The sequence below is a fragment of the Lacticaseibacillus jixianensis genome, assembly GCF_003946485.1.
Classification (GTDB): domain Bacteria; phylum Bacillota; class Bacilli; order Lactobacillales; family Lactobacillaceae; genus Lacticaseibacillus; species Lacticaseibacillus jixianensis.
Genome location: NZ_RHOJ01000003.1, coordinates 54357 through 109522, shown reverse-complemented (window position 1 = coordinate 109522; position 55166 = coordinate 54357). Strand labels below are relative to the sequence as shown.

The following is a 55166-nucleotide window of genomic DNA, read 5'->3' as shown; positions in this document are numbered from 1 at the left end:
CCGTCCGCACCTCCAAGGTGATCTCACGCGGCCCTAGGTCCTCCGCCTTGGCAATCATCAGCTTCATCAATGCCTCGCCAATCCCGCGCCCCTGATACGCCGGCGTCACCGCAATGTTGGTGATGTGCGCCTCGTCTTTGCCGAACCAGCACCCGATGAAGGCCACCATTTGCGCCTCGGCAAACAACACTAAATACAGCGACCGCTGAGTCTTGCGCAGCTCAGACAAAAACGCGAGCCGATCCCACGGCGTGTCGTGGTAGATTGCCTTTTCCAAGTCAAGTGCCGCATCGATGTCGTCGTTGTGCATGCGGCGCAGCTGAAACCCCTGGTCTCCGATCCGCAGGGTCTGCGGCGGAAACGCGAGCGCCTCTGGCGGTTCGTTGTCCAGCCACTGTTTAAACTTTCTGAACATAAGGTGCGTGCCCCTTATCATCGTGCGTCTTGAGCCAATTCGTCTCCGCTTCCGTTAAGCGCAGGTAGCGCGGCACAAAGCTGGTAATGTCCGCTGGTGCCTTGGTTGCGCCTAGCATCGCTAACCGGCCAGCCCGTGGCAGGTTCGTCATCGCATCGCCAAAATGGGCCGAGGCGCCCAGCCGCGCCTTGATCTGGTCCGCAAACTGCGCCACGTCGCTGCCGACAAAGGTGCTCGGCTGGTGAAGCAGCCGCAGTTCCGCCAGCAGCTGCGCGAGCGGCAGGTGACGATCCGCCACGACGTTGACCAATTCCCCGTTCAACCACTGGTAGACCCCCGCGAACACGTTCTGGCGGCGCGCATCCATTAATGGCACGATCAGGTTCGTCGTGGCCACCGCGCCGGCCGCCAACACCGCCAGGCTCGAAACGCCGACCAGCTCGAGCTGTAACGTGTCGGCCAAGGTCTTGGCGGTCGTCACCGCGATTCGCAAACCCGTATAAGAACCTGGGCCATCCGCAACGACCACGCGATCGAGCGCCGTCGGTTCAAGTCCACTCAGGGTCATTAGGCGGTCAATGGTCGGCAGGAGCTGCTCGCTGTGCGTCTTTTTACGGTTCAAAGTCGATTCTGCCAGCAACTGGCCATCCACCATCACCGCGACGCTCATCGCCTGGTTGGACGTATCCATCGCAAGGATCTTCATTGCGTTACCCCCGTTTCTAATCGGTCTTTATTCTAACATTTAATAGCGATTTGCCAAACTGGCGCCAAAGAAAGGAAAACCCCGGCCAATTTTCCTGAAATTACCAAGAAAGTTAGCCGGGGCGCGAGGCGCGGGGATCGAACGCACACTAAGGACACCATCCCTTGCGAAATGGTGTCCCGACCCTCGGGGTTGCCCCCGGGGGATTTATCTTTCCCGGTTGCCCGGGCCTACTACCGCCTTGTCGTTGCCGCCAAGGGTCGCTGTATTCAGTTAGGAGTGGTAGTAGCGTCCTGTCATGCGTCCTGAAAGGACCCCATGCTATTCACATGGTCTTCGTCGCCAAACCGATCGGAAGGCTCAGCATGCCTGATCTCCCCCATCACTGGGGTTGGACTGTCAGGCAGTTTCCGGGTGACTCTGCCGGGGTTGTTCCTTCCTCGCCCTCCCATCATCCGCAAACAGAATAACGCGAAATGAAACCGCTGTCAACTAAATTGCAGTGAACCTTTTTCATCCTGTCATGACAGGCTTTCTTCTGGACGATTGCCCCTCCCAAAACGAAAAAGCGGCCAGCAAATCGCCTGTTCACAGAAAAAATGCCCGCCTACTTAAAGACGGGCATTAACCAATTGCTTGAGCCGACGCGGATAACGCCCACACCGCTAACTTTACCAAGCACCTCGCGACTGCACTCAGTACTCACCATCATCGCTGTCAGCGCGACTAGGATCGCCGACTGCCGCCTTGTTTTCGTTGGCATTATTGTCGTAAACCGGGCTGAACTTCCCCGCGGTGCCGGCCATCTTGAACTGGCCATCGCTTTCGACCATCGTTCCCGTGTCATTAAAGACCTGGGTGCGATCGTCTCGCTCGTCGGTGTACACAACTTTATAGATCAGGTCGTAGTTGACCGCCCAAGTGCTGACGCCCGTCTGGGTCACCGACCGCACATTGGCAGTCCAGTCGACGGACAGGACGTCATCGCGCTTGGCGTACTGGTCAGCCACACCCTTGAAGAACTGATAGGCCGTGTTCTTGTCAACGTTGCCTGAAAAGTCGTCGGTGTCTTCGAACGTGCCGGAACTGTAGCCGTTGTACATATTGTAGATGATGTTGCTCAGGACGTTCTTGGCGTCGTCCTTGGACAGCGCGTCCTTGGCCGAAAGGCTCGTTTTCGCGTGCCAGGTCAGATCTGAATCGACGAAGTGGTCAGCCGGATCGTACTGCCGGGAGCGGACGGCGCCGTCATCGAACTTCTTTTCGACGTAGAACTTAGTGCCGGCCATGTAGCCCAGCGGACCCACCTTCAGCTTGCCGTCTTTGATGGTCCCGAGCTTAGCGCCATTCGTGTCGTACAGGGTGCCGCCGTCCAGCTGACTCGTCACGTTAAGCGTCAGGGAAACAAAGTTAAAGGGAACCGTCGTCGTCCCGTTGTCATCCCCAATGTTGACCGTTTGTTTGGCCTTAAGCGCCTTGCCGTTCAGCTTGGTGCTGCCGCTGAACTGGTAGCGGCCCGGCAGCAGTCCCGTCAACGTCTTCTCGCTGCGTGCGCTGGTCGTCTTCAGGACCGTCTTGCTGCCCTGCTTGATCGTCACCCCACTGCGGGAGGCCGTCAATTGCAGCCCCAACCGTTCGTCAGTGGTCAGCGCGTACTTAGGAAAAAGCAACCAGTACTTGCCGGACTGCTCAAGGCTGAAGTGGCCAAACGCGGTGCGGCTCTGGTAACGCAGCTCGTCCACGAACTGGTCGGCTTGGTGCGGATTGGCCTTGAAGTAGGCCGCCAGCGGCTTGACGCTGGCCTCGCTGACCTTGACCGTCGGGTCGCTGGCCACGACGACCTTGCTCAGTTGCCCGGCATCCCCTTTGCGGACCGCCGTGAAGATGCGCGTCATCTGCTTGCCCGGGGCGTAGTAATTCTTGAGGGCAAAATAGCCCGCCCCCAGCGCGACCACCAAGACCGCCGCCAGCGCGATCAGCCCCTTGGTTTTCTTCTTCATCGGTCGCGCCGGCTGCCGCCGCATCGGCGTGGGCTGCGGCGGCGTGGTAGACGGCGGCACCGTCTGCTGAGGGCCAGGCTGCGGGCTCGCTTGCCCCGCAGCACCAGGAGCGCCGGCGGAAGATGCGCGATCGGCGGCGGAAGACGCCGGTGGCACCGCCCCTGCCGCCTGCTGGGTCTCACCGCTGGCAGACGCTGCCTGCTCGGCCTGCAGCTTTGCCCCGCAAACCGGACAAAAGAGGTCATTCGGCGAGACTTTAGCCCCGCAGTTGGGGCAAAATTCTTGCGTTTCACTCATCCCAGCCGCCCCCTAGAGATTGCTAAGCATGCCGAAAAGCGAGCTACCAAACAGCATGAACAAAATGATGTTCACAATGCCGGTCACCATCGTGATCAAAAACAGCAAGTACTGCGGGTCCATCCCCCGGTAAGTCGGCTGGGTCAAGGCCATCTGGAAGAACGCGATGTTTTGCAGCGCGTACTCCGCTCCGATCAGCAAAAGAATCAGCGGCAGCCCCATTAGGCCAGAGAGCAGCCCGATCACGGCGGCGATCGCGCTCAACAACAGTGCGGGAGAAATGCGGTACGCAAATTCAGTCAAGCCTTCGAGGTACCCACTCGTATCACCGCTGATCACGCGCTTGCCTAGCCAGGCCGAGGTGGCCAGCGCAATGCCGATGACAATAAACAAGATCAGCATGCGGAACCCAGTCCCAAAGATGGCGCTGCTAGCAGTTGAACTGGCTTCCTGAACCTGACTGCTGAACAGACCGCCTACGGAACTACTGAGGGAACTACCGACCGAATTCACAGTATTTGCCAGTGGCCGAATGACCGCGATCATGTTGAACAGTCCGATCAGCCCAATGCTGAGCAGGCCAAACCACTGACTGCTGGCTTGAACCGGCCGGCCAGGGTGCTTGAACCCCGCAACCAGCCAGGCCCAGTAGCCCTTTCCCAACGCCTTCGCTTTTTCCAGGTTCTCGTTTGGTTGCGTCGGCGCGCTCGCTGGAGTTGGCCCGGGTTGGCCAGTGCTTGGCTGGCTTGGTGCAGGCTGGCCAGCAGGATCCGGCGCCGAGCCCGGCGCTGTCATCGTGAATTGATAGCCGCATTTTGTGCAAAATTTTGCATCCAGCGCTTGCTCCGCGCCGCATTGTGGACATGTTTTCATATTACTCACTCCTCCAATGACCCAATAATGGCGAACAGCGATTATCCCCAACCGCTGCCGTTCAAAATTATTCAGACAAAAAAATACCCATTCAAAAAGTTTCCAGAAAACGTTACGAATATGCAACTAACGTTATGAAACACTTTTCAATGGATCGGCCGATTACTTTTTAAAATGTAAACCTTGTATATACACCCATCATGATACCCCCACTCCCCGCCTTTGTCCAAGAAAATATTAATATTTTCACAAAGTTTTGTGGGCCCGATGACGCGGCCATGCAAAGCGCCATTCATGACCCCAGGCTACCATGCCAAGCGGCTATGTCAGCGGGCCCGCTAAGTGCGCGAACCCTGCGCACCTTCTAACTGGTCTTCGAGTCGCCAACGCCCGAGCGGCTTGATCAGCTTGTAGCGCATAGCGCGTACAAGCTGACATGCGGCAGCAGCTACGCTCCAAGCCTCGCCGCCAAAGTACGGCGGCAATGCCTGGAGCTGGGCTAGCTGTCGGGCTAAGACCGTCGACCCTGCGCACCTTCTAACTGGGCTTCGGGTCGACAACGCCCGAGCATCTAGCTACGCTCCAAGCCTCGCCGCCAAAGTACGGCGGCAATGCCTGGAGCTGGGCTAGCTGTCGGGCTAAGACCGTCGACCCTGCGCACCTTCTAACTGGGCTTCGGGTCGACAACGCCCGAGCATCTAGCTACGCTCCAAGCCTCGCCGCCAAAGTACGGCGGCAATGCCTGGAGCTGGGCTAGCTGTCGGGCTAAGACCGTCGACCCTGCGCACCTTCACAAAAAAGGCGCCCACCGCGGGGCGCCCTTATCGTCAATGTTTAAAAGTGCGGCCGGATCCGTTCGACCCCACGCAGCGCCGCATAGGTCAGCGCCGTCTGAATCGGGATCATGATCAGATTCTTCACGGCCCGAGTGGGCAGGATCACCTGCCACTTAAAACCGGTCAGTTCAAGCCACCATGTGCCCAACCCAATGTTGACAAAAATTAGCACGATGGCCACGGGCACCAGCACCCGCCACACGGTGACCTTATGGTTATGGAAAAAGGTCCCGTAGATGAACGCAGCCAAGGCGGCGCTCAGCGTGTACAGCGGGATGTTGACGCCCCCGCTGAGCATGATGCCCACTTGGTCGGCCAGGGCGGCATCGACCGCTGCAACCCAAGGTCCTAAGTAATAGCCCATGAGTGCGGTGGCGAAAAAGCCCACCCCGAACTTGAGAAACGATGGTCCAAACGAGAACCGCTGCAAGACGATATCCATCGCCAAGAACAGGCCCATCAAAACGACGGTGCGCGTCGCTTTCATCTTGGGACCGGAAAAAGACAAGACTTCCATGGTGACAATCTCCTTTGTTGGAGGCGCCTAACGATCAGGCGAATGCGGCGTCAACACCGCGGCCCACATGGCCTTCGTCCACCGTTCACATTCCGTTCCGGTGGCACTTAACGCGTTGATGCCTACTCCTAGATTTATGGTACGCAAACTAGTCTAGACCGTTTGCTGAAAATTGCAACAACGTGTAGGCCTTCACTTGTAGGTGTCCATGAGAATTCTCACACCGAACTCTCCGTCTATTCCCGCTGCATGCCAAACTCGATTTAACTTAGGTCCGCTAGTATTGTTTCTTGTAACCAAGCGTTACAAGCCTCCGCCCAGAGGCAAGAACACCGCCTGCCCTGGCGGTGTTTTTTTATCCCAAGCACTAGTTCATCGCCGCGTGGTTGCATTCTGGCCGGCCGCCCACTAAGCTGAACCTATCAAACCCTGGAGGCAAATTTATGAAACACATTCTTGCGCTGCACACCGGTGGGACGATCTCGATGACCGAAAACGAGGCGGGCGCCGTTGTTCCCAGCACCAACAACCCAATGATGGCCGCCCCGGCGCAGCTAAAAGACATCGCCGTCACCTCAGAGGAGGTCTTCAACCTACCGTCACCGCACATCACCCCCGAGCGGATGCTGGCAATCAGCCAACGCATCCGCGAGGCGGAGATCGCCGGCATTGACGGGGTAGTGGTCACCCACGGCACCGACACGCTGGAGGAAACTGCCTTTTTTCTCGACCTCACCACCCCGTCCACGATCCCGGTCGTGGTGACCGGGGCAATGCGGTCGAGCAATGAAATCGGCGCGGATGGCAACTACAACTTTCTCAGCGCCCTGCGCGTGGCGGCCAGCGACCACGCACGGGGGATGGGTTGCCTCGTGGTCATGAACGATGAGATCCACACGGCGCGATTTGTGACCAAAACGCACACCACCAACGTGTCCACGTTCCGCACACCCAGTTTTGGCCCCATCGGCCTCGTCACCAAGGATGGGCCCCGTTTTTTCGAAAAACTCCTGCAAAAAGGGATGGCGCCGATCGACCACGTGGTGGCAAACGTCTACCTGCTCAAGGCGTACGCCGGGATGGACGGCACCTTATTCGACGCGCTCCCGGCAGAAACTGCCGGCCTGGTGATCGAGGCGCTAGGCGCGGGCAACCTGCCACCAGCGACCTTACCGGCCCTGCAGCGGCTTTTAGCCCGCGGCGTGCCCGTCGTCCTCGTGTCACGCTGCTTCAACGGCATGGCCGAAGACATTTACGACTACGAAGGCGGCGGGGTTGGACTCAAGCAAATGGGCGTCACTTTTTGCCAGGGCCTCAACGGCCAAAAGGCGCGCATTAAGCTGATCGTCGGCCTGTCGGCAGGGCTCACCGGCACGGCACTGGCGGAGTACGTCAACAATGCCGTCAGCTGAGATCACCCCCTGGGCCCTGTACCACCGGCTGGCCGCCCTGCTGGGCCCGTCCGGCTGGTGGCCGGCGGATTCAAAGTTTGAGATCGCAGTCGGCGCTATTCTGGTTCAAAACACCAACTGGCGCAACGTCGACCGCAGCTTGGCCAACCTGAAGGCGGCCACCGGCTTCGCACCGGCAAAGCTCGCGGCACTCAGCCAGCTTGAGCTGATTCCGCTGATCCGGCCCAGCGGCTTCTACCAGAATAAAAGCCGCGCCCTGGTCCAGCTCTTCGCCTGGCTAAAGGCCCGCGACTTTGCCCTCGCCCAGATCGGCGCCGGCGACCCGGCCGCTTTGCGCAAGGAGCTGCTTGCCCTTCCCGGGATCGGGGAGGAAACGGCCGACGCCCTGCGCCTTTACGTGTTCGATCAGCCCACTTTCATCGCCGACAACTATGCGCGCCGCCTGTTCACCTGGCTAAAGGTGCCGACGAAAACCTACGCCCAGTTGCAGCGTCGCCTGCCTGGGGTGGCGAGCTGGGCCCTTGCCGACGCCCAGGAGTTCCACGGTTTGATCGACAACTTTGGGAAAACCGTTAAGACTAAAGAAAATTTTGATGACAGCCCCTTAGCCGGGGCCACACTGGTGCTGGCAGACTAAAAAGCAGGCAACTTCACCACTTTGTGAAGTTACCTGCTTTTGTTTTGCCGTGGTCATGCTTTTTTCTCCCACCGGAGCTTCGCCTCAGCGTTCGCCAAGCCGTCCGTGCTGATGAGGTGATAGGAGGTATCCCCATCAACTCGCACCGCTGAGTCGACCATCGTGCCGTACGCCACCTCACGCGCGTACTTAATGTCGGCTTCCACCAGCTTGTGGGTCAGCAGAAACGCCTCGCCGAGGACGTCTTCCATCCACTCCATGTAGTGCGCATTATTGACGTGACCGTTACCGTCGATATCGAAATACCGCACGCGGTAGGCTGCGGTTTTGGTGAATTCAGACTGCTTAACCAGCCGCGGGAACCGCTCGACCTTGCTGTCGAAGTGCGCCCCGACTTTTTCGGCAAACGCCGGAATGATCGGGATGATCTTGCGCGTTGCCAGATCCATCATCACCCAAGCCCCGCGCATCGTCACGAGGCGATTACCTGCGTCATCGGCCAACCAGTACTCACGGTAGGTCATCAGCTTGTTGTAAGACGTGGCCTCAGTGCCGGCCACCAAATGCTCATCGATCCGCGGCATCCGCGTGACGTCGATGTGGTACTGGGTGATCACCCAGCCGGCGCCGTGCTTGGCCAGCCCTGCGATCCCGGCACCGACCTGGTCCAGCTGGTTCTCCGAGACCAGCAGCATGATGTTGGCCATGTTGGCCAAGCTCAGGTTGCCAGTTTGCGTGCCAAGAAAAAAAGGCACCGTTAATGCTTCTGTATACGTCATTCTGACTCCTCGATCCCGTGAAATTCGTTGTACACCTGTTGGCGCTTGAGGCCATTCGCCTTCGCCACCGCCTTGATGGCGTCGTTAGGCCGCGCCCCGGCAGTAATTTTGGCTTGGACCTGAGCCTTCAGCGGCAGCGTGGAGACTGCGGCCGGCTTCGGCGCACCGGGCGCGACGATGATCACAAACTCACCGCGGGCGCTGGCCTCCGCGTAGTCGATCAGCTCAGTGAGCGAGCCGCGAATGAACTCCTCGAACTTTTTGGTCAGCTCACGGGCCAGGACTGCCTGGCGCTCGCCGAAAACCGCCTGCATGGCGCGCAGGGTCTTGGCTACGCGGTACGGTGATTCGTAGAACAGGACCGCTTCGGGCTGGTCGGCTAAACCCTCAAGCGCGGCCGTTTGCTCGCTGGCCTTACGCGGCAGAAAGCCGTAGAACAAGAACGGCTGCGGCGTGATGCCGCTTGCGATCAGCGCCGTCAGCGCCGCGTTGGCCCCGGGCAGCGGGACCACTGGAATGCCCGCCTCAATGGCAGCTTTGACCAGTTCCTTGCCGGGATCGGAAATCGACGGCATCCCCGCGTCTGACACCTGCGCGATCGCCTCACCGTTTTGCAGCCGGGCGAGCAGTTCGGGGATCCGGGCCTGGGTGTTGTGCTCATGGAAGCTGATCTGCTTGGTCTTAATGTCAAAGTGATTAAGCAGCTTCTGGGTGTTGCGCGTGTCCTCCGCCGCGATCAGATCAACGGCCTGAAGCGTCTTGACGGCGCGAAAAGTCATATCGTCCAAGTTGCCAATCGGCGTGGGCACTAGGTACAGCGTGCCCGTCTCGTGCGGCGCAAAGCTCGCCATTTGTCGGGCGGTCATCAGTGCTCACCATAAATGATGTCGAGGCAAAAGGCACACGGCTCATCATCCACCCGGCGTTGGCCGTACATGTAAGGGCAAACGTGAAAACCCTCGTTGTACAAGCTTTCCAGGTTGGCCTTGGACTTACTCAGCTCAGTGGCCCCCGTCGACGCAGCGTGCCCATCTTCCAGCGCGGCCAGGTGCTCGCGGAGGTGCTTATTCTCCATTTCCAGCTCGGCGTTGCGCGCCAAGGCCTTAGCCACGTCGGCGCTCAGCCCGGTCACCCGCGTGAGCAGTGCCTGCGCCTCGCGCTCGAGCTGCATGAAGTTGTCGTACAGGTCCTTTTTCTCCACAAGATCACCCTTCTAAAAGTTGTAACACCAGTGCCTCAACGGCAGCTTGGAACGTCACGTTCTGACTCAGCCTGATCGAAGCGTTCAAGACCGCAGCCAGCCCGGTGGCCAGCTGCTTGCTGGTGGCTTCAGCCAGCGCCAAAATGGCCAGGTCGTTGCCAAACGCGCGCGGCGCCTGGATGTGGTAGTGCTGATTAAGCGCATCGGCGTAGGCCAGGCCCAGCAGCGCCAGTGTTTGCGTCTGCTCAGGCAGGGTCTTCGCCAGCGGCAGCAGCGTGGTTTGCACCGCCACAAACGCGGTCGCGTCTTTTTTACTCAGCTGATTGACCAGCTGAAGCACCGCCGCCGTGCGTTTGGCGAACTGCTCATCAGTCGCAAGGGCCAACGCCGCCGCGGGGTCGGCAGTCAGGCTTGCGGCGATCGTGGCCAGCCGTTCATCCGCCCCCTTGGCGACCAGCGCATCCCGCACCCCGCTGACCGGCGGCGTTTTGAAATTGATCACCTGCGCCCGCGAACGAATGGTGGGCAGCAGTTGATTCTTCGCCGTGGTCGTCAAAATGATGGTCATGCCCGGCACCGGCTCTTCGTAGTACTTCAGCAGGCTGTTTTCTGCCCCCGCCGTCAGCCGCTCGGCGCCTTCGATCACGAAGACGCGGCGATTGCCTTCCACGCCGGTCTTGCTCATTTCCTGCCGCATCGCGCGCACGTCGTCCACCTTGATGCTTTTCGCGTCGGGATTCAGCCACACCACGTCCGGGTGGTTGCCGGACATGACGCGCCGGCATTCCGCACACTCACCGCACGGCCGGCCATCCTTCGGGGCAAGGCAAAGCAGGCGCATCGCGAGCCACTGCGCGAGCGCCGCCTTGCCGGTCCCTGCCGCCCCGGCGAAAATGTACGCCGCGCTCAGATTGCCGGCGCCGATGATCTGGCTGAACTGGCGTACCAGCGTCGGCTGCAGCTGTTCGATCGTACTCATCAGAACTGGTGGAAAGCATCCACCGGCAGGACGAAGACGGTCGCACCACCGACTTGCACCTCAACAGGATAAGCCATAGACGCGTCCGAGGTGGCATCCAAGTTGACCGGTGGGGTCATGAATTGGCGCCTGGTCTGAGCGGATTCCTTGATGATCTGCAAGACTTCCTCAACGCGTTCGTCCTCGACCCCAATAATGAAGGTCGTGTTACCGGACTTCAGAAAGCCGCCAGTTGAACTCAACTTGGTGGCCCGGATGTTCGCGTCGATGAACTCACTGGACAGCAGGTTTGAATCCTTGTCCTGAACGATTGCCATGATCAACTTCATAAGCCATTCCTCCTGTGAAAAGGCTGCACGGCTGAGCCGCGACTTTCTACTGCCAACTATCACCTAAATGAGCGGCTAACACTTTAGCACACGCGGCGACGACTTGCTCAAGCGGCTGACTGGCATCGACGGTTTTGATCCGCGCAGGCTCGGCCTTAGCCAGCTTCAAGTACGCCGCACGCACCCGCTGATGGAAGGCCAAGCTTTCGCGATCAAGCCGATCGTACTGCCGCGAGGCCTGGTGTGCTTGAATGCGAGCCAGGCCCGCCGCACTGTCGATGTCCAAGTAAACGGTCAACTCCGGCCCCTGCCCACCGGTGGCAAAGTGGTTCATCGCCAGTACCGCTTCTTCGCCAATCTGGCGGCCGCCGCCTTGGTACGCAACAGAAGAATCCACAAACCGGTCGCAGATGACCAAGGCGCCGGCGGCCAGTGCTGGATCGATCACTTCGATCAGGTGCTGACGGCGCGAGGCCGCGTACAGCAGCGCCTCGGTGCGCGGATCCATTGCCACGTTGGCGGGATCCAGAATCAGCGTTCGGATCTTTTCAGAAATATCGGCACCGCCAGGCTCGCGGGTCAGCGTCACGGGCATCGCCACGTGTTTCTCAACAATTGGGATCAGCGCGCTCAGCACACTAGTTTTCCCTGCCCCATCCGGGCCCTCGAACGTAATGAATCTCCCTGCCACTGCCTTCAACTCTTTCATCTGTTAATGGTTCTAGTTTACTTGAAAAGCGGCGCGAATTAAACCATTCCCCCCGCCATTCAAAAAAGAACCCGGTCCGGCCGGGTCCTTACTGATTCTGTTCGATCGAAATGGCGGCCATTTCCGCGACGATCTCGCCGGCCACGTGGCGCTCGCGGGCTTCGCGATGAAGAAAATCAAACAGCGCCTTCTGTAGGTCCAGCTGGGCCTTGGTCACCTCGTCGACCTCCCGAAAAGAGGCCATCAGTTTGCGCTGACTGGCCATCCGGTCCCGGACCTGATAGATCTCCTCCATCAGGGCCCGGTCGGCCTCGTTCTTGATACTCGGTTTGCGCTTGCGAAAAAACATGGCACTGCCCCCTTACAGTTCGGTGCGGCCCTCGACGGCCTTCAGCAAGGTCATCTGGTCGGCATACTCAATGTCCGAGCCCACGGCCAAACCGTGCGCCAGCCGGGTCACCTTGATCTTCGCCGGCTTGATCAGGCGCGCCAAATACTGCGCCGTAGCCTCACCTTCCGGGGTGGCATTGGTGGCCACGATGACTTCTTTGACCTCCGGATGCGTCTGTAGCCGCTTGATCAGGCTTTCGATGTTGAGGTCTTCCGGGCCTTTGCCTTCGATGGGACTCAGCACCCCGTGAAGCACGTGGTACAGGCCGCGGTAATCGTTGGTCCGATCGATACTCATGACGTCCTTGGGCTGCTCGACCACCAGGATCGTGCTTTGGTCGCGCGTTTTGTCCTGACAGATCTCGCAGGGGTCGTCGTCGGTAATGTTCCCGCAAATACTGCAGTAGTGCAGCTCGGTCTTGGCGGCAGTTAACGCCTGGGCAAAGCTGGCCACGTCATCCTTATTCATGTCGATGGTGTAAAACGCCAGCCGCGTGGCCGTCTTGGCACCGATGCCGGGCAGGCGCATATAGCTGTCGATCAGTTTTTCAATCGGTTGTGGATATTGCATGGCCCCTCCTACCGCGGCAGACCCTGGGTGTACTTACCCATCTTCTGCTGGGTCGCCTCATCGACCTTCTTCAACCCAGCGTTGACCGCTTCAAGCACCAAGTCCTGAAGCATATCGGGATCATCGGGGTCGATGGCTTCTGGCTTGATTTGGATGTCTTTCATCGTCTTGTCGCCGCCAAACGTCACCGTCACCATGTCCGAAGCCGAAGTGGCCGTGAAGTCGGTGCTGTTCAACTCTTCCTGGGCCTTGGTCATTTCCTTTTGCAGCTTCTGCATCTGCTTCATCATCCCGGCCATATTCCCGCCACGCATCATATCAATCACGCTTTCTAGTCATTTTTGACTTCAATATTAGGTTCTTTACCAAATAGGTCTGTGATCGGCTTGACCACCGGCGACTCCTCAGCCGCCTTCGGTTGGGCAGGCTTGGGGGCCCCGTGCTCGATCAGGTACTGTTTGCGCACCTGCGGCCACTGCTGTTCCTGCACCAAGACGACCTGCCGCGGGCCGCCCATCAGCTTGCTGAGGTTGGCGGCCAGCCCCGTCATCAAAGCGGTATCGCCATTGGCCCGCTCGATCAGGATGTCATAGGCAAAACTGACGATCACCCCGCCCGGGCTAGCGGCGACCGGCTTGGAGATTTTCATCATCGCCTGATCCGGTACGGACAGCATCGACAGCAGGTCCGGCCAGACGTCCTTGACGGCTTCCAGGTCCTTCTTGGTCGCCGCGCCCAGGATCGGGTAAATCTGTTCCTTATGGATCTTCAGCCCCTTGCGCGGCTTGGCCGCGGCCTTTGCCGGCGCAGGCGCTGGGATTCCGGACTGCTCAAGGGTCGCCAGCGCTTTTTGAAGCTTGGCGACCGTTTGCGCCAGCTGCTTGACCTCGGCGCTTTCCGCCGGTGCGGCCTGCTCTGCCAGCGGCTGACCCAGTTGAACTGTCGCCACTTCCAAGTACAACGCGGGACTGTTGGTCAGCCGCAGCTGGCCCTGGGTGGTGTTCAGCACCGCGATCATGTGGTAGAGCTGGGCCGGTTGAAACTGCTCAGTCAGGCCCTTGAAGTGCGCATCCTGCAGCGCGCTGGCCGTATCGTTGACCAAAGCTGGCGCCTGCTGATAAACGAGCAGGTCGCGCAGGTAGCCGATCAGGTCGTCGATCAGGTGCCCCGCGTCTTTACCCGACGCCAGGAGCTGTTCGATGGTCGTCAGCGCCGCGGCGGTGTCGTGCGCCGCCACATGCTGGAGATACTCGCCAAGCTGAGCCGCCGCCGCGCCGCCCGTCACGTCCAGCGCATTGTCAACGGTGACGTGATCCTGGCCGAACGCCAGCACTTGGTCCAGGATGGACAGCGCATCGCGCATGCCCCCTTCCGCCGCCTTGGCAATGACCATTAGGGCCTGATCATCATAGGTGATCTGCTTGTCATCCAAGATGAACTGCATCCGCTTAACGATGTCGGCGCTCGTGATGCGGCGAAAATCAAACCGCTGTGTCCGGCTGATGATCGTTGCTGGGATCTTCTGCGGCTCCGTCGTCGCCAGAATGAAAACGACGTGGGCCGGCGGTTCCTCCAAGGTTTTCAAAAGCGCGTTAAACGCGCCTGTCGACAGCATGTGAACTTCATCGATGATGTAGACCTTGACCGTGCCCTCGGTCGGCGCGTACTTCGCCTTGTCGCGGATGTCGCGGATCTCGTCGACCCCGTTGTTAGAGGCCGCATCGATCTCGATCACGTCAGTCAGGCTACCGTTATTGATCGCCACGCAGAGATCGCAGGTGTTGTCCGGCTCCCCATCGGTTAGGTGGCGGCAGTTGAGCGCCTTGGCCAGGATCTTGGCCACACTCGTCTTCCCTGTCCCCCGCGGCCCGCAAAAGAGGTAGGCGTGGCTGGTTTGATGCTCGATCAGGGCATTTTTGAGCGTGGTCGTGATGGCGTCTTGGCCGATCACGTCCTTGAACTGCTGGGGCCGAAAGACCCGGTATAGCGCTTGATAAGCCACGCGTCCTCATCCTTTCTAACTGTTCTAGTTTAACATATGAAGGCTGCGAAGCGGGGCGCTTTTAGCGGGATGGCCAGCCTAGGTGGCGGCATTGCCGTCGGGCCTTGACGGCGAGGCCGCTACCGTAGCTGGCCACTCCCGCGTTGCCCCGCGGAGCGCAACTAAGGCCGCGAAGTGAGGCGAACTTAGCCTGACAGCTTGCCTAGGCAGCGGCATTGCCGCCGCTTTTTGGCGGCGAGGCGGCGGCCGTAGCAAGCTGCTCAGACGTTGCCTCACTGAGCGCAACTAAAGGCTGCGGAGGGCTCGCGCATTTAGGGGGACATCTAGCCGCTACGCATGTCAGACTGTACGCCGTAAACGGCTACAGTCTGAGCATATCCTAACGCATTGCCGGCGCTCTTTGCCGGCGAGGCGTTGGGCGTAGCTAGATGCTCACCCGTTGCGAGCCCGGAGCGCAACTGAAGGCTGCGAAGCGGGGCGCTTTTAGCGGGATGGCCAGCCTAGGTGGCGGCATTGCCGTCGGGCCTTGACGGCGAGGCCGCTACCGTAGCTGGCCACTCCCGCGTTGCCTCGCGAAGCGCAACTAAGGCTGCGGAGTGAGGCGAACTTAGCCTGACAGCTTGCCTAGGCAGCGGCATTGCCGCCGCTTTTTGGCGGCGAGGCTGCTGCCGTAGCAAGCTGCTCAGGCGTTGCCTCACTGAGCGCAACTACAGGCTGCGAAGCACTGGCGTACCTAGCCCGACAGCTAGCCTAGCTTGGGGCATTGCCAGTGCACTTTGCTGGCGAGGCCCCGAGCGTAGCTAGATGCTCGGGCGTTGCCAGTGCGGAGCGCAACTACAGGCTGTAAAGCAGGCCAAACCGCCATAAATCCTCGCGGCTCTTCATTTCACGTTGTCCCACCCCTGGCGAAGTGCTACGCTTTGACAGATTAGAATTGGAGGAGAAAGATGTTTCATTACTTTGCTCGTCACCCCTGGCGCGTCGCCCTGGCCATCAGCCTCAGCGTGGCCGCAGCAGCGGTACTAGTGGCTTACTCTTATGTTCTGCAGCTGATTACTGACATCGCAACCGGGCGCGTGAACCTCACCTTTACTCTCGCCGTACCCCTCATTTTGGGGTACCTAGTGATCCAGGCCGTCACGGATTCGGCCAGCGAGTATGTTAACGAGGCGCTGCCCCTACGCCTAGGCGATGAGCTGCGGCGCGATTTATTCCACCATGACTTGACGCTGCGGCCGAACGTATTTGGCAAGCAAGCGGTCGGCAATTACGTCACCCAGCTCACCAAGCAAGTCGACATTGTCACCAGCAGTTACTTTCACGTCATCCTGCGCGCCTTCTACCTGCTGATGCTCTTGATCTTCGCCGCGGCTGGCACCTTGCTCATCGACCCTGTGATCACCTTGGCCGTCGTGCTGCTGAGCGTGCCGGCGCTGGTCTTTCCGTTCCTGGTCAAAAAGGCGCTGGAACATGCTAAAGACGACGTCGTGGCCGCTATCGAGCGCTACACCAGCCGGGTCACCGATGCCCTGAGCGGCTTCACCACCATTGCCCACGCGCTGGCGCAGCCGCCTTTTTTTCGGCTGCACCAAACCGCCAGCGCGGACGTGCGGCGGACCTCAACGCATGAGCAGCAGGTGCAAAAAATCACCAGCGGTATGGCCGATTTTCTGGGCGACGTGATGTACCTGGGCACTTGGCTGGTCGGCGCCTATTTTGTCCGCCAAGGACAGATCACGCTGGGCCAACTGGTCGCCTTTTCTCAGCTAGCCAGCTTCTTCAATTGGCCGATGGCGCAGTTGACGGCGATGCTGGCAGAGTTCTACGGGGCACGTAAGGTCGCCAGCCAGCTGGCCGCCATGACCCAAGAGGCTGCACCAACCGCTGCCCAGGCCGCGCCCGCGACGCTGCCGATGACCAGCCCGCTGATCTCAGCGCACCAGGCGAGCTACCAAGACGTGCTCCAGGACATTGATCTGGCGCTTGAGCCAAACCGCAAGTACCTGCTGGTTGGGGCCAGTGGGAGCGGCAAAACCACCCTGATGCGCCTGCTGCTTGGTGAGCTGAACCCGACTGCCGGGCAGGTCACCCTGAGTAATCAGCCCGCGGCGCAGTTAGCCCCGGCAGCCGTCTTCGGCCTGATCGGCGAACTCGAGCAGCAGGCCGACATTTTTTCCGGGACGGTACGCGATAATGTCACGCTGTTCAGCACAGACTACGCGGACGGGCAGGTCGAAGCCGCCCTGCGTCAGGCTGGCATGAGCGACTGGCTTGCGGCGCACGATTTGGACACCGTGGTCGACCGCACCAGTCCTCTGCTCTCAGGTGGAGAAAAGCAGCGCGTCGCCTTGGCTCGCCTGCTGCTGCGCCGCTACCAGTTCATGGTGCTGGACGAAATGACCACGGGGCTTGACCCGAAGATCGCCGATCGGCTCCAGGCAGACATTTTTGCCATGAAGCAAGGCTTTGTCATGATCACCCACCAGTACAATGCCGCCACCTTCAAGAAGGCGGACCGGATTTTCGTTATGCAAGACGGCCACATCGTAGCGGCTGGCACCCAGCGCGATCCCGCCGTTGCCTCGGCCCTTGATCAACTGGCACTGAACTGATTGCCCACCACCGCTGCGCACAGAAAAAGGACGCACCCACTGGGTACGTCCTTGTTTATTTGCTCAAAAACTTAAGGCACATGGCAAACCATCCTTAGTGCTGCTTCCTTCCGGACCTGACACAATTCGAAAGGCTGCCATTGCCTCAAGGCCTTTCGGCAAAATTCATTATACCTGTTTGTTCAGGCTTTGACCAGTCCGCTTGGCGGCCTTACGTTTCTCCCGGATCGCCCGGAAGAAGTCGGCCAGCATGGCGCCGCATTCCCGCGCCTTAAGCCCGCCCACCACCTGCACCTGGTGGTTAAAGCGCGTGTCGCTGAGCAGATCGACCAGCGAGCCGGCCGCGCCGGCCTTGGGGTCCATAGCCCCGAAGAAGCAGCGGCGCACGCGCGCGTTGATCATCGCCCCGACACACATGGGGCAGGGCTCTAGCGTGACGTACAGATCGCAGTCTTCCAGACGCCAGCTGCCAAGGGTCATGCAGGCCTCCTGAATCGCCAGGATCTCCGCGTGCAGCGTACTGTCTTGCGCGTGTTCGCGTAAATTGTGGCCGCGCCCGATGATCCGACCGTTTTTGACCACAACGGCGCCGATGGGCACTTCACCGATCACCGCGGCGGCCCGCGCCTCGGCCAAGGCCGCGTTCATAAAGTCTTCGGATGTCAGTTCAGCCATGGCCCCTCCTTACTTAGTCGCCCGCAGGATGTAATAGCCGTGTTCCATCTTGATTTTCTCTGCGGTGGCGAACGTTTCCTGCATCAGCTTCAGGGCCGATGGCGCGCCCTGCTTTTTCTGGATCACGCAGAACAGCTGACCGCCTGGCACTAAGTGGTCAAATGCTCCGGCCAGAATTGCCGAGACGGTGGCTTTCCCAGCGCGGATCGGCGGGTTGGTCACGATCACGCCAAACTGCCCGTCAATATGCTCGTACACCGACGATTCGACCACCGTCACATTGGTGATCTGATTGGCCTCGGCGTTGCGCTTGGCCAGCGCCAGTGCCCGCTCGTTGACGTCCGACATCGTGACCTGCCGCGCAGGGAAGCGCTTGGCCAACGCGAGCCCGATCGGCCCGTAGCCGCAGCCGACATCCAAAAGTGCGCCTGCCGGCAGCGCCGGCTGGGTAGCGACAGTCTCGATCAGCACGCGACTGCCGAAGTCGATCGTGTGTTTTGAGAAGACCCCGTTGTCAGCAGTGAACTGCAGGCGCTGGCCCGCCAGGTCATAGGAAAAAGTCTGCTCATCGTGCGGTAAATCTGGATCATTCGTATAGTAATGGCTCATCATGATTTCCTTTCGTTGCAGCGCCGCTAGTCCAAGATCCCGGTGCTAGGTCGTGCGGGGCGCGAACTCTTTAAGATAACAATAGCGTTATTCGGCGTCGTTTACATCCCCTGTTCGATTCCTTACAATTATCTCATACGGAGGATCCTCATGAAATCATTCAAAAAAATGTTGCCTGTTCTCGCGGTATTGCTTGTTGCCGGCCTTGGTGGCTGCCGCAGTCAGACTGGCGGTAGCGGCAAAGGCCCAGCTAGTTCAACCGCCAGCAGCAAAAACCTGCCTGGGCCGACCATCACGACGCCGAATACCTTATTTAGGTCGACTGGTGGCAAGGTCAAGCTCACCTTCACGCTGTCCAACAACGCCAAGTTCACCCTGAAAGACCGCGATCATCAGGATCAGGTCCTGGTCCGCGGCGAAGGCACTGGCAAGGTCACAACAGTGAACGGCGCCATTGACGAAGGCGAACTGGTGTTAACGGCAACGCTTAACGGTAAGACCCAAACCAAGGTCCTGACCGTCCTCCCTGAGGCGAGTGAAACTTCACGGATCCTTCAAACCAACAAAATGGGCCTCGGTGCAAATAATGCGTACGGGCTGCGCGTGACGCAGATCACCCACCAGCTGAACGCCGCCGGGCAGAAACTAGTTGAAGCCGGCAAACTACCCAAAAATCTCTGCGTTCAGATCACGGTCGAATACGCGAACTTTACGGATCAGGCAGGGTTCATGCCCGCCCCGAGCCAGTTTACGATCACCGGGCCGTTTCTTGCCCCGGCCACCGTTTTAGCCAACCAGCAGGGCACCGCCAAGCTGGCCCCAGGCGGGTATGCCAGCACCACCTTCTGGGCCTATTTTGGCAACGCCGGCATCGTCGTGGGCAAAGGGATCGACCTGCAGCTGGAGTACCGCGGACCGGGGATGACCGACCCGCTGCTGTTTGCCGCGACAACCGACTAGCACAATTGAAAAAGCGCGTTGGCCACTGTCATCTCTGACATTGTCCAACGCGCTTTAACGTTAATTGAGCAACAATTACTTGAGGGTAACGGTTGCGCCAACGGCTTCAAGCTGTTCCTTGAGCTTGTTGGCTTCGTCTTCGGTAACGTCTTCCTTGATGTTGGAAGGAGCGGCATCAACCAGACCCTTCGCATCCTTCAGGCCAAGGCCAGTGATGGTGCGAACTTCCTTGATAACCTTAACCTTTTCCTGGCCGGCTTCGGTCAGTTCAACGGTGAAGGAATCCTTTGCATCAGCGGCATCGTCGCCACCAGCAGCACCGGCAGCTGCAACAGGGGCAGCAGCGGTAACGCCGAATTCATCTTCAATTGCTTTAACGAGGTCGTTCAGTTCAAGGATGGAAGCATCCTTCAACTGGTCGACAATAGCCTTTGTATCTAAAGCCATGTTTGTTTCCTCCAATTTATATTGTTTTGATAACGGATCGGTCAGGCAGCCACAGCCGCATTACGCAGCTGGTTCTGCATCCTTGCTTTCGGCAACGGCCTTGACGGCGTATGCGACGTTGCGCACTGGGGCCTGCAGAACAGACAGCAGCATCGACAGCATCCCATCGCGGTCTGGCAGCTTGGACAGTTCTGTGATCTGTTCCAGGCTGGCAACCTTGCCTTCGATGATCCCGCCTTTAACAACGAGGGCATCGAACTGCTTAGCGAACTTGGTCATGATGCGCGCCGGGGCAACGGCATCGTCGTTCGAGAACGCGATGGCGGTTGGGCCAGTGAACACTTCGTCAAGTCCTTCGTAGCCAGTTGCGTCAGCGGCACGGCGGAGGTAGGTGTTCTTGATGACTTCCATCTTGACACCGGCATCACGCAGCTCCTTGCGCAGCGCAGTTACTTCATCAACGGTCAAGCCGCGGTAGTTAACAACAACAGCGCTTTTTGCAGCCTTGAACTGCTCAACGATGCCATCAACGACCTTAGCTTTTGCAGCGATAATTGATTCACTCATAGATTTTTCACCTCCTGTAGTTTGGTTGAAGTTTTTCGAAAAAAAAACTCCATGTCTACCAAGACATAGAGGTATCTAACGTACTGATACCACCTCGGCAGGATATTAAGGCTTGCGCCACCTGAGTCTTAGGCAGAGTGAATTATCACAACGAGGAGCATATCATGAACGACCCCCGGCGTCAAGGAAGACCGTCAAATTCCTTCCGCCGACGCTCGCTCTCACCAAATGAACCAGACCAAAAACGTGTCCCCCACCGGTGGCAGGAGACACGCTATGCGCTTAGCGGCTTGATTCCTTCGGCTCCAGCCGCCGCTGGACAAACCCGAGCACCAAATCGGCGATGATCGCCATCAGCGCAGTCGGCAGCGCGCCGGCCAGGATGATGGCACCACCGTTAGTCGCGTTCGTCCCGCGCACGATGATGTCGCCCAGCCCGCCGGCCCCCACAAAGGCGCCGATGGCGGTGATCCCGATGGCGACCACTAACGCATTCCGGATCCCGGCCATGATCACACTCATCGAAAGGGGAATTTCGACCATGTAAAGCCGCTGAAACGAGGTCATGCCCATCCCCTTGGCGGAATCGATCACCGTGGGGTCGACATTGACCATGCCAGTGTACGTGTTTTTAATGATCGGCAGCAGTGAGTACAGAAACACGGTCACGACCACCGTGTTGACCCCCAGCCCAAGCCCCAGCATGATGATGGACAGCATCGCCAGACTCGGGATGGTCTGGATCACGTTGGCGATCCCGATCACCGTGCTGGACAGCTTGCGGTTGCGGGCGATCACCAGCCCAACGGGAATACCGATCACGGCGGCGATCAACACCCCGTATATGGAAATGAGAAAATGCCGGGTGAACTGACTGAGCACGTAGCTCCCGTTGGTCGTCAAATAGTACCAGAACTGCTGAAAAGTCCCCATGTCTGCCATCAGTCTTCACCTCCTCTGAAATAGTTGTGTTTAACCAGAAACTCCTGGGCCACGACCGCCGGCTCTTTGAGCTGGTCGTCCACTTGGTAATTCAGCTCCTGCATCGCGGCCACGCTGATTTTCCCGTCAAGGCGATGCAAGACCGGGGCCAGTTTGGGGTACTTTTTTAGCAGACTGTCGTTGACCACCAAAGAGGCGTCATACGGCGGGAAAAAGTGCTTATCGTCCTTCAGCACCGTCAAGTCATAAGAGTGGATCCGGCCATCGGTAGAGTAACCCAATACGGTCTGCATCTTTCCCGCCGCCACCGCGTCGTACACCAACCCGATCTGCATCGGGTAAACCCGCTTGAAGTCGTAGCCGTACGTAGTCGTAAAGTCCGCGTAACCGTCGCCCTTGCGATTCATCCAGGACGAATCAACGCCGGCGGCCATGCTTGGGGCTAGCGACTTGAGCTGACTGATAGTCGCCACGTGATGCTGCGCGGCAAACTGGTTGGTCACCATGAAGGCGTATGTATCCGCAAACCCGTAAGTCGGAAACCACGTCTGGTGGAACTTCTGTTTGAACACCCGCTTGACGATCGCGCCGGCCTTCTTGGGGTCCTTTTCTACCGGCAGGTTCAGCGTCCCCGTCAGATCTGTGCCAGTGTAGCGGGTCGCGGCAATGTCGGCATCCCCGCGCAGCAGCGCCTGATGCGTCACCGTGGTGGAGCCGAGATTGGCCACCAGCGTCGTGGGGTAGCCGAGCTCGTGGTTGATCAGCTCGGCCAGCATGTTGGCCATGACCGAGCTTTCTGTCGCGCTCATCGCCGCGATCTTGATCGTGCCGCGATCGGTCCCGGCGATGCCGGGAAATCCACAGCCCGCCAGCGCGAATAGCAATACCCCCACCGCCAGGATCAGTTTGGTCAGTCTTTTCATTGTGCGGCCTCCTTCCGGCTGGTCCGCGGGGTGAGCCGCTTCTCCAGCCTGCCGAGAAGCCAGTCAACCGCCAGGGCCAGGATCGTCACCGGCACCGTCCCACCGATGATCAGCGCCGGCTGAAACAGGTTCAGGCCGCTGAAGATCAGATCACCCAGGCCGCCCGCCCCGATGTAGGAGGCCAGGGTCGCCCAGGCAATGACATACACCGCCGACAGTCGGATCCCGGCCATGATCACCGGCATCGCCATGGGCAGTTCCACCTGCACGATGGATTGCACCGGCGTCATGCCCATGCCCTTGGCCGCGTCCTTCAAAACCGGGGAGACGTCCTGCATCCCGATGTAGGTGTTGCGCAGGATCGGCAGCAGGGAGTAAATAAACAGCGCCACAATGGCCGGTACCTGGCCTATGCCAAACAGTGGGATCATCAGCGCCAGCAGCGCTAGGCTGGGCACGGTTTGGAGCATCGACGCGAGGGCAATCACCACTTTCGCCGTCTTTGGCAGCCGGGTCAGCACGACCCCCAGCGGCACGGCCACGAGGATCCCGAGCCCCAGCGAAATCGCCGAGATGTACAGCTGTTCCCAGGTTTTGACCAGCAGTTCGGCGCCGTGTTGGGCCAAGAAGTCACCCATGCCGCTCACCTCCCGCCTGAGGCTGGTGGTCCGGCCCGGCCTCGGTCTCATCGTGATCGGCGTTTTCACCCCAGATCGTGTCATACACCATGTCGACCAAGGCGGAGCGGGTGACAATGCCCTTCAGCTTGTTTTCCGCGTCCACCACCGGCACGTACTTCAGCCCCCGCTTCAAAATCCGGTCGACCGAATCACGCAGCAGGGCGGATTCATGCACGTAAAAGAGCTTTGTTTGCATAATATCACTGACCGCCGTGGACTGGGCGTACTGGCGCGTGAGGGATTCGATGTCGATAAAACCCTTCAAGTAGTTGTTGTCGTCGACGACCAGCAGTGTATCAACGCGCCGATCACGCATCAGTTGAATGGCCTCGTGCAGCGACTTGCCCGGCGTGATGGCCACTGGGTTTTTCAGCATGATCGCTCCCACCGTCGTCACGTCGGCTCGGGCCTGGATCAGACGTTCTTCGCCGATCAGCTCGCGCACGAACGCGGTGGCCGGGTGCTGCAACAACGCCGTGGGGGTGGCCGTCTGGATAATGTGTCCGGCGTCCATCACCACGATCTTAGTGGCCAGCTTGAGCGCCTCGTCCATGTCGTGGGTCACGAACACAACGGTTTTGCCAAGCTCCTGCTGCAGGTGCTTGACCAGCTCCTGGAGACTCTCACGCGTAATGGGGTCGAGTGCCCCGAACGGCTCGTCCATTAGGATCAGATCCTGGTTGGCCGCCAGCGCCCGGATCACCCCGATGCGCTGCTGCTGACCGCCGGAGAGCTCGGCCGGGTAGCGATCCAGAAAACTTTCCGGCAGCTCGACCATTTTGATCAGCTCTTCCGCTTTGGCCCGTCGCTTAGCCTCTGGCCACTTCAACAGTTTGGGGACCAGCGTAATGTTCTCGTAAAGCGTCATGTGGGGCATCAAGCCGACGTTTTGGATCACGTAGCCGATGCGGCGCCGGAGTGCGACCGGGTCCTGCTGGTGAATGTCCTTGCCCTTAAACAGGATCGTGCCGCCGGTCGGTTCAAGCATGCGGTTGATCATGCGCATCGTCGTGGTTTTCCCCGACCCTGAAGTGCCAATCAGGCAGACGAAATCGCCGCGATCGATGGTGAGGTTAATGTGCTCAACCGCAACGTTGCCGCCGCGGTAAATCTTATTCACGTCCTGATACTGGACGATCGGTTCCTCCTCGTTGGTCATTTGCATCCTCCCCTTTTTCCGATTTGTACACATTTACCATATCATAAACATTTTCCCGCATCGCTTACATTGCATCCCAAACCCTGGCTGTGCGCCGGTTTCAGCAGATTTGACACCGCCCGCTTTCAGAAAAGTTTGACACCGTGAGTAGTGACTTTTCCTACTCGGGCTGATAGCGCCAGAGCTACGCGTCTACCTAAGTGCGCGAACGCTGCGCACCTTAACTGGGCTTCGAGTCCGCAACGCGGGAGCATCTAACTACGCTGCAAGCCTCGCCGCCAAAGTACGGCGGCAATGCTTACAGCTAGGTTAGCTGTCCCGCTAAGTGCGCAGACTCTGCGCACCTTTCTAATCGGGTTTCGGGTTCGCAACGCGGCAGTGGCTAGCTACGGTGAGGGCCTCGCCGGCAATACCCTCACCTACGCTACCCATCCCGCTAAGTACGCGAACCCTGCACACCTTAACTGGGCTACGAGTCCGCAACGCGGAAGCATCTAACTACGCTGTAAGCCTCGCCGCCAAAGTACGGCGGCAATGCTTATAGCTAGGTTAGCTGTCCCGCTAAGTGCGCAGACTCTGCGCACCTTGGATAAAAAAAGCGCCACCTCCAAGGAGGTGACGCGTCATTTGATTAATTTAGAACGCTGCAACGTCAACTTTGACCCCAGGGCCAAAGGTTGAGGTGAGCGTGAGGCTCTGAATGTACGTCCCTTTGGTTGAAGCAGGACGAGCCTTGACGATGACATCGTTCAGCGCCTTGAAGTTCTCAATGAGCTTCGCGTCGTCAAACGATACCTTGCCGATCGGGGCGTGGACGATACCAGCCTTGTCGGCACGGTAAGCCACCTGCCCGGCCTTGACGTCGTTGACCGCCTTAGCGGTGTCCATCGTCACGGTCCCGGTCTTCGGGTTAGGCATCAAGCCCTTAGGCCCGAGGACCCGGCCCAAACGACCAACTTTGGCCATCATCGGCGGTGTCGCAACGGCAACGTCGAAGTCGAGCCAGCCGTCTTGAACCTTCTGGACCAAATCGTCGGAGCCGACAACATCGGCACCGGCATCCTTAGCAGCCTGTGCCTGTGGGCCTTCAGCGAAGACGATCACACGCTGAGTCTTACCAGTCCCGTTTGGCAGCACGAGGGCGCCACGGATCTGCTGATCAGCCTGCTTAACGTCAATGTTCAGGTTGTAAGCCACTTCGACGGTTGCGTCGAACTTGGCAAAATCGATCTTCTTGACCAATGCAACTGCATCTTCAGGGGTGTATGCCTTGGTGGCATCAACCTGCTTGGCAGCGTCTTGGTACTTCTTTGCTTTCTTAGCCATACTGGAATTTTCCTCCTTGCAAATGTGGTCAGCGGGCCTAAGCCCTTCCACTTGATTCATTCAGCTTTCGCTGAAGATCCGGACATGCATTAGTCTTCGACTTCGAAGCCCATGGAACGTGCTGTCCCTTCAACCATGCGCATCGCAGCTTCTACGTCTGCGGCGTTAAGGTCTTGCATCTTCGTTTCCGCGATCTGCTTCACTTGGTCCTTGGTAACCTTCGCAACCTTTTTGGTGTTCGGTTCGCCAGAGCCGTGCTCTACGCCAGCGGCCTTCTTCAGAAGAACCGCTGCCGGCGGGGTCTTGGTGACGAAGTCAAAGGAACGATCTTCGTACACGGTGATGACAACTGGAATCAGCATCCCATTTTGGTCTGCCGTCCGTGCGTTGAAATCCTTGGTGAAGCCCATGATGTTGATCCCAGCTTGACCCAGTGCAGGGCCAACAGGCGGAGCTGGAGTTGCTTTGCCCCCAGGGATCTGGAGTTTAACGATGTTTGCTACTTTTTTAGCCACGAAACATAACCTCCTTAAGTCCGTGATGTGGTCATGATGGGCAAGGTAATTTTGCCCTCCCACGCGTATGCCAAAACATACTCGACTAAATTACCACGACTACCGCTTAAAAGCAAGTGAAATCAGCGCTGGCGCCAAAAAGCGGAGGCCTGCGCCGCCGCCTTTGAGATGAGCTGCTTACAGCTTATCGACCTGGTCATAGTCCAAGTCAGCACCCACTTCACGTTCGAACATGTTGATGGTGACCTTCATCTTCTGCTTGTCCGGATCGTTCGCGGTGATCTTGCCCTTCATCCCGGCAAACGCACCGGCGATGATCGTAATGGTCTCACCCACATCAAAGGACAGGTTCGAGTGGGTCGTCGCCATCCCTTGCGAGTGCAAGATCGTGGCCACTTCCTCGGGCATCAGCGGGTTCGGCTTGGAGCCGCCGCCGTGAGAGCCGACGAAGCCCGTGACGCCAGGCGTGTTACGAACGACAAACCAAGATTCGTCCGTCATGACCATCTCGACCAAAACGTAGCCGGGGAAGACCTTCTCCATCTTGATCTTGTCCTTGCCGTCCTTCTTCTCGTGCTCTTCTTCTTCAGGCACGATCACTTGGAAGATGTAGTTTTCCATGTTCATCGAAGTGACCCGGGACTCCAGGTTTGCCTTGACCTTATTTTCGTAACCGGAGTACGTGTGCAGCACGTACCAGAGCTTCTCAGCTGATTCAGCCATTGTTTTTCTCCTTTTTGATGACAAATAAAAAACCGTCGCCCGGGGGCTTCGGTTTTTGCGCTGTTCCCAGTATACGCTAGGATCAGGGGTAATTTCAAGATTAAAAGATGAACGCTTTGAGGGCCAGCAGGATGACCCAGTCGGCCAGCGCAAAGTACAGCGCAAACAGCAGTGAAGTGATGATGACAGTCGTGGTATCGCGCCGCGTTTCCTTGGCGGTTGGCCAAGTGACCAACGTCATCTCATGAATCACACTCTTGATAAACTTCATCGCCGTTTCCTCCTACTTCGTCTCGCGGTGCTCCGTTTGGCGGCCGCAGTACTTGCAATACTTATTCAACACTAGGCGCTCGGTCCGCCTTGGGTTCTCCGGGACATAATAGTTCCGGTGCCCGCAGACACTGCACGCCAAGGCAACTTTTTTCACGGACATGATCAGCCCTCCTAGCTTCAGACTATGTTATCAGAAAAGCCCGGGCACTGCAAGGTCAGCCAGGATGCAGGCTAGAAGCAGTATGGCCTCGCTGCCGAAGGTCATCAGCAGGTTGTTCACGGCCGTGTTAAACGTCTTGGCTTTGTCTTGCACCGCCAGGAACCGGTCAATGTTTCGGCGCACCTGCGGCCACATGAAGACCACCAGCAAAACTGGCCACGGCAGCAGGCGCAGCCCTACCGCCAGCACGATGGCAAGAAAGGCCGCAGCCGGCAGCCACGGGTAAATTCTCAGCGCCCGCGCCTTACCCAAGTAGTAGGGCAAGGTGAAGCGCTGATTACGCTGATCCTGCGCTAAGTCGCAGATATTATCGGCAAACATGACCGTCCCATCAAGGATCACGATCGGCAGCGCCAGCAGAAACAGCGCGAGCACCACCGGCAGGTTGCCACTGAGGGCAAACCGACTGCCGGTGAGCGTCAGGGTGATCGGCTGCGGCACCACGTTCACAAACACCGCGATGAACACCGCGCCGAACCCTTCAACGGTGCCTGACAGCAGTTCCCCTGACGGGATGCGAGACAGGGGAACGGGCCCGAACGTGTAGAAGATCGCGACGAAAATCGCGAGGCCGCCGATCAACAGCAAGCTCAGATCGGTCCGCCATACAAGGAGCACCCCGGCCCCGACCGCAATGGCCAGAAACAGGCCCATCAGCGCTAAGATGCGCCGCGGGGACAGGTGCTCGCGGCCGATGATGTTTTGCGTTTGCCGGTAGTGTTCGTCCTTGGCTTTGTAGAAGTCTTGGACGTTGTTGAAACCGGTGACGAAGAGCGCAATGCTCATCTGACCGATGAAGTAAATCAGCGAGTTGACCCAGTTGAATTGGTGGAACCCCCACCAGGCGTACAGAATACCGAATAAGTACGGCAGGAAGCTGCACAGCTTGGCCGGCAGCCGGATCAGCTCGAAGAACAGCGGCCAGGTCAAGCGGCGGTAGGCATTTGCTTTCGCGTTGCTCATCTTCCCACCCCCAAACTGGCAACAAGGCTGACAATCAGCGCCAGGTTTGCGGCCACCAGCGTTTTTAACGACAGCCCAAACGTCGCTTGCTTATCCGGCCGCGCGGTGAAGTCGCTGGTCTGCCGCCAGACCAGCGGCAGTGGCACCAGTGCGACCAGCAGCGGCCACGGCAGCAGGCGTAGGCCAACCGCCACCAGCTCAGCCCCGAAACCGCACAGCGCCAAAAACGTATACAGCCAGGCCGCATACTTTTCCCCCAAGTACATGGGTAGTGTCACTCGGTGGTTGCGCTGATCTTCGGCAACATCGGACATATTGTTGGCCAGCATGACGTTGGCGATCGTCGCCATGGGGGTCACGCAGACCAACCCCAGCGCTAACAGCGCGCGCCAGTCCCCCGTCAAGCTCAGGCTTGGCCAGGCCAGCCGCAGATCCAGCAGCTTGCTTGAATCCACGTTGACGTAAGCGGCGATAAACGGGATACCGAGACCCATGGTCACCCCAGAGAACACCTCGCCCAGCGGCAGCCGGGACAGTGGCAGCGGCCCAAACGTGTAGAAGATCCCGATGCCAAAGCAGGCGACGCCGATCACCAGGAGCAGCCAGTCGGTGCGACTGCTCAGCAGGAGACCAAGGACGGTCGCCACCGCCAGCAGGCCGACCACCACGCCGCGCACCAGCTTCAAAGGCAGCTGCGCCTGACCGATGATGTTCACAGTCCGGCGGTAAGTTTCATCCTTCGCCTTTTGGTAATCCATCAGGTTGTTCAGGGCGGTGGTCATCATGTCAAACAGCAGCATCGCGACGAAAAACAACCCCGTGTTCAGCCAGTTGACCTGGTGAAAATAAACCAAGGCAAACCCCACGCCCACGCCGAACGGTAAGATACTGGCAAGCTTCGTGCGCGCTTCGACCAGCTTAAGAAACACTCGAACTGACATCAAACTCCCCCAAACTGATCACTTTAGCGTTGCCATCTGGTACCCAGAGTCCTTGAAGAGCTGAAACTTGTTCTTCAGCCCACTGGAAATATAAACCTTCTTATCTTTGGTGATGAAGATCGCCTGGGCGTCCTTCTGCTTTTCAATGAAGGCCATGCCGCCGCGCAGCCCCTTGTCAAACGTGGCCGTGGACAGCGCATCCCCGTCGACTGATTTCTTCGTGACGATCGAGACGCCCATCAAGTTATTCTCAAAAGGATAACCCGTCCGCGGATTCATCAGGTGTGAATAGTTATGCCCCGCCACAATTAAGTTGCGTTCGTAAATACCTGAGGTCACCACGGTGATGTTGACCGCCGGGACAGACCCGATTGCCGTCCCGCGCGGCTTTTTCGGGTCCTGAATGCCCACCGTCCACGGCCGATTAGTGGCCTTAGGGCTGTGGCCCATGACGAAAATGTTGCCGCCGAGGTCAATAATGGCCGTGTTGACCCCGTCCTTCTTAAAGACCTTGACCACCTCGTCGGCAATGTACCCCTTGGCAATGCCCCCAAGGTCGAGCTGCATGCCCTTTTTCTTCAGGTAAACGGTCCGCTTGGCAGCGTTCAGCTCGACGTCCTGGTAGTGAACCAGCGGCAGCACCGCGTTGATCTCGGCTTGACTAGGCTTGCGCGCATCCGGAAAACCAATGTGCCACAGGCTGGTCACCGGCCCGATTGCAAGGTCAAAGGCCCCTTCGGAACGCTGGCTGTAGCGCTTTGCGTACTGGATCAGCCGGAAAACGTCCGCAGAGACTTGGACCGGCTTTTTGCCAGCCGCCTGATTGACCGCGTCGACCTGCGACCCCTTCTGGTTGACCGTCACCTTGGCGGCCAGCGCCTTGACGCGCGCAAAGCCGTCGTCAACGGCTTTGGCCTTGCCCTTGTTGTAGACGCTGAGGGTGACGACCGTGCCCATCAAAAACTGGGTCCCTTTGTGCGGGGTTTGAATCACCTCAGCCTGCTTTTTGACGGCCGGCTTTTGGCTGCACGCCGCTAACGGCACAGCCAGTATCAGTAGCGCTATCAGCGCCTTGAGCCATTTCTTCATTAACTACACTGCCCCTTTGATTTTTCTTTATTATACGTGACTCTAGGTCAACGCGGCCACCCCGGTTGGTGAACGCGGCTGCTGCGCCTACCTGCACCTACTATGATCAGGCTGGCGCCACTGACGGCGGACAGCCTGGCCGGCGGAGCGGCTGGGCGGCGGGCTAGTACGCCGACAATGCCTGGAGCTAGGCTAGCTGTCCCACTAAAACCGCGAACCCTGCGCACCTTGAATAATCAGGCTCCGGATCGACAACGCCCGAGCGCCCAACTACGCCGTAAGCCTCGCCGCCAAAGTTCAGCGGCAATGCTTACGGCTAGGTTGGCCGTCGGGCTAAGTTCGTCGACCCTGCGCACCTTGAATAAATCGGGCTCCGAGTTCGCAACGTGGGCGCATCTAGCTACGCTCCAGACCTCGTCGGCAAAGTACGCCGACAATGCCTGGAGCTAGGCTAGCTGTCCCACTAAAACCGCGAACCCTGCGCACCTTGAACCAAAAAAGCAGCGCCCGCCTGGACACTGCTTTCGCGCGTAAAATCGTTGGCTTACTCAGCGTACACGATGTTCGAAACTTTAATTGGTGTCGTGGTACCAGCCTGAGCGGCATTGATCAGCTGCTGAGCGTAAAGGACAAAGGTGTCAGAACTGCTGGTCGCCCCGGAAACGGCATCGACTTCTGCAGGGTTCTGGCTCTTCACCAGTTCCTCATTCAGCTTCGTGGTGTATTCCTTCGGGCCAACCCCGTTGACCTTCTTCATGCTCTTCTCGTACTCGGCATCGTCAGTCTTGGACTTGCCGTTCTTGTCGATGTTGTCATACTTGCTTTCGGTAATCTTGCCGCCAGCAACGACGATGGAGAAGACGGTCCGGTAACCATGGGAGTAGTTCTCGTCTTCAATGGTGTAAGTCCCATCCTTCAGCTTGGCCGTGTTCTGCACTTCGATCTTCTTGGTGTTACCCGCTTGGGCAGCCTGCACCAGCTGCTGAGCATAGTTCCGGAAGGTCAAACTAGAATCAGTCGCCCCGGAAACCACGTCGATCGCGCCAACGTTGGCCCCGTTCTTAGTGAACGACTTATTCAGTTCCGGGATATACTCCTTCGGGCCAGTACCAGACTTAGCCTTCATGGTCTTTTCGTATTCGGTATCCTTGGTCTTGGACTTGCCATTCTTGTCAACATAGTCATAAGTTGTCTTGGTGACCTTACCCCCAGCAACCGTCATGCCCATCTCAACGCGATAGCCATGGCTGTAGCCAGCCTCAGCAAGGCTGTAGGTGCCATCCTTCAACGCCGCCCCCGCCGTCTGCTTCGGGGCTGCCTTGCTGGAAGAAGACTTCTTAGTTGTCTTGGTCGTCTTGGATGACGCCGTCTTACTTGACGACGAATCCTTGCTGCTTGAGTTGCTGCCACAAGCCGCCAGGGTTAAAGCAGAAACCGCAATAATCGAGATGCTTGCCAAAGTCTTAGATAATTTCATTGTCCTTACCCCTTTGAATGATTATCGATACGCTTTGTGTTATGTTTCACACAAGATAAGTGTAAACATGGCGTATAAAAAAAGCAACAAAAGCCGAATGTTTATGAGCGCTTTCTAATTTTGGATGGTCACGCTTCCAGTACCGGTAAAACAAGGCCTAGTGAGCTTGGCTAATGATTAGTAACCGATTTCTAATCACGCGCGAACACATGGACAACAACCGGCTTTTAAATGTATAATCAGGTTTGCAATCTAATTCATTTGCGGAATTATTCACATCTAAGGAGTGTTACCCATGGCGGAAAAAAATATCGTCATCGTGGGTGCTGGGTTTGCTGGCGTCTACGCGACGAAGCGTTTAGCCAAGCATTTTAAAAAAGACAAGGACGTGACGATCACCCTGATCGATCGTCACTCCTACTTCACCTACATGACGGAGCTTCACGAAGTCGCCGCCGACCGTGTGCCGGAAGACGCAATTCAGTATGACTTACAGCGGCTCTTTGCCCGCCGCAAGAACGTGAAACTGGTCACCGACACCGTGACGACCATCGACCGCGAAAAGAAGCTGGTCAAGACCAAGCACGGCGCTTATCCATACGATTACGTCATGCTGGGCATCGGCTCCCAGCCGAATGACTTTGGCACCCCCGGGGTCAAGGAGCACGGTTTTGTCCTTGGTTCATGGGAAGAAGCCATCGCTTTAAAGAAGCACATCCAGGACGTGGTGCGGCGCGGTGCTGAGGAACACGATCCTGACAAGCGCAAGGCGCTGCTTTCGCTTGTCGTTGTCGGCTCCGGCTTCACTGGGACCGAAACGATCGGCGAGCTGCGCGACTGGCGCGATGTCTTGGCCAAAGAGAACAAGCTTGATCCAAGTGAGATCAGCTTCACGTTGATGGAAATGGCCCCGACCATCATGAACATGCTTGACCGGTCAGATGCGAACAAGGCTGAACGTTACCTGACCAAGAAGGGCGTTAAGGTCATGAAGAACACCGGCGTTGTTGGCGTTCACGAAGACCACGTTGACCTCAAAGACGGTTCGACCTTCCCGACTGCCACGTTGATTTGGACCGCCGGGGTCAAGGCGACCGACCAGGCGGCAAACTTCGGCTTGGCGCAAGCGCGGGCCGGCCGGATCGTGGTCAACTCGCACATGGAAAGCCAGGAAGACCCGAATGTCTACGTTGTTGGGGACGTTTCCTTCTATGGTGGCAACTCCGACCGCGGCGAACCACAAATCGTTCAAGGCGCTGAAGCCAGTGCCAAGACCGCACTGCTCAACATTGAAAACAAGATGGCGGGCAAACCGGGCAACGTCGACTACAAGGCGTCCTACTCCGGCTTCATGGTTTCGCTGGGCTCACGCTACGGCGTGGCCAACCTGATGGGCATTTTCCATCTGTCTGGGTTCTTCGCCATGTTGATGAAGCACCTGGTCAACATGCTTTACTTCCTGCAGAACTACTCTGGGTACTACTTCTTCCAGTACCTGATGCATGAATTCTTCCGGACTCGCAACGACCGCAACTTGATGCGCGGTCACGTCTCCCGTCAGGGCAACGTGCTGTGGGCCGTCCCATCACGCATTTTCCTTGGCTTGATGTGGCTGGTTGACTGTGCCGGCAAGGTCTCAGGCAAAGAGTCCTGGTTCCTTGATAAGCTGCGCCTGCCGTTCGACTGGCTGCAGCCGGCAACCACCAGTGGCGCCTCTGCCGCCGGTGCGGACGCAACGTCTGCCGCCAGCGGTGCCGCCACCGCGGCCAAAACGGCTGCTCCGGCAGCCAAGGCAGTCTTCTCCCTGTCTTACCAGTACGGCAAGGAACCGATGATGGTCTTCGATAAGATGCCTAACTGGATGTACACGATCACCAAGGCGATGATCCCGAACCAAGACGTGGCCTTCTTCATGCAAAAGACGATGACCGTGATTGAAATCTTGATTGGGTTGGCCTTGGTCGCGGGCCTCTTCACTTGGCTGTGTGGGGCGACTTCCGTCATGTTCACCGCGATCTTCTGCCTCAGCGGCATGTTCTACTGGGTCAACATTTGGATGATCCCAATGGCCATCGCTGTGATGAACGGTTCTGGCCGCTCATTCGGGCTTGATAAGTGGGTTGTTCCTTTTCTACAGAAGACCTTCGGCAAGTGGTGGTACGGTAAACCAAGGGCCCTCTACGGCAGCGACGCGGCGAAGTAGACCAAACGTTGCCAGGGCTTAGGGTTCTGAGGTAGACTAGCCTCGGAACCTTTTTATTTGCGGAGTCGACTGCGGCCGGCTCCGCTGCTTTTTGGAAACCGGAAGGGAGGCCGCTTGGATGAGCCACAATAAGTATCTGAAAATGATTCGCCCGGGCGACATTATCATCATTGTGCTGCTGATGGCCGCCTCCTTCATCCCCTACATCGTGTTTGCCCGGCAGCAGGCCCAGCAGCACCAAGGGCCAGACCGGGTGCTGACGGCTTACGTGACCCACGATGGCAAACCGGTCTACAAGATCAAACTGACTGGCCACCATGGCGTCACCCGTTTTCGCTACCATGAGGGCAACGACTACAACGAGATCGTAACGACCGGCGACCAGATCGAGATCCAAGACGCCAACTGTCCCGATCAGGTCTGCGTCAAAAAAGGCAAGATCGCTAAACCGGGCCAGACCATCGTGTGCCTGCCGCACAAACTACTAATCGAAATCAAATCCAGTACCGGCGCCGCAGACGGCGGGATGGTGACGGAATGAGCCGCCCCTACCGTCCAGAACGCACCCGTCAGGTCATTTACATCGCCCTACTGTGCGCCCAAGGGGTGATCATTGGGCTACTGGAGCGCATGATCCCGTTCCCGTTTGCCTTTGCCCCCGGCGCCAAGCTGGGCTTGGCCAACCTGATCACGATCGTCTCTTTGTACACGATGAGCGTCTCTGATAGTTTCCTGCTGATGCTGCTGCGCCTGATGCTCACCACCCTGCTTGGCGGCACGCTTTCGACCTTTATGTACAGCGGGGCCGGCGCCATTCTCTCCTGGCTGGGCATGCTACTGCTCAAGCAGCTGGGCGAAAAGCGCGTCTCGATGATTGGGATCTCAGCGGCAGGCGGGATCCTCCACAACGTCGGCCAGCTGCTCATTGCCAGTTTGATCGCCCAAAGCTGGACCGTGATGCTGTATCTACCGGTCCTGTCGGTCATGGGCATTCTGGCCGGGCTGGCCGTCGGGATCGCGGCCAACTTTCTCTTTGAACATATCGCCACACTTAAACGTCTGCGGTTCGACCACGCGCATTCTAGAAGGAGTCATTCATGAAGATCCACACCATGTGGCAAGACTACCCTACCCTTGAAAAAGAGCTCGCTGCCACCCTTGATTTGATCGACCAGCACATCCATCCCGATAACCCGGCGGTGGCCAAGGCCCTCGTGCAGATGATCAACGCCGGCGGCAAACTCCTCAGGCCCGCCTACTGTCTGCTCTTTAGCCAGTTTCGCCAGGTCGATCGCCAAAAGATGATCGCACTGGCCGCGGCCGTTGAGACCCTACACACGGCAACGTTGATTCACGACGATGTCATCGACAAGTCCCCTGTCCGGCGCGGCGGGGCAACCATCGCCGCCCAGTTTGGCAACGACGTGGCGGTTTACGCCGGCGACTACCTCTTTGTCGTCTGCTTCCAGCTGATCGCCCACTACGCCTCAGACCTGCGCTCAGTCCAGCAGGATTCGGCCTCAATGGCGCAGATCCTCAACGGCGAGATGGCCCAAATGGCACGCCGCTACAACGTCGACATCACGATTGCCGATTATGAGCAGCAGGTAACCGGGAAGACGGCGCAGCTCTTTGCGTTGGCCGCCTTCATTGGCGCTTACGAAAGTGGCCAGAGCCTGCGGTTTGCTAAGCAGTGCGAGCAGATCGGCCTCAACATCGGCATCGCCTTTCAGCTGCTGGATGATATTCTGGATTACACCAGCTCAGCCAGCGAAATGGGCAAACCCGTCCATGAGGATATTCGCCAAGGCGTCTACTCCGCCCCGTTGATCCTCGCCATGACCGATCGCCGCGCGCAGTTCACCCCACTGCTGACCAAGCAGGCCGCAATGACCGACGCGGACGTGCAGGCGGTGGTCAAGCTGATCAGCCGCTACGATGGGGTCGGCCAGGCCCAAGCACTGGCCAAGACCTACACGGCAAAGGCCGTCGCCGGCCTGCAGCGCCTGCCCGATCGCCCGGCCCGTCAGACCTTGATCCAACTGACCGACCAATTACTCAGCCGCAAGAGCTGACCGAAAAAAGTCCTCCCTGCAAGCGCGGCGCGCAGGGAGGACTTTTGCGTATGGTCATGGCTTGGCGCAATGGCCAAGCTTAATTCAGCTGCTGGCTCAGAAACTGCGTGAACTTGATCTTACTCCGCTCGATCGCCCGCCGGTAAGGCAACGCCCCTTCGCCCTGATCATTTAGCACCACCAACAACCCGCGGCGCTCCATCGGGCTCAGGCTCGCCACGTACCCCGCCAGCTCAGAGCGCAGCACCATATTGTCTTCGATGCGCTGGCCCGAGGCAAAGCTTGGCGGCAGGATCGCCCCTGGATTGGCCATGACCACGGCGGTCGCATCGGCCGACCGCTTTTGCGCCAGGTGCCGGCGCAGCAGCGAATGGACATGCGATAGGAGGACCATGCGAAAGAACGGGCCGAACTTCGAGCCGGCACTCCCGTCATAGCGATTGATCGCCTTGAGCATTGCGATCCTAGCCTCTTGAAGCCAGTCATCCAGCGCAAAATCGCGGATATAATACGCCTTGATCACCGTGAGCACCATCGGCTTGTACTGCTCGAACACCTGGGCAAACAGATCCGAATCGGTGGCCGCCTGGCGAATCATGGCCAGTTCCTCGGGTGTCATGCGCTTCACTTCCTCCCCCAAATTTTATGAATCGCTTACATTTTATCAGTAAGGCCCTAAACTGACTACAAAACGCCCGTTTGGCCTGGCTTGTGAGACATTGTTGCGCAAGTCAAACCGCCGCGCCAGGGGCGTTCCGGACTAACAGGGCATGACCATTTCCCAGCGATTCACAAAAAAATTTTCAAACTTTACACTGCGCCCACCCCCGATGGTCAAACAAACCCCGCGATCCTCGCTCGTCCTAATTTACAATCGCTGGGGCTTGTCCTAGAATGGTTTTTATCAGCGCCATCTTAGCTGGCTCTTAATATTTTCACATTATATTCGTATTTCTTCGCTAAACTGGTGTTACCAAAGTTCAAGGGGGACTTATTGATGGCTCAATCAGCCAATACCGCCGCGGGGCAGCCGCGGTCTTCTTATATTAAGTGGCATCAGCTACTGCCATGGTTGATCCCGGCGCTGCTGATCGCCTTGTGGCAGCTTGCCGTCGCCACTCACTGGATCGATTCTGGTCTGCTTCCCGCGCCGCTTGCCGTGGTGCAGGACGGCATCAAGCTCTGGCAAAGCGGTGAACTACCCAAAAATATTAGCATCTCATTGTTCCGGGCCACGACGGGCTTTGTCATTGGCGGCCTTGCCGGCTTCGTCCTCGGCCTGGCCAACGGCTTATCTCACACCAGTCGCCTACTTTTTGATTCCACCATCCAGATGCTGCGCAACATCCCCCACCTCTCCTTGATCCCGCTGGTCATCATCCTTTTGGGCATCGGCGAACCTGCCAAGATCTCGCTCGTCACCATTGGGGTCCTGTTCCCCGTTTACATCAACACGTTTCACGGCATCACCAGCGTGGATCCCAACCTCATCGAAATGGGGCAGTCATACGGCCTCAGCAAGTGGCAACTGTTCACCAAGATCATTTTCCCGGGGGCTTTGCCCACCATCTTGGTCGGGGTGCGTTACGCGCTGGGGGTCATGTGGACCACGCTGATCGTGGCCGAGACGATCTCGTCTAATTCCGGGATCGGCTACATGGCCAGCAACGCGCAGGAATTCATGGACATGGACACCGTGCTTTTGTGCATTGTCATCTATGCGCTACTCGGCAAGGTCTCCGACTTGATCGCCAAGGCCCTGGAAGATCTGTGCCTAGACTGGAAAACCAAAGGAGGAGCCGCTAATGGCTAAACCACTGGTGACGTTATCCCACCTATACAAACAGTACGGCGATAACCACGCCCTGCAGGACGTTTCCTTCACGATTCACCAAGGGGAGTTTGTCGCCCTGGTCGGCATGTCCGGTGGGGGTAAAAGCACGCTGCTGCGGCTTATCGCGCAGCTTGAGCAGCCCACCGCTGGAACGATCACCTACGCTGAGCCCAATCTGGTCAAACGCGTCATGTTTCAGGACGATCGCCTGCTGCCCTGGATGACAACCCTCGCCAACGTGTCGTTCGCCGCGCATGACGCCAAGACGCAAGCCCGGGCCAAGGAGACGCTGGCCGCAGTCGGCCTGGCCGGTTTTGAGCAGACCTATCCCACCGAGCTGTCCGGCGGCCAAAAGCAGCGCCTGGCGCTTGCCCGGGCCCTGATGGCCGCCCCTCAGCTGCTGCTGTTGGACGAGCCCCTCGGCGCCTTGGACGCACTGACGCGGCGCAACATGCAGACGTTCATCACCCACATCTGTGACACCAACCATCTGACCACCCTGCTGATCACGCACGATGTCGATGAAGCCGCCCGCATGGCTGACCGGGTGATCGTCGTCAAAAATGGCCGCGCGGTGTACGAAACGGTCGGGGCTAAAGGCCAGGACGCGGAAACGATCGCGCGCGTTGGGGAATCTGTCCTGCGCGTGATCCTCGCCCCCGCTCCCGGAGAAGAAGGTGGCTCGCGTGACTGAAACCGCCCCGAAAACAAAGCGTAAATACCTTTATGAAGTGGACATCATGCGGATCATCTTCATCTTTGGGGTCCTGCTCAACCACACCACCACCGCCTTTTCGGCCTCGATGACCGATGCCAAGGGCTGGGCGCACATGAGCCTGCTGGCAACGCACCTGCTGATCCACTTCACCCGGATGGGCTTCATGTTCATCACGGGCCTGGTGTTGACGCTAAATTATTACCATCGCAACGACTGGCCGACCTTTTTCAAAAAGCGCTTTGCTGGCTCTGGCTGGCCTTACCTGTTGTGGAACGTCATTTTGCTCATTTTTAGCTGTCTGCTTGCCTTGCCGCCCTTCACGTGGCAGACTTTCTGGCCAACGCTGACTTCTGCGATCCTTCACGGCAACCAGTTCTACTTGTACTACATTGTGGTGACCCTGCAGCTTTACGTGCTGTTTCCACTCATGGTCTGGCTGTTCAAGAAGGTCCATGCGCACTGGCTGATCTTGGCGACGTCCGCGCTGGTGCAGTTGGCCATCGTTTACTTCATCAAGTATCACTACCAGTTCATGGACCGAACGCACTTGCCGTGGTGGCTTGCCACGTACGGGGTCAACGTCTTCACCTACCAGTTCTATTTCATCTTTGGGACGTTCGTCTCCTTGCACTACAAGGCGGTGCTGGCGTGGATCCGCAAATGGCGGTACTGGATCGTGGGGGCGACCATCGCGATGTCGATCGGCACCGTACCGTATTACTTTTGGAATCGCCTCTCCCTGGGGTATTCGCACGCGGCGGCGGTCACCCCGCACCAGCCGTACATGTTCGTCTACGACACCTTCATGATCCTGACGGTGTTCTTCATCGGCCTCAAGTACGCGGACTGGCGCCGGCACGGCATCCCCCGCGGCGTGGAGACCTTCGTCAAAAATGGGGCCAAGGTCTCATTTGGGATCTACCTGGATCAAACCATCGGCATCACCCTCCTGGATTACCTGCTCAAACAGTCGCACCTGCCTGACTGGGGCTACTTGGTGCTGATCCCCGTGGGCTACGCCTTGGTGCTGGGCATCTCATTTGCCCTCGCCTGGTTCTTCTACAAGGTGCCACCGTTTGGTATTTTGATTGGCCGGCCGCAGTGGCACCTATTGAAACGCAATCGTCAACCTAAAGGAGCAATCGCAAAATGACTCGTGTCAATGAATTACTCGCGGCCCAAACCAAGCGGCACGCCCAAGACCCCATCATTAAAGATCTCGGCTTAGACCGCTGGTTCACCGGCCAAGACCTGGACCAAGACGTGGCCACGCTGCAAGCCGCCCTGACTGCCGCAGGCGTCGGCCGCGGCGCGGTGCTAACAGTTTCCTTGACCAATTCGGCCGCCTATTTTGCCATCGACCAGGCAGCTTGGCAAATAGGCATCGCCGTTCACCCGCTGTCGCCGACTACTCCGGTCTCTGAACTGGTCGCGGACCAAACCGATCACGGCTACCAAGCCATGTTGGTCGATGCCGCCATGGCTGAGCAGCTGCACGGCGCCCGGTTTGCGCAGGTGGCGATGCCGCTGCTCACTTATCCCAGCGCCGTATTGGTCACCTTGCCTGCCACACTGACCACTGCCGCGATTGGCGATGACCCCAAGGAGGACGATATTGCGCTGATCATGTCCACTTCGGGCACGACCGGCAAGCCCAAGCGCGTCGGGTTATCGCAAGCCATTATCTACAACGCCGCGCGGCACAACGCCCCCAGCAACAGAATGACCAGCCAGTCTGTGGCGCTGATCGACATGCCGCTTTTTCACATTAATTCCCAGGTCATGGTGGGCCTGGCCATGCGGTACGCAGACGCCAAACTGGTTGTCGCCCCCAAGTTCTCGGCCTCCCGCTTTTGGGCCTGGGTCGCAGCCAATGGGGTGACCTGGACCGCCGTGGTGCCGACGATTGTCTCCATTCTGTTGCTGAACGAGAAGGCCAATGCCGCCTACCAGCGCCTGCAGGACCAGGTGCACCTCGCGTACGTTCGCTGCTCTTCCTTCTCGCTGCCTGAAGACCAGCTCGTTGAGTTCCAAAACCGCTTTAACACCCGGATCCTTGAAGGCTACGGCATGACTGAATCATCCAGCCAGTGCACCATCAACCCATACGACGCCCCTAAGATCGGCTCGGCCGGCAAGCCGGTCGGCACCGAAATGGCGATCCGTCATTCAGATGGCAGTTTTTCTGCCGCGCCGGGGACGGTGGGCGAAATCGCGATCCGCGGCGACCACGTCATTACCAGTTATTTGGATCCCCACCCGCACGCCTTCGAAGCCGGGTGGTTCTTGACAGGCGACCTCGGAGAGTTCGACGCCGATGGGTATTTATTCGTCAAGGGCCGCACCAAGGAGATCATCTCCCATGGCGGGGAAAAGGTCGCCCCTGCGCACGTCGAAAACGTCCTGGACGAATTAGACTTCATCGCGCAGCTGTGCGTGATCGGCACCCCAGACAAGCTTTACGGTGAAGCGGTCACCGCCGTCGTCGTGTCCACCACGCCAGGGATCAACGAAGCGGCTCAGCGCGAGCAGCTACTGGCGTACGGCCGCGCCCACCTGGCCAAGTTTGAGGCCCCGACGCAGGTCGTCTTCATGGATGATTTCCCCCGTAATCAAACCGGCAAGGTGCTCAGGCCGCAGCTGAAGCAATGGATCATGGAGGGGCAGCATGAAATCTAAACGGTTTAAAACTGCCCTGCTCCTCATCCTGCTGGGCGCCTGGCTCGCGGTTGCCGGTTACGGCTACACCCAAACGCGCCCAACCACCAGCAAAGAGGCATTGACGCGCGTCGTGATCGGTTTTCAAAAAGGTGATATCGTGGATATCTCCCGCCAGCACCAAGTCCTGGCGCAAAAAATGAAGGCCGCCGGTTATCAGGTGGTCTTCAAGGAGTTCCAGGACGGCGCCGCCCTCATGACGGCACTCAAGTCCGGCAACATCAACTACGCGCGGCTGGGTGACGCCCCGCCCGTAGTCAACCAGGCGACCGGCCTGGATCTGATCTACATCGGCGCCGGCGCCGCCAAGGAAGAAGGCACCGGCATCCTCGTCAAGAAAGACAGCGGGATCGATACGCTGGCCGCGCTGAAAGGCAAACGCATCGCCTACGCCAAGGGGACAACGGCGCAGTACACGATCATCCAGGCCCTGGCGAAGGCCGGCCTCTCGCTCAATGACGTCAAATTGGTCAACATGGACCAAAGCGCCTCCTCCGTCGCGTTCGCTAAGGGCAGCGTGGATGCTTGGGTGACTTGGGATCCCTTCACCGCCACGGCCCAGATCAACCAGAACGCCAAACTGCTGACGAACGCCAAAGGGCTGGCCAAGGACCGCGACTTCGTGGTCTCCTCACGGCGCTATGCGACCAAGCACCGGGCCATTTCCAAGGCGCTGCTCAAGTACATGAGCCAAGATATGGCCTGGGCCCGCACGCATCCTAAGCAAGTGATCAGCATGCAAAGCAAGATGCTCAAGCTGTCAAAAAAGATCATGCGGCTGACCGTTGAACGGCGCACCTTCGCCATGACCCCGGTCACCACCAGCATCGTGAAGGAGCAGCAGCAAATTGCCGACGTGTTTTACGAACAAGGGTTGATCAAAAAACGGATTCAGGTCAAGGACGCGCTGCTCAACTGACGCACGCCTCACCGCTGACTTCAGCACCAAGAAAAGACCGCGCCCGGAAATCTCATGATTTCCGGGCGCGGTCTTTGCGTTTGCTCGCTGGTTGGTTACTGGTTCTTCTTATCGTTTGGCTCGCGGCGGGTAAGTTTGCGCCGCGCGTGGTCGAGTTTGCTCAGCTGCTCCTTGCTCCAGATCTGGTTGCGCTTGGGTTCGCGCATAATGAACGGATCCGTGGAGTGGTTAAACTCGCGCTCGGAGCGGCGAATTTCCTGGCCAAATTCGCGCGAGGAGATGCGCAGGGCCCCACGCGAAAAGACGGTCCACTGCTCAGCCTGATCAGAGGTGACCACCGACAGCTGCACCAGCGGGCCATTGAGGTCGTTAGCCAGCCGCTCAATGTACGCATCGGCCGTTTCGTCCTGCTGGGTGAACACGACCTGCAGATTCCACTTGGAATAATTCTCCCCGATGCCGGGAACGTACATCGCGTCAAACACCACGATGATATCCGCATTTTCGTGCGCGCGGTACTCGGCCACGATGTCGAGCAGCCGGTCGCGGGCGGCAGCAAAATGACCGGTCGCCTTCAGCTTAGCTAGCTCGGGCCAATTGCCGATCACGTTATAACCGTCCACGATCAGCAGGTGCCGGCGCATCTACTTGCCTCCGCGGCTGGTAAACGCCTGATACATGAGGATCCCCGCCGCCACCGAGGCGTTAAGGCTCTGGACGTGGCCCACCATCGGGATCGTGAGGGTGGCATCCATCAGCTTGGCAACCCCGGGGCTGATGCCCTTGCCTTCGTTGCCGATCACCAAGGCGACCTTGCCCGTCGCGTTCCATTGCCGGAAGTCCTGCCCGTCCATGGCCGTGCCAAAGATCCACAGGCCGCGCTCTTTCAGCGTCTTAATGGTCTGCGCAAGGTTGGTCACCCGGGCGACTGGCACGTGCTCGATGGCGCCCGTGGACACCTTGGCCACAGTGCTGGTCAGCCCCACCGCGCGGTGTTTGGGAATGATGATCCCGTCAACGCCGACCGCGTCAGCCGTGCGCATGATCGAGCCCAGATTCTGCGGATCCTCCAGGTTATCCAAGATGATGAACAAAGGATCGTGCCCGGCCGCGTGCGCGAACAGGTCGTCAAGCGTCGCGTAGGCATACGGCGCCATGGCGACCATGACGCCCTGGTGATTGCCGCCGTCAGAGAGCAGGTCCAGCTTGGCCTTTGGGACCTGTGACACCAGGACCTTCTGCTTTTTGGCCTTGTCCACGATGGCGCGGACCGGGTCGGAGTTCAGCCCGGTTTGAACAAAGAGCTTGTTGATGGTCTTGTTGGAACCCTCACGCAGCGCCTCTTCTACCGCGTGGCGGCCAAAGACAAACTCGTCTTGGTGCGCGCGATCGGTGGGCTGATCGCGGTGCGGATCATTCCGCGGATTTAATTTGGCCATGCCCAGTGCCTCCTTCTTCGACAAAATCAATGCCCCATAATGCCAGGTCCTCAATGCGTGCGTTCTGCCCGGTCAACTTGAGGTACCCGAACAGGGCCTCAAAGCCAGTCGATACCCGGTAGGTCACCACGTCTGTATGCTTGGCGTGGGTATAACTCTTGGCGTTGCGCCCGCGCTTGTAGTAGTCCCACTCCGTCGCCGTCAACTTAGCTTGCGCCTCCATAGCGGCAATCAAGGCCGCCTGGGCCTTCGCCGAGACGAACGACTTGGCCGCGCGCTGCAGCTGATTGGGGCGCACGAGGCCGCGGTCCAGCAGGTGCTGGCGCACGTACACTTCCCACACGGCATCCCCCAGGTAAGCCAGCGCGATCCCGTTTAATTGTTTTGCGTCTGCGCTCATTTGCGGCGCCACCTCGTTCCTTGTGCAGTATCTTCCAGTAAAATACCCCGGGCCTCTAACTCATCGCGAATCTGATCGCTTTTGGCAAAGTCCTTCGCGGCCCGCGCCGCGTTGCGCGCAGTGATCAGCGCCTCAACATCGGCGTCGAGCAGCTCCGCTTTGAACTCGATCCCGAAAATCGCCAACCAGGCCGCCTGCTTGGCCAGCAGGTGCTGAAGCGTCCCTTCGTAAACCGTGGCCGCGGCTGCCGTTTCGTTCATCAGCTTGGCCAGCTCGTACACGACGGCAAGGCCGTTTTGCACGTTGATGTCATCGTCCATGGCGGCCACAAAGGCGGCTTCCAGGGCCTCGAGCTTGGCCTCAAGCGCAGCGTCCGTGCCGGCCTGCGCCCCGGCCAGCCGGTAGCTGACCGCATCCCGGGCGATCTTCAGCCGCTCCAGGTTGCGGGCCGCTTCCTTAAGCCCGGCCTCTGAGTAGCGGATCGGCCGCCGGTACTGAGTGCCCACCATCAGAAAGCGCAGCGTCTGCGGGGCGACGGTTTTCACAATATCGTGCACCGTGATGAAGTTACCGAGCGACTTGCTCATTTTCTCGTCGTCCTCGCCGATCGTCACAAACCCGTTGTGCATCCAGTAGTTAACGAACTTCTGGCCGGTTTCTGCCTCGCTTTGGGCGATCTCGTTTTCGTGATGGGGGAATTCTAGGTCCTGACCGCCGCCGTGAATGTCGATGGTCTTACCCAGCAGCGTCGTCGCCATCACCGAGCACTCAATGTGCCAGCCCGGCCGGCCGGCGCCCCAAGGCGAGGCCCAGGAGATCTCACCAGGTTTGGCCGCCTTCCACAGGGCGAAGTCGATCGGGTCCTCCTTGCGGGCCGTTTCCTCCGCATCGGTGTGCTGCGATGCGCCCTGCTCCAGCTCGTCGACGTTTTTGTTTGAAAGCTGGCCGTAGTGCGCAAACTTGCGCGCCCGGTAGTAAACGTCTCCGCTCGCCTCATAAGCGTAACCCTTCTGGATCAGGTCGGCCGCAAAGGTGATGATTTCCGGGATCATCTCACTGGCGCGCGGGTGCGCGGTGGCGGGCTCGATGTTCAACTTGGCCGTGTCTTCCGTGTAAGCGTCAATGAAGCGCTGGGCCAAGGCCAGCGGTGCTTCTCCCGTTTCGTGGGCGGCCTTGATGATCTTGTCATCAACGTCGGTGAAGTTGGACACGTAGTTCACCTCGTAGCCGCGGTACTCAAAGTAGCGGCGGATCGTATCAAAGGCGATCGCGCTTCTGGCGTTGCCGATATGAATATAGTTGTACACCGTGGGGCCACAGACATACATCGTGATCTTCCCTGGGACCAGCGGTTTGAACGGCTCTTTTTGCCGCGTCAATGTGTTGTAGAGTTGAAGCATGTAATGACCCCTTTCTAGCGTGCTGCCTTCCCCATTCTACGCGATTACCGGGGGCGTTGCTAGCTTGCCGCCAGTGCCGCCAAAAAGACCTTGCCGTACTTCTTCAGCTTGGCCTCCCCGACGCCTTTGACGTTCAGCATCTGCGCCTCGTCCTGCGGCTGCAGTAGGGCCAGCTGCCGCAGCGTATCATCGGAGAAGATGACATACGGCGGTACGCCCTGTTTTTGGGCCAGCTCGTAGCGCAGCGCCCGCAGCTTCTGGAACAGCGCCGAGTCCACCGCCACACTGGCGCGGGCGCGAACGGCCTGCTTTCTGGTCACCTTTTCCGTACCGCGAAGCACCCCCGCGCCCAGCTCGGTGACCCCTAAGGTCGGGTACTGTCCGCCTTGCGCCTGCAAGAAGCCACTGGCGGTGAGAAAATCAATGAAGCTGGTGATGTCCTTCTTGCGCATGCTGGCCATCAGGCCGTACGTCGAGAGGTCAGCAAAGCCAAACTCCCGGATCCGCTGGTTATTCGAGCCGGCGAGCACGTCGGCCACCATGCCCTTCCCGAAGCGGCCGTGCAGCCGGACGACACACGAAAGCACCTTCTGGGCGGATTCGGTGACGTCGACGGCCTCGCGCGTATCCAGGCAGTTTGAACACCGGCCGCACGGCTTGGACTCCTGGCCAAAGTAACGCAGGATGAACTGCTGCAGGCAGTCCCCGGTGTTGGCGTACTGGCTCATCACCTGGAGCTTGTGGTACTCGTTTTGCTTATAGGCCTCGTCGCCCTCGCTTTGGTCGATGAAAAAGCGCCGGATGCCGAGGTCATTCGGGGCAAATAACAGAATTGCCTCAGAGTCTAGGCCGTCTCGGCCCGCGCGCCCGGCCTCTTGGTAGTACGACTCCAGGTCGCCTGGCACCTGCGCGTGGATGACAAAGCGCACGTTGCTCTTGTCGATGCCCATGCCAAACGCGTTAGTGGCGACCATCACCAGCTTGCGGTCGAAGAGAAAATCCTCCTGGTTGGCATTGCGCGCCTGCTCAGGCATCCCGGCGTGGTACTCAGCCGCGCTGATACCGCGGCGGTCTAACAACTGATACAGCCGTTCGACTTCCTTGCGCGTGGCACAGTAGACAATGCCGCTTTGATCGTGGTTCAGCTTTAGGTAATCCAGTAAAAAGGTGTCCTTATCCTGGTCCTTGACCACCTGAAAGCTGAGATTGGGCCGCGCGAAACCGGTGTTGATGAAACCGGCCGCCGGGATTGCCAGCCGCTCCCCGATGTCTTGGGCCACCTGCGTAGTCGCCGTGGCGGTCAGCGCGATGACCGTGGGGTGCGACGGCAGCTCGCGCGCGATGCGGGTCAGCTCGAGGTAACTCGGCCGAAAATCGTGGCCCCACTGCGAGATGCAGTGGGCCTCGTCGACCGCCAGCAGGTCAATTTTGAGCTCGCTCAGCTCCTGTAAAAAGCCGCTCAGCTCCAGGCGCTCCGGGGCCACGTACAGCAACTTGTAGTCGCCGCGCGCCGCCAGATCCAACCGGTGATCGGCCTCCCGCGGTGCCACCGTCGAGTTAATGAACGTCGCCGGGATCCCGTTTGCGTTCAGCGCGTCGACCTGATCTTTCATCAGGGCGATCAGTGGCGACACCACCACCGTCAAACCGCTTTGAAGCAGCGCCGGGATCTGATAACACAGCGACTTCCCGCCGCCGGTCGGCATGATCACCAGTGTGTTCTCGTGGTTCAGTACCCGCGAAATGGCCTCGCCCTGGCCCGGGCGAAAGTCGTCGTACCCGAATTTATCTTTGAGAATGCTCTGCGGAGTTGCCGCTGCCATGGTCTGTCCCCCTGTTCGTATCATACTATTTTACCCGTGATGCGAAGTGATGTACACCTGACAGAATTCGCCGTCCACGCAAAAACCGCCCAATGAGCTGAGCGGTTCGCATCCTTTATTTCTCTAGCGCGTTGATCACGTAGTCCATGTTGGCAAGGACCTTCTCGCGGCCCATCAGTTCGATGGTCTCGGCGAGCTGAGGCCCGTGCATTTCCCGCGTCGTCGCGATGCGCACTGGCATGTAAAGCTTGCGCCCCTTGACGCCCGTTTCAAGCCGGACGTGGTAAACGGCTTGGTTGATGAAGTAGGCGGAGAAGGTCGGCAAAGCGCGGAGCTTCTCTTGCGTCAGCTTGATCACGGCCAAGGCGTTATCGTCGGCCAGCTCCTTCATGTCCAGCTCGTCTAATTCCTTGGGCTGTTCGAAGAAAATCGTCGCTAGGTCAGCGATTTGACCGGTGAAGCTCATCTGCGGAATGTACAGCGAAATTAGTTGCCGTGCCCATTCGATCGTCGAAGGATCCGGATCCTTTGGCAACCGACCGGCCTCAATGAGGTTCTCAACGGCCAACGCCGTGAGCTCATTAGGATCCGTCTTCTTGATGTACTGATTATTGACCCACTCAAGCTTCTTTTGGTCAAAGCGCGCCGGGGACTTGCTCAGCCGTGTTTCGTCAAACAGCTTGATGAAGTCCTTGCGGGTAAAGATCTCGTCTTCGCCCTTCGGGGACCAGCCCAGCAGGGTGATGAAGTTGAACATTGCCTCTGGCAGGTAACCGAGCTCCTTGTACTGCTCGATGAACTGCAGGACAGATTCATCACGTTTGGACAGCTTCTTGCCGGTTGCCCCGTTGATGATCAGCGTCATGTGGCCAAAGACCGGGGTCTCCCAGCCGAACGCCTCGTAAATCGCCATTTGCTTCGGGGTGTTGGCAATGTGATCGTCGCCGCGCAACACGTGCGAGATCTGCATGAGGTGATCATCGATGACGACCGCGAAGTTGTACGTCGGCATGCCATCCGCCTTTTGAATGACAAAGTCGCCGCCGATGGTGTTGCCATCGATCGAGATGTCGCCCTTGACGATGTCGTTCCACTCGTAGGTGTGATCCGCCGGAATGTGGAAGCGGATCACTGGCTTCAGCCCCTTAGCCTTGGCCTCAGCGATCTTGGCCTGCTTTTCGGCCTCGGTCAAGCCCTCGTACTCGTACACATAGTGCGGTGCCTCGTGAGCGGCCTTCTGGGCGTCGCGGTCGGCCTGGAGTTCCGCTTCAGTCTTGTACGACTCGTAAGCGTCACCCTTCGCAACCAGCTCCTGGATGTACTTCTGATAGATGGCCTTGCGTTCGGACTGCCGGTACGGCCCGAAGTCGCCGCCCTTGTCGGGGCCCTCGTCCCAGTCGATGCCGAGCCAGTGCAGGTTCTCGATCTGACTCTTTTCGCCGTCCGCGATGTTGCGCTTGGTGTCGGTGTCTTCGATCCGCAGCACCATCGTCCCGTTGTAATGACGGGCGAACAGGTAGTTAAACAGCGCCGTGCGGGCGTTCCCGATGTGCAAGTGGCCGGTTGGGCTTGGTGCGTAACGCACCCGAATTGGTCGATCTGACAAAATATGATGCCTCCATTTTTGGTTTGTCCTTGAATCGGTCCTGGACTACCCCAGAACACGCATTGTTAGTGTACCACAAGGGGCTAGGCCTTTCAGGGCGTTCATGCAAAAAGCCCGCGCGTGGCGGACTTCCTGATCACTTGCTAGGCCGTGGCCCCTTGCCAGGGTGCTTGGCCTCGTGCTTTTCGCCCTCCTCTTTCAAGGACTGCTGCTGATGCGCCGGCTTGGCGAAGATCATGCGGCCAGCGGCGGTTTGAATCGCCGACGTCACGATCACGTCCAGGGGCTTGTTCATGAAGAACTGCCCGTCCTCGACCACCACCATCGTGCCGTCTTCCAGGTAGGCCACGCCCTGCTGGCGTTCAGTCCCGGATTTGATCACCGTCACCGTCATGCCTTCGCCTGGGATCAGGTCCGGCTTGAGCGCGTTAGCCAGCTCATTGATGTTGAGCACCGGGACGTTCTGAAACTGCGCCACCTTATTCAAGTTGAAGTCGTTGGTGACGACTACCCCATCCAGCATCTTGGAGAGCTTGAGCAACTTGGAATCGACTTCGGTCATGTCGTCAAAGTCGCCATCGTACATCTCAACGTTGATCTCAGGGTCTTCCTTCATCTGGTTAATAATATCCAGGCCCCGCCGGCCGCGCCCGCGCTTGAGCGCATCCGCCGAATCCGAGATGAGCTGCAGCTCGTGGACCACGAAGGTCGGCACCAGCAGCGTGCCCTCAAGAAAGCCGGTCTTGGCGATCGCCTGCACGCGGCCGTCAATGATGACGGAAGTGTCAAGGAGCTTATACTTGTGAAAATTATCATCCGCCTTGCGGGCAAGCACCGAAGAACCGGTATCGTCTGACTTCTTTTCGCGGTTACGCCCGCCAAACAGCCGCCGCCACTCCTCGCGCCGCGTCGTGCCAAGCCGAAAACCAAAATAGCCGAAGATCATCATCAGGATCAGTGGCAGGATAGTCCCTAAAGGCCCAGGAAATCTGGAGAAAAAAATCGAAATAATGGCAGCAAACACCAGGCCAATAATGGTACCTAAACTACCGAACAACAGGAACGATGGGGATTTCGTGTTCAACGCCTTTTCTGTTTGGTCCAGCTTGCTGATGATCCAACCGGAGACCAGCTCCGACAACATCAGAAACACGACCGCACCGATCAGACTATCGACGATGACGTTATTCAACCAGGCGGTTTGAGCCAGGTTAAGCACGCCCCAGAGCAGTGGCATCACACTGGCGCCAACCCCGATCCCGATCAAGGCGAAGATCACGTTGATCACACGTTTTTTCATATCGTTCCTCCTTTCATATTTTATTTTACAAAGACGCGATCCAGTGCCTCCGAGACACTGGAAACACCAATGACCTTTATTTTATCACGGGTCGGCAGACCCTGCAGGTTATTCTTCGGGATAAAAATCCGCTTAAAGCCGAGTTTAGCCGCCTCTTTGATGCGGTCCTCGACCCGGTTGACCCGCCGCACTTCCCCGGTCAGGCCAATTTCTCCAACAAAGCAGTCGGTCGGCGAGATCTCACTGTCGCGGTAGGAGCTGGCAATGGCCATCGCCATCGCCAAATCGATCGCCGGCTCATCAAGGCGCACGCCGCCAGTGGCTTTCAGGTAGGCGTCCTGATTCTGCAACATCAGATTAGCCCGCTTTTCCAGCACGGCAATGATCAAGGACACGCGGTTGTGGTCCAGGCCACTGCTCGTGCGCTTCGCATTACCGTACATCGTCGGCGTCATCAGCGCCTGGATCTCTACAAGGATCGGCCGGGTGCCTTCCATCGACACCACCACGGCCGAACCGGTAGCGTTTGGCAGCCGCTCGTCCAAGAAGAGTTCAGAGGGGTTCGCCACTTCCTCGAGCCCGTCTTGATGCATCTCAAAGATCCCGATCTCATTGGTCGAGCCGTACCGGTTCTTGACGGAGCGCAACATGCGGTAGGTGTGGTGCATGTCCCCCTCAAAGTACAACACGGTGTCCACCATGTGCTCCAGGATCTTCGGGCCGGCGATCGCCCCTTCCTTGGTGACGTGGCCGACGATGAAGATGGTGATCTGCTCGGTCTTGGCGATCTTCATCAGCTCAGCGGTCACTTCCCGGATCTGGCTGACCGAGCCCACCGCCGAATTCATTTCCGGCACGTTCATTGTCTGCACGGAATCGATGACCACGTAGTCAGGCTGCATGTCGTCTATTGCCTGGGAAATACTCGGCATATCAGTTTCAGGATAGAGGTACATGCCCGAATCGCCCACCCCCAGCCGCGTCGCCCGCAGTTTGATCTGACTGGCACTTTCCTCACCGGAGACGTACAGGACCTTCTCTCCCTTGCTGGCGAGGTGGCCGGAAACTTGGGTCAGCAGGGTCGACTTCCCGATCCCGGGATCACCGCCGATCAGGATCAAAGAGCCTGGGACGATCCCCCCGCCCAGGACCCGGTCAAGTTCGCCTAGGTCCGTGGTGACCCGCGGCTCGCGCTTGAGTGACACCTGGCTCATCAGCATGGGCGCGACCTTAGTGCCGGCGCTGGTGCGGCGCGGTGATGCCGCCTTGGCCGCCGGCTGACTTTGGGCCTCTTCCACCAGTGAGTTCCAGGCGCCACAGTTGGGGCAACGGCCGAGAAAGGTGGCCGAGATGTAGCCGCAATTCTGGCAGACGTACTGAGTTTTTACTTTGGCCATAAGCCGCCTTCCTTCCTCACGTTAGCGCCCGGTGGAGCCAAAGCCGCTGATACGGGTGTTGCCAGTGCCGTTATCGCCATCTGCGACCAAGTAGGGCATGAAGATGCCCTGACCGATGCGCTCCCCCTGCTCGATCACGACGTCACGCGGGCTGAAGTTGATCATCTGAATGAAAATTTCGCCTTCGTTGCTTGGATTCCCGTAGTAGTCCGCATCGATCACCCCGATCCCGTTGGGAATGACCAGCCCGCGCTTCAGCGGGTTGCTGGACCGGTTAGCCAGGATCAGGACCTCATCCGGTTGCATGTAGGCCTTGACCCCGGTTGGGACCAGCAGCGGTTTCAGGATCTTGCTGGCCCGCGCCATGTCCGTATCAGTCAGCGGGTGCTCATTTTTGATCAACCGAAACAGCCGAATAAAGTCATAGCGCCAAATGCTTTTCAGCACAAAATCCTCCCGGGCAAAAAAATCGTAGCCCGCCGCGTTCTTGGTCTGGCGCTCGGGCAGCTTGACCCCGGCGTTGACGTACGCTGAAACAATTTCAAATCCACGAGTGCGCATAGTTGCCTCCAGTTTGCTTGAATGTGCATCTATCATACCACCCTCACGGCCAAGGCTTGGCTGGAAAACGGTTTCTTGGCTTAATCCTTAGTAATTGCTATACTTATAGGAAACGAAAGGAAGTGGCACCATGACTTTTGACCATGAACCAGGGCGGTATTTCCTGACCGACGAGCACGGTAAGTTAATTGCCGAGGTGACTTATCAGGAGATCGATGACGGACAGAATTTCGTGATCGATCATACCTTCGTTGATCCAGTTCTTCGCGGCCAGGGCGTCGCTGGGCAGTTAGTCCGCGCCGTCGTCGACGAGGCGCGGACCGCCGGAAAAAAGATCGAGCCGCTGTGCACGTTTGCTCGCCATGAGTTCGCTAAGCGGCCGGAGTACGCCGACGTGCTTCGGCCGCACCCGGCCGAGTGATCGAGCTGGCCCTCATGGGGCGAGCGACGGTCGGCCCCTTGGCGGGCGTGGTTGTTTGGAAGGGCTGATTGTCATTGCCGGCGGGTTTCGCTAACCTAGCGGCGGGAAATCATCATTGCGGAGGCGGCATAATTGATGAAGAAGTGGTGGCAACAGTCGATACTCGGGTTTTCCCTGCTGCTCCTGGCATTCGGCCTTGCCGGGTGTCAGGGGCAGACGGCTAGCCCACGGTGGCCTCACAAAAGCCTTGCCCACGCGGTCGAGAACTTCGTGGTCAGCCAAGACTTCATGGACTACACCGCGATCAAGCACGCGTTTAGTCAAAAGGGCCTTTACATGATCTATCCGTACAGCGCGGCAGACGCTAAGCGCACCGGCGATTTGCGCTACCACGTGACGGTGCGCGGGCAAGTCTATAAGAAACGCAAGAACGCGTATGCCACTTACGCCACGTTTGACCTTGAGACCACCCCGCACAACGGCAAGCTTGCGGTCTCCGCCGCTCGCTTCACCAAATCAACCCCGAAGTTTAACCGGTGGCTGAAGATCCAGAACATCAAGGTCAATCACCCCCGGGTCGCCCTGCTCAACAAGCAAGGCGCGGCCGGCGTCAACATTCAGGGCATCTTTCCAGACAAGGACGGCAACCACATCAACAGCGCCTATCAGCTGTTTCAGGCCAGCTTTCCGATCACAAGCAAAGCCGAGTTAGCTGAGTACTACCTGCCCGATTCCGGCAATACCAAGACGATCCTCACGATGCTGAACGCAAACGATTGGAAAGCCTATCAGCTCCCGCAGGCCACGCAGGACGGGATGCTTAAAGGCATGAAGACGCTCGCCAACGCCAAGCTGAACTACCTGCGCGTCGACCGCCTGAGCCAGTCCTACTACGCCGTCGCTCTGTTTGAGAATGCCACGGCTGACCAGGCCAAGGGCTTGATGATCCTCAAGGACGCTGCCCCCAAGGACCCCAAGCTGGCGCACCTGCAGTTCGTGACCATCAAGGCGGTCGCCATTAAAATGCCATAATCCGCGCAAGCGTCCCCTGCCAGGACGCTTTTTTCTTCAGGCAACGGGTTCAAACTGACCGGGCAGTATGCTAAAATGTGGAAGTCTGTTAATATTTCATAATTTTCTAATGAAAAAGGAGTGAAGTGTCTATGTCAAAGGCAGTTACTGCTGAAGACCTCGCGAAGTACCAACAAGATCTCGAAAATACGCCGGCCGCTAGCGCGATCCAAAAGGCCGTCATGAATAATGGTGTCCTGAAAAGCGCCGAAAGCACCGCGAGTCAAACCACGATGACGCAAACCTTCTCCATCGATTTGAGCACCGGGAAGGTGGCCGACCAGAAGCAGTCCGGCCGCTGCTGGATGTTTGCCGCGCTGAACACGATGCGCCACGGTATTCAAAAGCAGTTTAAGATCAAGGATTTCGAGCTTTCTCAGAACTACACCTTCTTCTGGGATAAATTCGAAAAGTCCAACTACTTCTACGAAAACGTGCTGAAGACCGCGGACCAGGACATCGACTCGCGGAAAGTCGCTTGGCTGATGGCGACCCCACAAGGTGATGGCGGTCAGTGGGACATGCTGACGGCCCTCATCGACAAGTACGGCATCGTGCCGAAGTCCGTCATGCCGGAAACATACTCTTCCAGCAAGTCCAACGAAATGAACGCCGTCTTGAACCTCAAGCTGCGCAAAGACGCTGTGACCCTGCGCAAGCTGGTTGCGGACAAGGCAAGCGCCGAAGACATTCAGGCTGCTAAAGACCAGATGCTCTCCGAAGACTACCGGATCTTGGCCTACACGCTGGGCGTGCCGCCAACCAAGTTTGACTTCGAATACCGCGACGACGATAAGAATTACCACATCGACCGCGACCTGACGCCGAAGACCTTCTTTGCGAAGTACGTCGGCTGGGACACGGACGCTTACCAGTCACTGATCAACGCGCCAACCGCCGACAAGCCGTTCAACCACCTGTACACGGTGGAAATGCTGGGCAACGTCATCGGCGGCCGCGAAGTTCGTCACTTCAATGTGACCTCGGACGAGATGAAGAAGCTGGCCATCAAGCAGCTTGAAGCCGGCGAAACCGTCTGGTTCGGCTCCGATGTTGGCAAGTCCTCCGACAGCAAGCTCGGGATCATGGATCCTAAGCTGTACGATAAGAACGCCCTGTTCAACACCAGCCTGGACATGACCAAGGCTGAACGCCTGGACTATGGTGAAAGTCTCATGACCCACGCGATGGTCATCACCGGCGTTGACATTGTCGACGGCAAGCCGACCAAGTGGAAGGTGGAGAACTCCTGGGGTGAAAAGGCCGGCCAAAACGGTTACTTCGTCGCCTCTGATGAATGGTTCTCCGAATTCGTCTATCAAGTCGTGGTCAACAAGAAGTACCTGTCCCCTGATCAGCAGCTGACCATCAAGAACGAGTACGATCACCCGACCGTCCTGAAGCCTTGGGACCCAATGGGGGCATTGGCCGCCAAATAAGGTGAGCCATTCAAAAACAGGCTGGGACACAAAGCGGTTTTAGCCCAAAACGCAGGCGTCCCGGCATCACGATTCGCACTTCGAATCG

The 55166-nt window shown here is 58.3% G+C and carries 58 protein-coding genes, 1 other RNA gene, 1 riboswitch and 1 other annotated feature (1 of these 61 only partly in view); of the genes, 16 read left to right on the top strand and 43 right to left on the bottom strand.

What is annotated here, in order from left to right; genetic code table 11:
- The 5 genes from rimI to EKM85_RS02630 all read right to left on the bottom strand — a co-directional run.
- Window positions 1–415, bottom strand: partial view of a ribosomal protein S18-alanine N-acetyltransferase gene (gene rimI, locus EKM85_RS02650; RefSeq protein WP_125584720.1) — the 5' portion only. The gene continues 119 nt to the left of window position 1, outside the view; the window shows 415 of its 534 coding nt (coding positions 1–415); its start codon is at window positions 413–415; its stop codon lies beyond the left edge, outside the window.
- Complete coding sequence (tsaB, locus tag EKM85_RS02645; RefSeq protein ID WP_125584719.1) at window positions 399–1121, bottom strand: tRNA (adenosine(37)-N6)-threonylcarbamoyltransferase complex dimerization subunit type 1 TsaB; 723 nt, start codon at window positions 1119–1121, stop codon at window positions 399–401. The genes rimI and tsaB overlap by 17 nt, the downstream gene beginning before the upstream one ends.
- A gap of 695 nt (window positions 1122–1816) precedes the next feature.
- A complete protein-coding gene (locus tag EKM85_RS02640) occupies window positions 1817–3418 on the bottom strand; it encodes a TcaA second domain-containing protein (RefSeq protein WP_125584718.1) in 1602 nt (533 codons plus the stop codon).
- A 12-nt stretch (window positions 3419–3430) separates the two neighbouring features.
- Window positions 3431–4291, bottom strand: coding sequence for a DUF6574 domain-containing protein (locus tag EKM85_RS02635; RefSeq protein WP_125584717.1), 861 nt, complete (start codon window positions 4289–4291; stop codon window positions 3431–3433).
- 834 nt (window positions 4292–5125) lie between these two features.
- The gene (locus EKM85_RS02630) at window positions 5126–5644 is read right to left on the bottom strand and encodes a folate family ECF transporter S component (RefSeq protein ID WP_125584716.1); all 519 of its coding nucleotides are present in this window, start codon (window positions 5642–5644) and stop codon (window positions 5126–5128) included.
- A gap of 34 nt (window positions 5645–5678) precedes the next feature.
- Window positions 5679–5776, bottom strand: a riboswitch (THF riboswitch).
- A gap of 311 nt (window positions 5777–6087) precedes the next feature.
- Here EKM85_RS02630 and EKM85_RS02625 point away from each other — a divergent pair.
- Both EKM85_RS02625 and EKM85_RS02620 read left to right on the top strand, forming a co-directional pair.
- Window positions 6088–7056 carry an asparaginase gene (locus EKM85_RS02625; protein ID WP_125584715.1) on the top strand — a complete coding sequence of 323 codons (969 nt, stop codon included), beginning with the start codon at window positions 6088–6090 and terminating at the stop codon, window positions 7054–7056.
- The gene (locus EKM85_RS02620; protein WP_125584714.1) at window positions 7043–7693 is read left to right on the top strand and encodes an endonuclease III domain-containing protein; all 651 of its coding nucleotides are present in this window, start codon (window positions 7043–7045) and stop codon (window positions 7691–7693) included. Before EKM85_RS02625 ends, EKM85_RS02620 begins: the two co-directional genes overlap by 14 nt.
- A gap of 53 nt (window positions 7694–7746) precedes the next feature.
- Here EKM85_RS02620 and EKM85_RS02615 read toward each other — a convergent pair whose 3' ends face one another.
- From EKM85_RS02615 to dnaX, 10 genes are all read right to left on the bottom strand, one after another.
- Window positions 7747–8472, bottom strand: a complete 726-nt coding sequence (locus EKM85_RS02615) for an acyl-[acyl-carrier-protein] thioesterase (protein WP_125584713.1) — start codon at window positions 8470–8472, stop codon at window positions 7747–7749.
- Complete coding sequence (gene rsmI / locus EKM85_RS02610) at window positions 8469–9338, bottom strand: 16S rRNA (cytidine(1402)-2'-O)-methyltransferase (RefSeq protein ID WP_225418922.1); 870 nt, start codon at window positions 9336–9338, stop codon at window positions 8469–8471. Before rsmI ends, EKM85_RS02615 begins: the two co-directional genes overlap by 4 nt.
- Window positions 9338–9673, bottom strand: a complete 336-nt coding sequence (locus tag EKM85_RS02605) for a DNA replication initiation control protein YabA (protein ID WP_125584712.1) — start codon at window positions 9671–9673, stop codon at window positions 9338–9340. The genes rsmI and EKM85_RS02605 overlap by 1 nt, the downstream gene beginning before the upstream one ends.
- A gap of 4 nt (window positions 9674–9677) precedes the next feature.
- Window positions 9678–10652: a DNA polymerase III subunit delta' gene (holB, locus tag EKM85_RS02600; RefSeq protein WP_125584711.1), complete on the bottom strand. Its 975-nt coding sequence runs from the start codon at window positions 10650–10652 to the stop codon at window positions 9678–9680.
- Window positions 10652–10981, bottom strand: a complete 330-nt coding sequence (locus EKM85_RS02595) for a cyclic-di-AMP receptor (protein WP_125584710.1) — start codon at window positions 10979–10981, stop codon at window positions 10652–10654. The genes holB and EKM85_RS02595 overlap by 1 nt, the downstream gene beginning before the upstream one ends.
- Before the next feature lie 46 nt (window positions 10982–11027).
- Window positions 11028–11672: a dTMP kinase gene (gene tmk / locus EKM85_RS02590; protein ID WP_125584709.1), complete on the bottom strand. Its 645-nt coding sequence runs from the start codon at window positions 11670–11672 to the stop codon at window positions 11028–11030.
- Window positions 11673–11778: 106 nt separating this feature from the next.
- Window positions 11779–12039, bottom strand: a complete 261-nt coding sequence (locus tag EKM85_RS02585; protein WP_125584708.1) for a YaaL family protein — start codon at window positions 12037–12039, stop codon at window positions 11779–11781.
- 12 nt (window positions 12040–12051) lie between these two features.
- Window positions 12052–12651: a recombination mediator RecR gene (gene recR / locus EKM85_RS02580; RefSeq protein WP_125584707.1), complete on the bottom strand. Its 600-nt coding sequence runs from the start codon at window positions 12649–12651 to the stop codon at window positions 12052–12054.
- A gap of 8 nt (window positions 12652–12659) precedes the next feature.
- A complete protein-coding gene (locus tag EKM85_RS02575) occupies window positions 12660–12965 on the bottom strand; it encodes a YbaB/EbfC family nucleoid-associated protein (RefSeq protein WP_164510638.1) in 306 nt (101 codons plus the stop codon).
- 17 nt (window positions 12966–12982) lie between these two features.
- Entirely contained in the window at window positions 12983–14653 is a 1671-nt protein-coding gene (dnaX, locus tag EKM85_RS02570; RefSeq protein WP_125584706.1) for a DNA polymerase III subunit gamma/tau, read from the bottom strand.
- Window positions 14654–15600: 947 nt separating this feature from the next.
- On the opposite strand from dnaX, the gene EKM85_RS02565 reads away from it, so the two are divergent.
- Entirely contained in the window at window positions 15601–17265 is a 1665-nt protein-coding gene (locus EKM85_RS02565) for an ABC transporter ATP-binding protein (protein ID WP_125584705.1), read from the top strand.
- Between the two features lie 65 nt (window positions 17266–17330).
- Here EKM85_RS02565 and ffs read toward each other — a convergent pair.
- The 3 genes from ffs to EKM85_RS02550 form a co-directional block, all read right to left on the bottom strand.
- An RNA gene (gene ffs / locus EKM85_RS02560) (signal recognition particle sRNA small type) lies at window positions 17331–17417 on the bottom strand.
- A 16-nt stretch (window positions 17418–17433) separates the two neighbouring features.
- On the bottom strand, window positions 17434–17940 hold the full coding sequence (tadA, locus tag EKM85_RS02555) for a tRNA adenosine(34) deaminase TadA (RefSeq protein ID WP_125584704.1): 507 nt from the start codon (window positions 17938–17940) through the stop codon (window positions 17434–17436).
- A gap of 9 nt (window positions 17941–17949) precedes the next feature.
- Window positions 17950–18549 (bottom strand): class I SAM-dependent methyltransferase, encoded by a 600-nt coding sequence (locus EKM85_RS02550; protein WP_125584703.1) that lies wholly within the window; start codon window positions 18547–18549, stop codon window positions 17950–17952.
- Between the two features lie 150 nt (window positions 18550–18699).
- Between EKM85_RS02550 and EKM85_RS02545 the strand changes: the two genes are divergently transcribed.
- A complete protein-coding gene (locus tag EKM85_RS02545; protein WP_125584702.1) occupies window positions 18700–19509 on the top strand; it encodes a hypothetical protein in 810 nt (269 codons plus the stop codon).
- 75 nt (window positions 19510–19584) lie between these two features.
- On the opposite strand, the gene rplL is transcribed toward EKM85_RS02545, so the two are convergent.
- From rplL to pplA, 15 genes are all read right to left on the bottom strand, one after another.
- The gene (gene rplL, locus EKM85_RS02540) at window positions 19585–19956 is read right to left on the bottom strand and encodes a 50S ribosomal protein L7/L12 (RefSeq protein WP_125584701.1); all 372 of its coding nucleotides are present in this window, start codon (window positions 19954–19956) and stop codon (window positions 19585–19587) included.
- Window positions 19957–20016: 60 nt separating this feature from the next.
- Window positions 20017–20523 (bottom strand): 50S ribosomal protein L10, encoded by a 507-nt coding sequence (gene rplJ / locus EKM85_RS02535; RefSeq protein WP_125584700.1) that lies wholly within the window; start codon window positions 20521–20523, stop codon window positions 20017–20019.
- A 32-nt stretch (window positions 20524–20555) separates the two neighbouring features.
- Window positions 20556–20674, bottom strand: a sequence feature (ribosomal protein L10 leader region).
- A gap of 131 nt (window positions 20675–20805) precedes the next feature.
- Window positions 20806–21465, bottom strand: a complete 660-nt coding sequence (locus tag EKM85_RS02530; RefSeq protein ID WP_125584699.1) for an ABC transporter permease — start codon at window positions 21463–21465, stop codon at window positions 20806–20808.
- A complete protein-coding gene (locus EKM85_RS02525; RefSeq protein ID WP_125584698.1) occupies window positions 21465–22388 on the bottom strand; it encodes an osmoprotectant ABC transporter substrate-binding protein in 924 nt (307 codons plus the stop codon). The genes EKM85_RS02530 and EKM85_RS02525 overlap by 1 nt, the downstream gene beginning before the upstream one ends.
- Window positions 22385–23026, bottom strand: a complete 642-nt coding sequence (locus tag EKM85_RS02520) for an ABC transporter permease (protein ID WP_125584697.1) — start codon at window positions 23024–23026, stop codon at window positions 22385–22387. The genes EKM85_RS02525 and EKM85_RS02520 overlap by 4 nt, the downstream gene beginning before the upstream one ends.
- Entirely contained in the window at window positions 23019–24227 is a 1209-nt protein-coding gene (locus tag EKM85_RS02515) for a betaine/proline/choline family ABC transporter ATP-binding protein (protein WP_125584696.1), read from the bottom strand. Before EKM85_RS02515 ends, EKM85_RS02520 begins: the two co-directional genes overlap by 8 nt.
- Before the next feature lie 636 nt (window positions 24228–24863).
- On the bottom strand, window positions 24864–25553 hold the full coding sequence (rplA, locus tag EKM85_RS02510) for a 50S ribosomal protein L1 (protein WP_125584695.1): 690 nt from the start codon (window positions 25551–25553) through the stop codon (window positions 24864–24866).
- Window positions 25554–25642: 89 nt separating this feature from the next.
- A complete protein-coding gene (rplK, locus tag EKM85_RS02505; protein WP_054662385.1) occupies window positions 25643–26068 on the bottom strand; it encodes a 50S ribosomal protein L11 in 426 nt (141 codons plus the stop codon).
- Between the two features lie 177 nt (window positions 26069–26245).
- The gene (gene nusG / locus EKM85_RS02500; protein WP_125584694.1) at window positions 26246–26791 is read right to left on the bottom strand and encodes a transcription termination/antitermination protein NusG; all 546 of its coding nucleotides are present in this window, start codon (window positions 26789–26791) and stop codon (window positions 26246–26248) included.
- Window positions 26792–26891: 100 nt separating this feature from the next.
- Window positions 26892–27062: a preprotein translocase subunit SecE gene (secE, locus tag EKM85_RS02495; protein WP_125584693.1), complete on the bottom strand. Its 171-nt coding sequence runs from the start codon at window positions 27060–27062 to the stop codon at window positions 26892–26894.
- 12 nt (window positions 27063–27074) lie between these two features.
- Window positions 27075–27224, bottom strand: coding sequence for a 50S ribosomal protein L33 (rpmG, locus tag EKM85_RS02490; protein ID WP_125584692.1), 150 nt, complete (start codon window positions 27222–27224; stop codon window positions 27075–27077).
- A gap of 30 nt (window positions 27225–27254) precedes the next feature.
- The gene (locus EKM85_RS02485; RefSeq protein ID WP_125584691.1) at window positions 27255–28247 is read right to left on the bottom strand and encodes a UbiA family prenyltransferase; all 993 of its coding nucleotides are present in this window, start codon (window positions 28245–28247) and stop codon (window positions 27255–27257) included.
- Window positions 28244–29188: a 1,4-dihydroxy-2-naphthoate polyprenyltransferase gene (locus EKM85_RS02480; RefSeq protein ID WP_125584690.1), complete on the bottom strand. Its 945-nt coding sequence runs from the start codon at window positions 29186–29188 to the stop codon at window positions 28244–28246. Before EKM85_RS02480 ends, EKM85_RS02485 begins: the two co-directional genes overlap by 4 nt.
- An 18-nt stretch (window positions 29189–29206) precedes the next feature.
- Window positions 29207–30277: an FAD:protein FMN transferase gene (locus EKM85_RS02475; RefSeq protein ID WP_125584689.1), complete on the bottom strand. Its 1071-nt coding sequence runs from the start codon at window positions 30275–30277 to the stop codon at window positions 29207–29209.
- A gap of 544 nt (window positions 30278–30821) precedes the next feature.
- On the bottom strand, window positions 30822–31754 hold the full coding sequence (gene pplA / locus EKM85_RS02470) for an extracellular electron transfer flavoprotein PplA (protein WP_125584688.1): 933 nt from the start codon (window positions 31752–31754) through the stop codon (window positions 30822–30824).
- A 295-nt stretch (window positions 31755–32049) separates the two neighbouring features.
- Here pplA and EKM85_RS02465 point away from each other — a divergent pair, with 295 nt between their 5' ends.
- The 4 genes from EKM85_RS02465 to EKM85_RS02450 all read left to right on the top strand — a co-directional run bounded on the left by EKM85_RS02465 (window position 32050) and on the right by EKM85_RS02450 (window position 36032).
- Window positions 32050–33957: an NAD(P)/FAD-dependent oxidoreductase gene (locus EKM85_RS02465; protein ID WP_125584687.1), complete on the top strand. Its 1908-nt coding sequence runs from the start codon at window positions 32050–32052 to the stop codon at window positions 33955–33957.
- Between the two features lie 118 nt (window positions 33958–34075).
- Window positions 34076–34498: a NusG domain II-containing protein gene (locus tag EKM85_RS02460; protein ID WP_125584686.1), complete on the top strand. Its 423-nt coding sequence runs from the start codon at window positions 34076–34078 to the stop codon at window positions 34496–34498.
- Window positions 34495–35058, top strand: a complete 564-nt coding sequence (locus tag EKM85_RS02455; RefSeq protein ID WP_125584685.1) for a Gx transporter family protein — start codon at window positions 34495–34497, stop codon at window positions 35056–35058. Before EKM85_RS02460 ends, EKM85_RS02455 begins: the two co-directional genes overlap by 4 nt.
- Window positions 35055–36032 carry a polyprenyl synthetase family protein gene (locus EKM85_RS02450; RefSeq protein WP_125584684.1) on the top strand — a complete coding sequence of 326 codons (978 nt, stop codon included), beginning with the start codon at window positions 35055–35057 and terminating at the stop codon, window positions 36030–36032. The genes EKM85_RS02455 and EKM85_RS02450 overlap by 4 nt, the downstream gene beginning before the upstream one ends.
- A gap of 79 nt (window positions 36033–36111) precedes the next feature.
- Here EKM85_RS02450 and EKM85_RS02445 read toward each other — a convergent pair whose 3' ends face one another.
- The gene (locus EKM85_RS02445) at window positions 36112–36651 is read right to left on the bottom strand and encodes a sigma-70 family RNA polymerase sigma factor (RefSeq protein WP_125584683.1); all 540 of its coding nucleotides are present in this window, start codon (window positions 36649–36651) and stop codon (window positions 36112–36114) included.
- 378 nt (window positions 36652–37029) lie between these two features.
- Between EKM85_RS02445 and EKM85_RS02440 the strand changes: the two genes are divergently transcribed.
- Genes EKM85_RS02440 through EKM85_RS02420 form a run of 5 tightly spaced genes read left to right on the top strand, consistent with a single transcriptional unit; the run spans window position 37030 to window position 42221 of the window.
- Window positions 37030–37845, top strand: coding sequence for an ABC transporter permease subunit (locus tag EKM85_RS02440; RefSeq protein ID WP_125584682.1), 816 nt, complete (start codon window positions 37030–37032; stop codon window positions 37843–37845).
- Entirely contained in the window at window positions 37838–38560 is a 723-nt protein-coding gene (locus tag EKM85_RS02435) for an ABC transporter ATP-binding protein (protein ID WP_125584681.1), read from the top strand. The genes EKM85_RS02440 and EKM85_RS02435 overlap by 8 nt, the downstream gene beginning before the upstream one ends.
- Window positions 38553–39737, top strand: coding sequence for an acyltransferase (locus EKM85_RS02430; protein WP_225418921.1), 1185 nt, complete (start codon window positions 38553–38555; stop codon window positions 39735–39737). Before EKM85_RS02435 ends, EKM85_RS02430 begins: the two co-directional genes overlap by 8 nt.
- Window positions 39734–41263 carry an AMP-binding protein gene (locus tag EKM85_RS02425; protein ID WP_125584679.1) on the top strand — a complete coding sequence of 510 codons (1530 nt, stop codon included), beginning with the start codon at window positions 39734–39736 and terminating at the stop codon, window positions 41261–41263. Before EKM85_RS02430 ends, EKM85_RS02425 begins: the two co-directional genes overlap by 4 nt.
- Window positions 41253–42221, top strand: a complete 969-nt coding sequence (locus tag EKM85_RS02420; RefSeq protein WP_125584678.1) for an aliphatic sulfonate ABC transporter substrate-binding protein — start codon at window positions 41253–41255, stop codon at window positions 42219–42221. The genes EKM85_RS02425 and EKM85_RS02420 overlap by 11 nt, the downstream gene beginning before the upstream one ends.
- A 95-nt stretch (window positions 42222–42316) precedes the next feature.
- Here the strand turns inward: EKM85_RS02420 and EKM85_RS02415 are convergent, their stop codons facing one another.
- The 9 genes from EKM85_RS02415 to EKM85_RS02375 form a co-directional block, all read right to left on the bottom strand.
- Window positions 42317–42865 carry an NYN domain-containing protein gene (locus EKM85_RS02415; RefSeq protein ID WP_125584677.1) on the bottom strand — a complete coding sequence of 183 codons (549 nt, stop codon included), beginning with the start codon at window positions 42863–42865 and terminating at the stop codon, window positions 42317–42319.
- Entirely contained in the window at window positions 42866–43660 is a 795-nt protein-coding gene (gene rlmB, locus EKM85_RS02410) for a 23S rRNA (guanosine(2251)-2'-O)-methyltransferase RlmB (RefSeq protein ID WP_125584676.1), read from the bottom strand.
- The gene (locus EKM85_RS02405) at window positions 43635–44060 is read right to left on the bottom strand and encodes a Mini-ribonuclease 3 (RefSeq protein ID WP_125584675.1); all 426 of its coding nucleotides are present in this window, start codon (window positions 44058–44060) and stop codon (window positions 43635–43637) included. The genes rlmB and EKM85_RS02405 overlap by 26 nt, the downstream gene beginning before the upstream one ends.
- On the bottom strand, window positions 44057–45460 hold the full coding sequence (gene cysS / locus EKM85_RS02400) for a cysteine--tRNA ligase (RefSeq protein WP_125584674.1): 1404 nt from the start codon (window positions 45458–45460) through the stop codon (window positions 44057–44059). The genes EKM85_RS02405 and cysS overlap by 4 nt, the downstream gene beginning before the upstream one ends.
- A 59-nt stretch (window positions 45461–45519) precedes the next feature.
- Window positions 45520–47283, bottom strand: a complete 1764-nt coding sequence (recQ, locus tag EKM85_RS02395) for a DNA helicase RecQ (protein WP_125584673.1) — start codon at window positions 47281–47283, stop codon at window positions 45520–45522.
- 115 nt (window positions 47284–47398) lie between these two features.
- Complete coding sequence (gene gltX, locus EKM85_RS02390; RefSeq protein WP_125584672.1) at window positions 47399–48889, bottom strand: glutamate--tRNA ligase; 1491 nt, start codon at window positions 48887–48889, stop codon at window positions 47399–47401.
- Between the two features lie 136 nt (window positions 48890–49025).
- On the bottom strand, window positions 49026–50189 hold the full coding sequence (locus EKM85_RS02385; RefSeq protein ID WP_125584671.1) for a PIN/TRAM domain-containing protein: 1164 nt from the start codon (window positions 50187–50189) through the stop codon (window positions 49026–49028).
- Window positions 50190–50209: 20 nt separating this feature from the next.
- Window positions 50210–51586, bottom strand: coding sequence for a DNA repair protein RadA (gene radA / locus EKM85_RS02380; protein ID WP_125584670.1), 1377 nt, complete (start codon window positions 51584–51586; stop codon window positions 50210–50212).
- A gap of 21 nt (window positions 51587–51607) precedes the next feature.
- On the bottom strand, window positions 51608–52147 hold the full coding sequence (locus tag EKM85_RS02375) for a dCTP deaminase/dUTPase family protein (protein WP_125584669.1): 540 nt from the start codon (window positions 52145–52147) through the stop codon (window positions 51608–51610).
- Window positions 52148–52277: 130 nt separating this feature from the next.
- On the opposite strand from EKM85_RS02375, the gene EKM85_RS02370 reads away from it, so the two are divergent.
- From EKM85_RS02370 to EKM85_RS02360, 3 genes are all read left to right on the top strand, one after another.
- Window positions 52278–52568, top strand: a complete 291-nt coding sequence (locus tag EKM85_RS02370) for a GNAT family N-acetyltransferase (protein ID WP_125584668.1) — start codon at window positions 52278–52280, stop codon at window positions 52566–52568.
- A gap of 135 nt (window positions 52569–52703) precedes the next feature.
- Entirely contained in the window at window positions 52704–53600 is an 897-nt protein-coding gene (locus EKM85_RS02365) for a hypothetical protein (RefSeq protein WP_125584667.1), read from the top strand.
- A gap of 131 nt (window positions 53601–53731) precedes the next feature.
- The gene (locus EKM85_RS02360) at window positions 53732–55078 is read left to right on the top strand and encodes a C1 family peptidase (protein WP_125584666.1); all 1347 of its coding nucleotides are present in this window, start codon (window positions 53732–53734) and stop codon (window positions 55076–55078) included.
- Window positions 55079–55166 lie beyond the last annotated feature (88 nt).

What these genes read in the sequence shown, in the direction of transcription:
- EKM85_RS02405 (WP_125584675.1), bottom strand. Translation starts at nt 44,060, where the DNA reads ATGAGCGCAGACGCAAAACAATTAAACGGGATCGCGCTGGCTTACCTG.
- rplJ (WP_125584700.1), bottom strand. Translation starts at nt 20,523, where the DNA reads ATGAGTGAATCAATTATCGCTGCAAAAGCTAAGGTCGTTGATGGCATC.
- EKM85_RS02475 (WP_125584689.1), bottom strand. Translation starts at nt 30,277, where the DNA reads ATGAAGAAATGGCTCAAGGCGCTGATAGCGCTACTGATACTGGCTGTG.
- EKM85_RS02370 (WP_125584668.1), top strand. Translation starts at nt 52,278, where the DNA reads ATGACTTTTGACCATGAACCAGGGCGGTATTTCCTGACCGACGAGCAC.
- rsmI (WP_225418922.1), bottom strand. Translation starts at nt 9,338, where the DNA reads ATGACCGCCCGACAAATGGCGAGCTTTGCGCCGCACGAGACGGGCACG.
- EKM85_RS02445 (WP_125584683.1), bottom strand. Translation starts at nt 36,651, where the DNA reads ATGACACCCGAGGAACTGGCCATGATTCGCCAGGCGGCCACCGATTCG.
- holB (WP_125584711.1), bottom strand. Translation starts at nt 10,652, where the DNA reads ATGAGTACGATCGAACAGCTGCAGCCGACGCTGGTACGCCAGTTCAGC.
- nusG (WP_125584694.1), bottom strand. Translation starts at nt 26,791, where the DNA reads ATGGCTGAATCAGCTGAGAAGCTCTGGTACGTGCTGCACACGTACTCC.
- pplA (WP_125584688.1), bottom strand. Translation starts at nt 31,754, where the DNA reads ATGAAATTATCTAAGACTTTGGCAAGCATCTCGATTATTGCGGTTTCT.
- EKM85_RS02640 (WP_125584718.1), bottom strand. Translation starts at nt 3,418, where the DNA reads ATGAGTGAAACGCAAGAATTTTGCCCCAACTGCGGGGCTAAAGTCTCG.
- recR (WP_125584707.1), bottom strand. Translation starts at nt 12,651, where the DNA reads ATGCAATATCCACAACCGATTGAAAAACTGATCGACAGCTATATGCGC.
- EKM85_RS02385 (WP_125584671.1), bottom strand. Translation starts at nt 50,189, where the DNA reads ATGAAAAAACGTGTGATCAACGTGATCTTCGCCTTGATCGGGATCGGG.
- rplA (WP_125584695.1), bottom strand. Translation starts at nt 25,553, where the DNA reads ATGGCTAAGAAAGCAAAGAAGTACCAAGACGCTGCCAAGCAGGTTGAT.
- EKM85_RS02375 (WP_125584669.1), bottom strand. Translation starts at nt 52,147, where the DNA reads ATGCGCACTCGTGGATTTGAAATTGTTTCAGCGTACGTCAACGCCGGG.
- EKM85_RS02530 (WP_125584699.1), bottom strand. Translation starts at nt 21,465, where the DNA reads ATGGCAGACATGGGGACTTTTCAGCAGTTCTGGTACTATTTGACGACC.
- EKM85_RS02595 (WP_125584710.1), bottom strand. Translation starts at nt 10,981, where the DNA reads ATGAAGTTGATCATGGCAATCGTTCAGGACAAGGATTCAAACCTGCTG.
- EKM85_RS02635 (WP_125584717.1), bottom strand. Translation starts at nt 4,291, where the DNA reads ATGAAAACATGTCCACAATGCGGCGCGGAGCAAGCGCTGGATGCAAAA.
- EKM85_RS02575 (WP_164510638.1), bottom strand. Translation starts at nt 12,965, where the DNA reads ATGCGTGGCGGGAATATGGCCGGGATGATGAAGCAGATGCAGAAGCTG.
- EKM85_RS02615 (WP_125584713.1), bottom strand. Translation starts at nt 8,472, where the DNA reads ATGACGTATACAGAAGCATTAACGGTGCCTTTTTTTCTTGGCACGCAA.
- EKM85_RS02365 (WP_125584667.1), top strand. Translation starts at nt 52,704, where the DNA reads ATGAAGAAGTGGTGGCAACAGTCGATACTCGGGTTTTCCCTGCTGCTC.
- EKM85_RS02455 (WP_125584685.1), top strand. Translation starts at nt 34,495, where the DNA reads ATGAGCCGCCCCTACCGTCCAGAACGCACCCGTCAGGTCATTTACATC.
- EKM85_RS02620 (WP_125584714.1), top strand. Translation starts at nt 7,043, where the DNA reads ATGCCGTCAGCTGAGATCACCCCCTGGGCCCTGTACCACCGGCTGGCC.
- EKM85_RS02550 (WP_125584703.1), bottom strand. Translation starts at nt 18,549, where the DNA reads ATGAGCCATTACTATACGAATGATCCAGATTTACCGCACGATGAGCAG.
- tadA (WP_125584704.1), bottom strand. Translation starts at nt 17,940, where the DNA reads ATGGCTGAACTGACATCCGAAGACTTTATGAACGCGGCCTTGGCCGAG.
- EKM85_RS02420 (WP_125584678.1), top strand. Translation starts at nt 41,253, where the DNA reads ATGAAATCTAAACGGTTTAAAACTGCCCTGCTCCTCATCCTGCTGGGC.
- EKM85_RS02435 (WP_125584681.1), top strand. Translation starts at nt 37,838, where the DNA reads ATGGCTAAACCACTGGTGACGTTATCCCACCTATACAAACAGTACGGC.
- EKM85_RS02565 (WP_125584705.1), top strand. Translation starts at nt 15,601, where the DNA reads ATGTTTCATTACTTTGCTCGTCACCCCTGGCGCGTCGCCCTGGCCATC.
- tsaB (WP_125584719.1), bottom strand. Translation starts at nt 1,121, where the DNA reads ATGAAGATCCTTGCGATGGATACGTCCAACCAGGCGATGAGCGTCGCG.
- EKM85_RS02460 (WP_125584686.1), top strand. Translation starts at nt 34,076, where the DNA reads ATGAGCCACAATAAGTATCTGAAAATGATTCGCCCGGGCGACATTATC.
- EKM85_RS02515 (WP_125584696.1), bottom strand. Translation starts at nt 24,227, where the DNA reads ATGACCAACGAGGAGGAACCGATCGTCCAGTATCAGGACGTGAATAAG.
- EKM85_RS02485 (WP_125584691.1), bottom strand. Translation starts at nt 28,247, where the DNA reads ATGAGCAACGCGAAAGCAAATGCCTACCGCCGCTTGACCTGGCCGCTG.
- EKM85_RS02450 (WP_125584684.1), top strand. Translation starts at nt 35,055, where the DNA reads ATGAAGATCCACACCATGTGGCAAGACTACCCTACCCTTGAAAAAGAG.
- EKM85_RS02425 (WP_125584679.1), top strand. Translation starts at nt 39,734, where the DNA reads ATGACTCGTGTCAATGAATTACTCGCGGCCCAAACCAAGCGGCACGCC.
- EKM85_RS02520 (WP_125584697.1), bottom strand. Translation starts at nt 23,026, where the DNA reads ATGGGTGACTTCTTGGCCCAACACGGCGCCGAACTGCTGGTCAAAACC.
- EKM85_RS02415 (WP_125584677.1), bottom strand. Translation starts at nt 42,865, where the DNA reads ATGCGCCGGCACCTGCTGATCGTGGACGGTTATAACGTGATCGGCAAT.
- EKM85_RS02465 (WP_125584687.1), top strand. Translation starts at nt 32,050, where the DNA reads ATGGCGGAAAAAAATATCGTCATCGTGGGTGCTGGGTTTGCTGGCGTC.
- EKM85_RS02440 (WP_125584682.1), top strand. Translation starts at nt 37,030, where the DNA reads ATGGCTCAATCAGCCAATACCGCCGCGGGGCAGCCGCGGTCTTCTTAT.
- EKM85_RS02525 (WP_125584698.1), bottom strand. Translation starts at nt 22,388, where the DNA reads ATGAAAAGACTGACCAAACTGATCCTGGCGGTGGGGGTATTGCTATTC.
- EKM85_RS02630 (WP_125584716.1), bottom strand. Translation starts at nt 5,644, where the DNA reads ATGGAAGTCTTGTCTTTTTCCGGTCCCAAGATGAAAGCGACGCGCACC.
- rlmB (WP_125584676.1), bottom strand. Translation starts at nt 43,660, where the DNA reads ATGGCCAAATTAAATCCGCGGAATGATCCGCACCGCGATCAGCCCACC.
- secE (WP_125584693.1), bottom strand. Translation starts at nt 27,062, where the DNA reads ATGAAGTTTATCAAGAGTGTGATTCATGAGATGACGTTGGTCACTTGG.
- EKM85_RS02480 (WP_125584690.1), bottom strand. Translation starts at nt 29,188, where the DNA reads ATGTCAGTTCGAGTGTTTCTTAAGCTGGTCGAAGCGCGCACGAAGCTT.
- radA (WP_125584670.1), bottom strand. Translation starts at nt 51,586, where the DNA reads ATGGCCAAAGTAAAAACTCAGTACGTCTGCCAGAATTGCGGCTACATC.
- EKM85_RS02545 (WP_125584702.1), top strand. Translation starts at nt 18,700, where the DNA reads ATGAAATCATTCAAAAAAATGTTGCCTGTTCTCGCGGTATTGCTTGTT.
- rplL (WP_125584701.1), bottom strand. Translation starts at nt 19,956, where the DNA reads ATGGCTTTAGATACAAAGGCTATTGTCGACCAGTTGAAGGATGCTTCC.
- cysS (WP_125584674.1), bottom strand. Translation starts at nt 45,460, where the DNA reads ATGCTTCAACTCTACAACACATTGACGCGGCAAAAAGAGCCGTTCAAA.
- recQ (WP_125584673.1), bottom strand. Translation starts at nt 47,283, where the DNA reads ATGGCAGCGGCAACTCCGCAGAGCATTCTCAAAGATAAATTCGGGTAC.
- EKM85_RS02360 (WP_125584666.1), top strand. Translation starts at nt 53,732, where the DNA reads ATGTCAAAGGCAGTTACTGCTGAAGACCTCGCGAAGTACCAACAAGAT.
- rpmG (WP_125584692.1), bottom strand. Translation starts at nt 27,224, where the DNA reads ATGTCCGTGAAAAAAGTTGCCTTGGCGTGCAGTGTCTGCGGGCACCGG.
- EKM85_RS02625 (WP_125584715.1), top strand. Translation starts at nt 6,088, where the DNA reads ATGAAACACATTCTTGCGCTGCACACCGGTGGGACGATCTCGATGACC.
- EKM85_RS02585 (WP_125584708.1), bottom strand. Translation starts at nt 12,039, where the DNA reads ATGTTTTTTCGCAAGCGCAAACCGAGTATCAAGAACGAGGCCGACCGG.